The following is a 57,671-nucleotide window of genomic DNA, read 5'->3' on the forward strand; positions in this document are numbered from 1 at the left end:
TCCAGGAAGGTGGTCCGGCGCAGCAGCGGCTCCAACAGGGTCACCGAGACGTCCGGCCGGGCCAGGGCCACCGGGATGCCGGGCAGGCCCGCGCCGGAACCGACGTCGCACAGGGTGGAGCCGGAGGGCAGCAGCTCGGCCAGCACCGCGCAGTTGAGCACGTGGCGGTCCCACAGCCGGGGCACCTCACGGGGTCCGATCAGCCCGCGCCGGACACCGGCGGTCGCCAGCAGCTCGGTGTAGCGGACGGCGGCGTCGAAGCGGTCGCCGAAGACCTCCCGGGCGGCGGCCGGCGCCTCGGCCAGCACGTCCAGTTCCGGTGCCTCGGACGTCTCGGCCGCCTCGGCGGCCCGCCCCTCGGTGTCAGGGTTCACGTCCGCCCCCGGACGGCCGGTGGCCGCGCTCTCCGTGTCCATCTCGACCTCTCCGATCTCCGGATCCACCGACCCGCTCAACGCACTGTTTCACGTGAAACATCCCAGAAGGGACGACGACCCCGCCCGCACGAGGCGGACGGGGTCGCTTCCGGTAAGGCTCACCGGTCGCCGCGGCGACCGGTCATCGATCCGCCGGCCTCAGACCGGCAGCACGACCACGCACCGCTGGGGCTCTTCGCCCTCCGACTCGCTGCGCAGACCGGCGGCTGCGACCGCGTCGTGGACGACCTTGCGCTCGAACGGCGTCATCGGCCGCAGCTTGACCTGCTCGCCGGTGCTCTTGGCCTGCTCGGCGGCCTGGGCGCCCAGCGCGGCCAGCTCCTCGCGCTTGCGGGCCCGGAAGCCGGCAATGTCCAGCATGAGGCGGCTGCGCTCACCGGTCTCCCGGTGGACAGCCAACCGGGTCAGCTCTTGCAGGGCCTCCAGCACCTCGCCGTCCTGGCCGACCAGTCGCTGCAGCGCACGGTCGTTGCCGTCGCTGACGATGGAGACCAGGGCGCGGTCGCCCTCGACGTCCATGTCGATGTCACCGTCGAGGTCCGCGATGTCGAGCAGACCCTCCAGGTAGTCGGCCGCGATGTCACCCTCCTGCTCCAGGCGGGTGACGAGGTTCTCGTCGGCGCCGGCAGCGGCCTCGGTCTCGACGGCGGAGGTGGTGCCTTCCGTCACTGATGGACTCCTTCGGAGATGGGCCCGGCTGGCGGGCGGGGAACGAAGCTCTTCGCAGCTGCCACAACGAGGCCAGGGGCCGGTCAGGACTTCTTCTTCGGCCGCTGGCCGCCGCGCTTGGGCTGCTGCCGGGTGCCCTGCTTGGTGCCGCCGGGCTTGGCCGCGGTCGGCTTGGTGGCCGCCGGCTTGGCGCCGGAGTCGGCCGCGACGGCCTCCTCGGAGGGCTGCTCGACCGTGGTGTCCTCGCTCGGCTCAGCCGCCTGGGTGGCACCGCCGTGCTGGCGCTGGGCCTTGGTCTGGCGACGGGGCTGCTGGCGGCTCGCCCGGACCGACTCCTCGACCACGGCGGAGGCGGAGGCCGCCTCGGCGATGGCTGTCTTGGACGGGGGCAGCATGCCCCAGAGCGCGCCCTTGATCTCCGTGCCGTCCGCGCGCAGGCGCCCGGCCTTCTTCAGGCGCACCTGGCGCTCCTGGAAGGCCTTGCTGCCCGGGGTCGGGTTGTTGTGGATGACGACCAGCTGCTGGCCCATCGACCAGACGTTGGTGGTCAGCCAGTAGACCAGGACACCGACCGGGAAGTTGATGCCCATCACGGCGAACATGACGGGGAAGACGTACATCAGCATCTTCTGCTGCTGCATGAACGGCGTCTTCACCGTGAGGTCGACGTTCTTGGTCATCAGCTGGCGCTGGGTGACGAACTGCGACAGCGACATCATGATGATCATCACGGCGGTGACGATCTTGACGCTGGTCTCGGGGCTGCTGACGAAGGTTGCGGAGAGCGGGGCACCGAAGATGTGCGCCTTGCCGGCGCTCACCAGCAGCGAGCCGTGGATCACGCCGATGTCGTGGCCCTTGGCGACGTTGGACAGCACGCCGTAGAGGGCGGTGAAGAACGGCGCCTGAACGATGATGGGAAGGCAGCTGGAGAACGGGTTGGTACCCGCATCCTTGTACAGCTTCATCATCTCTTCGGACTGGCGCTGCCGATCGTTCTTGTAGCGCTCCTGGATGGCCTTCATCTTCGGCTGGATCGCCTGCATGGCCCGGGTCGCCTTGATCTGCTTCACGAAGAGCGGGATCAGGCAGATCCGGATGACGACCACCATCGAGGCGATGGCCAGACCCCAGGCCCAGCCGCCGTCCGGATTGAAGACGTGGCTGTACAGCGAGTGGAACTGGACGATGATCCAGGACACCGCCGTGTAGAGGGGACTCAGAAAACCGAAGGTCACCGGTCAGACTCCTTGGACATCGGGCTTCGCCACCGGCTCCGGCTCGGCGGTCCCGCTCTTGGGGCTCAGCAGATCGCGCAGCCGGCGGTGCCACACCGGGTGCTTGCGGGGCGGAACGTGGTCCACCCCACCGGGCGACCAGGGGTTGCAGCGCAGGATGCGCCAGACGGTCAGCCCGCCGCCCTTGACCGCCCCGTGCACCTTCACGGCCTCGTAGCCGTAGTGCGAACAGGAGGGGTAGTAACGGCAGACCGGACCGAGCAGTGGGCTGATGGTCCACTGGTAGACCCTGATCAGACCCATCAGCAGGTACTTCATCGCCCTGCTCCCGTCGGCGCCGTTGCGGCGGGCTCGGCCCTCAGCAACCGCTTGAGCGCCGCGTCCAGGTCACGTTCGAGGTCCTGGTACGAGGCGGTCGCGGCCTGGGGCAGCGCACGCACCACTATCAGGCTACCGGCGGGCAGCCCGGACAGACGATCACGGACGAGATGGCGCAACCGGCGCTTGACCAGATTGCGAACGACCGCCGGGCCAACGGCCTTGCTCACGACGAAACCCGCACGCGCCGAAGGAGTCCCCTCGGCGACGTGCGGGCGGGAGTCGCTGGTCCGGTCGGTCTGCCCCTGCGGGTCACCGTCTCTGCTGAGATGGACGACCAGAAGGGGCCGGCCGGCCCGGCGACCGCGTTTCACCGCGGTCGCGAAGTCCTGGCGCCGCCGCAGCCGATTCTCGGAGGGCAGCACAACAGACTCTGGCGTGGATCAGGCGGACAGGCTGGCGCGGCCCTTGCCACGGCGGGCAGCCAGAATGGCGCGGCCGGCGCGGGTACGCATACGCAGCCGGAAGCCGTGGGTCTTCGCGCGACGACGGTTGTTCGGCTGGAAGGTGCGCTTGCTCACTCGGGGGCTCCTGAGGTGAATCGTAGGATGACGGGGGGTCGCTTGGCCGTCACCGTGCGTCCGCGTGATCTCCCCTGATTCGGAAATCCGGCCCATCGCCCCAGTTCGGCTGGGGTCTGAGGCAATCCACGGCGCCCGTGCTGCGCGCCTTATGGAGCGGGTGGACCCGCGGACATGCGGCAGCGGCCATCGACAACTCGACCTGGTTACGGTACGCGGGACGGGGCTCGAGGGTCAAACCAGCCGCCCAGAGCCCGTTTACCCACAGCCTGTGGACAACGACTTGATCCGTCCCTGTTCGCTGACTACCGTTGCAGGACTTGTCTGGTTTGTTCTTGGAAAGCGTGCACCAGTGGCTGATGTCAACAGCGACCTCGTCCCGGTCTGGGCGAGAGTCGTCGAGCGGCTGGTCAGCGACCCCGACGTCGGGGAGATGGACAAACAGTGGGTGCAGCGCACCCAGCCGATGTGGATGATGCACGACACCGCCCTGCTGGCGACCCCGAACGAGCGGGCCAAGCAGGTGCTGGAGGGTCGGCTGCTGCCCCAGCTGACCGACGCGCTCAGCCGCGAGCTCAGCCGGCCTGTCCGGATCGCCGTGATGGTCGACGCCAACGCCGTGCCGACCGCGCCCGTAGCCCAGGCCCCCGCCGAGCCGTACCCGGGCCCGGCCGAGGAGGACCAGGGCTACGACGACCAGGGCTACCAGCAGCCCTACGAGCAGGACTACGAGCGCCCCCGCTACGACACCGGCGGCTACGAGCAGCGCCCCGCGCCCTACGGCGGCCGGCCGGCCCAGCCCTGGCCCGGCTACCAGGAGCCCCAGGCGCCGTACCACGAGCCCGAGGAGCCCGCGCCCCGCCCGGCGCCGCGGCCCCTGCCCAGCCCGCCCTCCACCACCCAGGGCGACCTCTTCGGCGGCGCGTACGGCCCCGGCCCCGGCGAGCAGCCGCGCACCGGCGCGGGGCGCCGCGGACACGGCGCCCGGCCCGCCGGCGGCCGCCCGGCCGAGAAGGCCGCCCCGGAGCGGTCCGCCGAGCGCCCCGCCGTCCCCGGGGTGCCCGCCCCGCCCGGCGCTCCCCCGGCCGGGGGCTCCCGCAAGGACGAGCCGGCCGCCCGGCTGAACCCCAAGTACCTGTTCGACACCTTCGTCATCGGTGCCAGCAACCGCTTCGCGCACGCGGCGGCGGTGGCGGTCGCCGAGGCGCCGGCCAAGGCGTACAACCCGCTCTTCATCTACGGCGAGTCCGGGCTGGGCAAGACCCACCTGCTGCACGCCATCGGGCACTACTCGCGCAGCCTCTTCCCGGGCACCCGGGTGCGCTACGTGTCCTCGGAGGAGTTCACCAACGAGTTCATCAACTCGATCCGGGACGGCAAGGCGGACACCTTCCGCCGCCGCTACCGGGACATGGACATCCTGCTCGTGGACGACGTCCAGTTCCTGGCGAGCAAGGAGTCCACCCAGGAGGAGTTCTTCCACACCTTCAACACCCTCCACAACGCGAACAAGCAGATCGTCCTCTCGTCCGACCGGCCGCCCAAGCTGCTGACCACGCTGGAGGACCGACTGCGCAACCGCTTCGAGTGGGGTCTGATCACCGACGTCACCCCGCCCGAGCTGGAGACCCGGATCGCGATCCTGCGCAAGAAGGCGATCCAGGAGCAACTGAACGCCCCAGCCGACGTGTTGGAGTTCATCGCGTCCCGGATCACCCGCAACATCCGGGAGTTGGAGGGCGCGCTGATCCGGGTCACCGCTTTCGCCAACCTCAACCGGGCGCCGGTGGACCTGGAGTTGGCCGGGATCGTCCTCAAGGACCTGATCCCGGGCGGGGACGAGGACGCCGGTCCGGAGATCACCGCGCAGGTCATCATGCAGCAGACCGCCGCGTACTTCGGTCTGGGCGTGGACGACCTCTGCGGCTCCTCCCGCAGCCGGGTGCTGGTGACGGCCCGCCAGATCGCCATGTACCTGTGCCGGGAGCTCACCGACCTGTCGCTGCCGAAGATCGGCGCGCAGTTCGGCGGCCGCGACCACACCACAGTGATGCACGCGGACCGCAAGATCCGCTCGCTGATGGCCGAGCGGCGCTCCATCTACAACCAGGTCACCGAACTCACCAACCGCATCAAGAGCTAGGCCGAGCCGCCGAGTTCGGCCCGTCGGGCCCACTGGCCGGGAAAGGGCGTCAGGAGCGATCCTGACGCCCTTTCCGCGTCTCCACAGGTGTGCGCCGCACTCCGGCGGGGCAGGGATCGTGGCGACGGACGGCCCACCAGTCCACAGCCCGCGCCGAACAACTGACCGGTGATTCGAAAACCGGGGGAGCGCACGGCAGTTGTCCACAGGACGGGCCCCTCCCGCACGGTCCACAGGCTGGGGAGTCCGAAGTTATCCAGAATTCGTCCACAGGCCCGTCGCCGCTACGCTCTTCCGCGCAGGTCAGGTGCCTGTGGACTTGTGCACAACGGTTATCCACAGGGTGTGGACAATTGACGCGCCGCCAGTGGGCCGTTCGGGTTATCCACCGGTTGTCCCCAGGGTCGGGGCAGTTGTCCCCAGGTTGTCCACAGCGGGGTCCACAGTTCGACAACCGTGAGCTGCCGTTCATGCCCTGGTGTGAAAGGCGTCACGAAAAGTTGACCTGCCCCCGTGGATAACCGGGCTCGGATCTGGGGACGGTCCTGGGGATAACCTGTGGATACCCGGCGTGCCCTGTGGGTAACGCTCGGCTGTCCACAGCGCGGCCTGTCCGTCCACAGCCGCCATCCACATCCACTGTGGACAAAATTCGGGCGCTGACCTGCGGAAACGGGGTTATCCACGGTTTCCACAGGCCCTACTACTACCGCTACACAGATAGACCGTGAACCTGCTTTCAAAGTGGGTGGGCCCGAAATCTGTGGACAACGCGACCGGCCGTGGGCCCCGACGCTCGTTCGGTTCGCTCCCGCCCGTCTGCCCCGTCTGTCGGCGGAGTACGTCAGACTGTCCTTTGCGACTGGAAGCGGAGTGGTAGAGCTCGGCGGACAGGCGGACCGACGATCAAGATCAGACGAACCAGAGTGCGAGCGGGAGCGCTCGATCCAGGAGGCGGTTACCGGTGAAGTTCCGGGTGGAGCGTGACGTCCTCGCGGAGGCGGTGGCCTGGGCTGCCCGCAGCCTCCCGGCACGGCCGCCGGTGCCGGTGCTGGCCGGCCTGCTGCTGACGGCGCAGGAGGGCAGCCTGGCGCTGTCCGGCTTCGACTACGAGGTCTCGGCCCGGGTCGAGCTGGAGGCGGACGTCGAGGAGGCCGGCACCGTCCTGGTCTCCGGTCGCCTGCTCAACGACATCTCGCGCAACCTGCCCAACAGGCCCGTGGAGATCTCCACCGACGGCCAGCGGGTCAGCGTGGTCTGCGGCAGCTCCCGCTTCACCCTGCCGACCCTGCCCGTGGACGAGTACCCGGCACTGCCCCAGATGCCGACCGCCACCGGCACCGTCTCCGGTGACGTCTTCGCCTCGGCCGTCAGCCAGGCCGCGGTCGCCGCCGGCCGGGACGACACCCTGCCGGTTCTCACCGGCGTGCGGGTCGAGATCGAGGGCGACCGGATCACCCTGGCCGCCACCGACCGCTACCGCTTCGCCGTCCGCGACCTGCTGTGGAAGCCCGAGCAGTCGGACATCTCCGCGGTCGCCCTGGTGCCCGCCAAGACCCTCCAGGACATCGCCAAGTCCCTGGGCAGCGGCGACACCGTCTCCATCGCGCTCTCCTCGGGCGGCGCGGGCGAGGGCCTGATCGGCTTCGAGGGCGCCGGCCGCCGCACCACCACCCGGCTGCTGGAGGGCGAGTTCCCCAAGTTCCGCAGCCTCTTCCCGACCGAGTTCAGCGCGGTCGCCGCGATCCAGACCCAGCCCTTCCTGGAGGCGCTCAAGCGCGTCTCGCTGGTCGCCGAGCGCAACACCCCGGTCCGGCTCAACTTCGAGCAGGGCGTGCTGACCCTGGAGGCCGGTTCGGGCGACGACGCCCAGGCCACCGAACGGATCGAGGCCGACCTGGAGGGCGACGACATCTCGATCGCCTTCAACCCGGGCTACCTGGAGGAGGGCCTCAAGGCCATCGACTCCCCGTTCGCCCAGCTGAGCTTCACCACCCCGACCAAGCCGGCCCTGCTCAGCGGCAAGGTCTCGGTGGACGCCGAGGAGGACAAGGCCTACCAGTACCTGATCATGCCGGTCCGCCTCTCCGGCTGATCCCTCCACGCGGGCCGGGCGCCGATCCGGTCGGCCACCCACAGGCTGTGCACACCCGCTGTGCACGGCCTGTGGACGTCTCCCCCGGTCGGCCCGACCGCGCGGAGCCCGTGGCGGTCGGAAGCGTAGGCTCGGGGAGTGCGGCAACGGCGCCGCCGCCAGGCACGTCCCCACAGTAAGGATTTGGTCATGGAGCTCGGCCTCATCGGTCTCGGCAAGATGGGCGGCAACATGCGCGAGCGGATCCGCCGCGCCGGCCACACCGTCATCGGATACGACCGCAACCCGGAGATCTCCGACGTCGAGAGCATGCAGGAGCTCGTCACCAAGCTCCAGGGCCCGCGCGTGGTCTGGGTGATGGTCCCGGCCGGTGCCGCGACCCAGGCGACCGTCGACGAGCTCGCCGAGCTGCTCTCCCCCGGTGACGTGGTGGTCGACGGCGGCAACTCCCGCTGGACCGACGACATCAAGCACGCCGAGGCGCTGGCGGCCAAGGGCATCGGCTTCGTCGACTGCGGCGTCTCGGGCGGCGTCTGGGGCCTGGAGAACGGCTACGCGCTGATGTACGGCGGCGACGCCGAGCACGTCGCCCGGGTCCAGCCGGTCTTCGACGCGCTCAAGCCCGAGGGCGACTTCGGCTCCGTACACGCGGGTGCGGTGGGCGCCGGCCACTTCGCCAAGATGGTCCACAACGGCATCGAGTACGCGATGATGCAGGCCTTCGCCGAGGGTTGGGAGCTGCTGGAGGCCGCCCCCGAGGTCACCGACGTGCGCGAGGTCTTCCGCAGCTGGCAGGAGGGCACCGTCATCCGCTCCTGGCTGCTGGACCTGGCCGTCCGCGCCCTGGACGAGGACGAGCACCTGGACAAGCTGCGCGGCTGGGCCGCCGACTCCGGCGAGGGCCGCTGGACCGTCGAGGCCGCGATCGACCACGCCGTGCCGCTGCCAGCGATCACCGCCTCGCTGTTCGCCCGCTTCGCCTCCCGCCAGGACGACTCGCCGCAGATGAAGATGATCGCCGCGCTGCGCAACCAGTTCGGCGGCCACGCGGTCGAGTCCAAGTAACCGAAGAGTTCTCCACAGAAGGCGAGCGCAGTCCACAGCCATGCACGTCGCGCACCTGTCGCTCGCCGACTTCCGGTCGTACGCCCGGGCCGAGGTCCCCCTCGACCCGGGCGTGACGGCCTTCGTCGGGCCCAACGGCCAGGGCAAGACCAACCTGGTCGAGGCGATCGGCTACGTCGCCACCCTGGGCAGCCACCGGGTCGCCACCGACGCCCCGCTGATCCGGCTGGGCGCCGAACGCGCGGTGATCCGCACCTCGGTGGTGGACCGCGGCCGCTCCACCCTGGTCGAGCTGGAGCTCACCCCGGGCAAGGCCAACCGGGCCCGGATCAACCGCTCCGACAACGTCCGCCCGCGCGACGTCCTGGGCCTGCTGCGCACCGTGCTGTTCGCTCCCGAGGACCTCAGCCTGGTCAAGGGCGACCCGGGCGAGCGCCGGCGCTTCCTGGACGAGCTGCTGACCGCCCGCGCCCCCCGGCTGGCCGGGGTCCGGCAGGACTACGAACGGGTGCTCAAGCAGCGCAACGCCCTGCTGAAGACCGCCGCGATGGCCCGTCGGGCCGGCGGCGGCAAGGGCGCCGACCTGTCCACCCTGGAGGTCTGGGACGGCCACCTGGCCCGCGCCGGAGCCGAGTTGACGGCCTTCCGGATCCAGCTGGTGGCCGCCCTGCAACCGCTGGCGACGGCCGCGTACGGCCAACTGGCGCCGGGCGGCGGCGAGACCGCGCTGGAGTACCGCAGCTCCTTCGAGGGCGAGCTGCCGACCAGCCGCGAGCAGGCCGAGGAACAGCTGTCCCAGGCGCTGCGGGCCGTCCGCAAGCAGGAGGTCGAGCGCGGGATCACCCTGGTCGGCCCGCACCGCGACGAACTGGTGCTCAAGCTCGGCCCGCTGCCCGCCAAGGGCTACGCCAGCCACGGGGAGTCCTGGTCGTTCGCGCTCGCGCTGCGGCTGGCCTCGTACGAGCTGTTGCGCGCGGACGGCGGCGAGCCGGTGCTGATCCTGGACGACGTGTTCGCCGAGCTGGACGCCGCCCGCCGGGATCGGCTGGCCGAGCTGGTGGCCGACGGCGAGCAGGTGCTGGTGACCGCCGCGGTGGCCGAGGACGTACCGAAGGCGCTGGCCGGCGCCCGCTTCGCGGTCTCCGACGGCGCCGTCCGCCGGGTCGACGCCTGATCCCCCCGCCCACCGACCCGCACCGTGCCCGTGCCCGCACCCGCAGCAGGGCACGGGCAGACGCGGCGTCCGCGCGCTCCCGTAGGCTGGACGGCTCATCGGGTTGTCCACAGGCTGGGGAAAGGAGATCGCCGTGAGCGAGTCGGCGGAGACCTCCCCCGCCCCCGGCACCGCCGGGCCCACCGGGGCGGACCTCGCCCGGTCCGCCCTGCGGGCGGCCCGCGCCCAGGCCCGTCAGCGCGGTGAGCAGGTCCAGCAGAAGCGCGAGGCGAGACGGCACGGACTGCGCAGCGGCGCCCGCTCGGACGGCCGCGACCCGGTGCCGCTGGGCGCGGCGCTGAACCGGCTGCTGACCGAGCGCGGTTGGGAGTCCTCCGCCGCGGTCGGCGGGGTGATGGGCCGCTGGCCGCAGATCGTCGGCCCGGACATCTCCGCGCACTGCCACCCCTCCTCCTACGACGACGCGGCCGCGGTGCTCACCGTGCAGTGCGACTCCACCGCCTGGGCCACCCAACTGCGCTGGCTGGCGCGGCAGTTGGTTGCCCGTCTGAACCACGAGCTGGGCCACGGCACGGTCCGGACCATCAAGGTGCTCGGCCCGGCCGCGCCGGTCCGCGGCTACGGCCGGCTGCGCGCGCCGGGGAGCAAGGGCCCGGGCGACACCTGGGGCTGACCCCCGCCGGCGCCGGTCGACCCCGGCCGGGATCGGACCGCGATCTTCCGGAACCCCTGACGGCCCTTCCAGGCGCCCCAGGCCCCCGGGTCGAGTATCGGGACACGTGCAGAGGGGATTCAGGGCGGCGTATCTGCCTTCAAGGGCTGCCAAACGCCCATCTATGTCAGTCGTACCGGTAGACTGAAAGCCAAACACTGTTGCTAGTGGCAACCGAGTCGAAACGCCGTGGTCGCACGCTCGCCCGCAGGGGTGGGATTGCGGCCCGCGCTGTGCCAGAGAGGGCGCTTCGTGGCCGATTCCGGCAACCCCAGCCAGACCCCAGACCAGACCACCGACCAGTCTTCCTACACCGGCAGCAACATCCAGGTGCTGGAAGGCCTCGACGCCGTCCGCAAGCGCCCCGGCATGTACATCGGCTCCACCGGTGAGCGCGGCCTGCACCACCTGGTGCAGGAGGTCGTGGACAACTCCGTCGACGAGGCGATGGCCGGGTACGCCGACACCATCGACGTCACGATCATGGCCGACGGCGCGATCCGCGTCGTCGACAACGGCCGCGGCATCCCGGTGGACATCGTCCCCGGCCAGGACAAGCCCGCCGTCGAGGTCGTGCTCACCGTCCTGCACGCGGGCGGCAAGTTCGGCGGTGGCGGCTACGCCGTCTCCGGCGGTCTGCATGGCGTCGGCGTCTCGGTCGTGAACGCGCTGTCCACCCGGCTCTCGGTGGAGATCCACAAGGACGGCCACATCTGGACCCAGGACTACAAGATGGGCGCGCCGACGGCCGCCCTGGTCAAGGGTGCGGAGACCGACCGCACCGGCACCACGGTGACCTTCTGGGCCGACGCCGACATCTTCGAGACCACCGTCTACTCCTTCGAGACGCTCTCGCGCCGCTTCCAGGAGATGGCGTTCCTCAACAAGGGCCTGTCGATCTCGCTGACCGACGAGCGCCCGGAGCACGTGGACGAGGAGGGCAAGCCGCTCTCCGTCACGTACAAGTACGACGGCGGCATCGCCGACTTCGTCGCCCACCTCAACTCCCGCAAGGGCGAGGTCATCCACCCCTCGGTGATCGACTTCGAGGCGGAGGACAAGGACAAGGCGATCTCGGTGGAGGTCGCGATGCAGTGGAACTCCTCCTACACCGAGGGTGTCTACAGCTTCGCCAACACCATCCACACCCACGGCGGCGGTACCCACGAGGAGGGCTTCCGCGCCGCGCTGACCGGCCTGGTCAACCGCTACGCGCGGGACAAGAAGCTGCTCCGGGAGAAGGACGACAACCTCTCCGGCGAGGACATCCGCGAGGGCCTGACCGCGATCATCTCGGTCAAGCTCGGCGAGCCGCAGTTCGAGGGCCAGACCAAGGACAAGCTCGGCAACACCGAGGCCAAGACCTTCGTTCAGAAGGTCGTCCACGAGCAGCTCAACGACTGGCTGGACCGCAACCCCAACGAGGCCGCGGACATCATCCGCAAGTCCATCCAGGCCGCCACCGCGCGCGTCGCCGCCCGCAAGGCCCGCGACCTCACCCGCCGCAAGGGCCTGCTGGAGTCCGCCTCGCTGCCCGGCAAGCTCTCGGACTGCCAGTCCAAGGACCCGTCCGAGTGCGAGATCTTCATCGTCGAGGGTGACTCCGCCGGCGGCTCGGCCAAGCAGGGCCGCGACCCGCGCACCCAGGCCATCCTGCCGATCCGCGGCAAGATCCTGAACGTCGAGAAGGCCCGGATCGACAAGGTGCTGCAGAACACCGAGGTCCAGGCGCTGATCTCGGCCTTCGGCTGCGGTATCCAGGAGGACTACGACGAGTCCAAGCTGCGCTACCACAAGATCGTCCTGATGGCCGACGCCGACGTCGACGGCCAGCACATCCGCACCCTGCTGCTCACCCTGCTGTTCCGCTTCATGCGGCCGCTGGTCGAGTCCGGGTACGTCTACCTCGCCATGCCGCCGCTGTACAAGATCAAGTGGGGCAAGGACGACTTCGAGTACGCCTACTCCGACCGCGAGCGCGACGCGCTGATCGCCGCCGGCGTGGAGGCCGGGCGCCGACTGCCCAAGGACGACGCGATCCAGCGCTTCAAGGGTCTCGGCGAGATGAACGCCGAGGAACTCCGGGTCACCACCATGGACGCCGAGCACCGGCTGCTGCTCCAGGTCACCCTGGAGGACGCCGCCCGCGCCGACGAGCTGTTCTCCGTGCTGATGGGCGAGGACGTCGAGGCCCGCCGCTCCTTCATCCAGCGCAACGCCAAGGACGTCCGCTTCCTGGACGTGTGACGCCTGCAGCCCAGGCCCCGCACGTACCAGTCCGCGTGAAAGGAAACTGACCACCAGTGGTCGACGACAACCGTCCCGAAGGCGACCAGCCCGAGACCCCCGAGGCCGCCGAGGCCACCGCCCAGGCGACGATGCGGATCGAGCCGGTCGAGCTCGAGACCGAGATGCAGCGCTCGTACCTCGACTACGCGATGAGCGTGATCGTCAGCCGGGCGCTCCCCGAGGTCCGCGACGGCCTCAAGCCGGTGCACCGCCGCGTGCTCTACGCGATGTACGACGGCGGGTACCGGCCCGAGAAGGGCTACTACAAGTGCGCCCGCGTCGTCGGCGACGTGATGGGCAACTACCACCCGCACGGCGACACCTCGATCTACGACACCGTGGTCCGCCTGGCCCAGCCGTGGTCGATGCGGATGCCGCTGGTGGACGGCAACGGCAACTTCGGCTCCCCGGGCAACGACCCGGCCGCGGCCATGCGCTACACCGAGTGCAAGATGATGCCGCTGGCCATGGAGATGATGCGCGACATCGACGAGGAGACCGTCGACTTCGCGCCCAACTACGACGGCCGCTCGCAGGAGCCGACCGTCCTGCCCGCGCGCTTCCCCAACCTGCTGGTCAACGGTGCCACCGGCATCGCGGTCGGCATGGCCACCAACATCCCGCCGCACAACCTGCGCGAGGTCGCCTCCGGCGCGCTCTGGTACCTGGAGAACCCGGAGGCCTCCGCGGAGGAGCTGCTGGAGGCCCTGATCGAGCGGATCAAGGGCCCCGACTTCCCCACCGGCGCACTGATCGTCGGCCGCCGCGGGATCGACGACTACTACCGCACCGGCCGCGGCTCGGTCACCATGCGGGCCGTGGTCGAGGTCGAGGAGATCCAGGGCCGCCAGTGCCTGGTGATCACCGAGCTGCCGTACCAGGTCAACCCGGACAACCTCGCGCTGAAGATCGCCGACCTGGTCAAGGACGGCAAGATCGCCGGCATCGCCGACGTCCGCGACGAGTCCTCGTCCCGCACCGGCACCCGCCTGGTGGTCGTGCTCAAGCGCGACGCGGTCGCCAAGGTCGTGCTCAACAACCTGTACAAGCACACCGAGCTGCAGACCAACTTCGGCGCCAACATGCTGGCCCTGGTCGACGGCGTGCCGCGCACCCTGTCGCTGGACGCCTTCATCCGGCACTGGGTCAACCACCAGGTCGAGGTCATCGTCCGGCGCACCACCTTCCGGCTGCGCAAGGCCGAGGAGCGCGCCCACATCCTGCGCGCGCTGCTCAAGGCCCTGGACGTGATCGACGAGGTCATCGCCCTGATCCGGGCCTCGGCCAGCGCCGACGCCGCCCGCACCGGCCTGATGGGCCTGCTGGAGATCGACGAGCTCCAGGCCAACGCGATCCTGGAGATGCAGCTGCGCCGCCTGGCCGCCCTGGAGCGCCAGCGGATCACCGACGAGCACGACGAGCTGCAGCGCAAGATCGACGAGTACAACGCGATCCTCGCCTCGCCGGTCCGCCAGCGGGGGATCATCTCCGAGGAGCTCGCCGCGATCGTCGAGAAGTACGGCGACGACCGGCGCTCGACCCTCATCCCCTCGGACGGCGACCTCTCCATCGAGGACCTCATCGCCGAGGAGGACATCGTCGTCACGATCACCCGTGGCGGCTACGTCAAGCGGACCCGCTCCGACCTCTACCGCTCGCAGAAGCGCGGCGGGAAGGGCGTGCGCGGCGCCCAGCTCAAGCAGGACGACATCGTCGACCACTTCTTCGTGACGACGACCCACAACTGGATCCTGTTCTTCACCAACAAGGGCCGGGTCTACCGCGCCAAGGGCTACGAGCTGCCGGACGCCGGCCGCGACGCCCGCGGCCAGCACGTGGCCAACCTGCTGGCCTTCCAGCCGGAGGAGCACATCGCCCAGGTGATGGCCGTGCGCACCTACGAGGACAAGCCCTACCTGGTCCTCGCCACCCGGGCCGGCCTGGTGAAGAAGTCCCCGCTGAAGGACTACGACTCGCCGCGCTCCGGCGGCCTGATCGCGATCAACCTGCGCCAGGACGAGGAGGGCCGGGACGACGAGCTGATCGGCGCCGAGCTGGTCTCCCCCGAGGACGACCTGCTGCTGGTCTCCAAGAAGGCCCAGTCGATCCGCTTCACCGCGACCGACGACGCGCTGCGCTCCACCGGCCGCGCCACCTCCGGCGTCAAGGGCATGGCCTTCCGCGAGGACGACGAGCTGCTCTCGATGAACGTCGTCCGTCCGGGCACCTTCGTCTTCACCGCGACGGACGGCGGGTACGCCAAGCGGACCGCCGTCGACGAGTACCGTGTCCAGGGGCGGGGTGGTTACGGCACCAAGGCGGCGAAGATCGTCGAGGGCCGGGGCTCGCTGGTCGGCGCGCTCGTGGTCGACGACACCGACGAGATCATGGCGATCACCCTGTCCGGCGGGGTGATCCGAACGAGGGTTTCCGAGGTTCGTGAAACCGGACGTGACACCATGGGCGTCCAACTGATCAACCTCGGTAAGCGCGACGCGGTCGTGGGCATGGCCCGCAACGCGGAGGCCGAGGACGAGGAGACGGCGGAGGACGAGGTCACCGAGTCCACCGAGACGGCCGAAGGTGCGGGGACGGCGGTCGGCGGCGACGCCGAGGTCTGAACCGAACCGCAGACCGGTGCCGCCGCGTCCACAGGAGTGGGCGCGGCGGCACCGGACGCCGACCAGTACCGGGCAATCCCGCCGGGCGCTGGATGACGAGTGACGGACCAGGGCGGCGCCGCCCTGGTGGGAAGTGCGGGAGGATCAGGTGAGTGGAGCCACGGGTGCTGCGGGAGGACCCTCCGGCGGCCGTCCGGGCGCGCAGGGCGGGGGTTCGTACGGCGTGCCGGGACAGCCGCCGACCGAGCACCCGGCCGCGTCCACCTCGCTGATGCCGCCGGTCGGCGGGGCCGGCCAGAGCGGTGCGACCTATGGGGGCCAGACCCCGGCCGGCAACCAGCCCGCCGGCCAGAGCGGCTTCTCGCAGCCGACCACGTACGCCAAGGGGCAGCCGACCCCGGCCCGGGGCACCCGGACGGGCGGCAACACCCCGCCCGGCGGCACCCCCGTCCCCGGGGCGGCGCGCCGCCCCTCCGGCGGGCCCGCGACCGTCGGGGGCGGCCTCGGCCGCACCCGCAAGGCCCGGCTGCGGGTGACCAAGGTCGACCCCTGGTCGGTGATGAAGGTCAGCTTCCTGCTGTCGCTGGCCGTCGGCATCATCATCATCGTGGCCTCGGCCGTGCTGTGGATGACCCTGGACTCGCTCGGCGTCTTCGACTCGCTGACCAAGACGCTCAAGGACGTCAGCGGTGGCGGCGCGGACAACGCCAGCAGCCAGATCAACCTGATGGACTACATCGGCTTCGGCAAGGTCATGATGTTCACCACGCTGATCGCCGTGGTCGACGTCGTGCTGCTGACCGCCCTGTCCACCCTCTCCGCGTTCATCTACAACGCGGCCGCCGGCTTCACCGGCGGCGTCGAGCTGACCCTGGCCGAAGAGGACTGATCCTTGGCCAGATCCTGACCCCGGGTCAGTTGACCGCCCGCGGACGGAATGTACGGGCCCCGAAGGCTGTTGCCGCCTTCGGGGCCCGTCGGCATTTCGGGTGACAGCCGGCTCCCGCGGCGTGCCGCCCGGAAACGGGTCACCCGCCGTGGGATTAGCTGGACGCCGCCCGTTCCCGCGTCCGGGAGTGCCCGCAGGCCGCCCCGGTCGGTCGACCGGGTCAGATGAGGTTCCGCAGGACGGCTGGACGGAGGCGCGCGGTGGCGAAGCTCGCAGGTCAACTGGTGGAGGCCCTGGACGGGCTGTTGGGCATCCCGGTCCCGTTGCGGGTGCAGGCGTGGGACGGCAGCGTCGCCGGGCCGCCCGGCGCGCCCACGGTGGTCCTGCGCAACCGCCGGGGGCTGCGACGCCTGCTCTGGCAGCCGGACGAACTGGGCCTGGCCCGGGCCTACGTCGCGGGGGACCTGGAACTCGCCCCCGGCAGCGACCTCTACGAGACGCTCTCCGCGGTCGCCCACTTCGCCGAGCTCCCGGAGATCCGCACCATGGCCCTCGGGCCGCGCGACGTCCTCGGCGCCAAGGGCCGCCGGGTGCTCGCCGCCGTCCTGCGGGCGGGCGCGATCGGCCCGGAGCCCACCCCGCCCCCGGAGGAGGTCCGCAAGGCGAAGGGGCGGCTGCACAGCCGCGGCCGGGACCGCGCGGCCATCAGCCACCACTACGACGTCGGCAACGACTTCTACGGCCTCGTGCTGGGCCCGTCGATGGTCTACTCGTGCGCCTACTGGACGCCCGAGGCGAAGAGCCTGGAGGCCGCCCAGGAGGCCAAGCTGGACCTCATCTGCCGCAAGCTCGGACTGCGGCCCGGGATGCGGCTGCTGGACGTCGGCTGCGGCTGGGGCTCGCTGCTGCTGCACGCGGCGCAGCACTACGGCGTCACCGCGGTCGGGGTCTCGATCTCCAAGGAGCAGGTCGCGCTGGCCCGGGCCCGGGTCGAGGAGGCCGGCCTGGCCGACCGGGTCGAGGTCCGGCTGCAGGACTACCGGGAGATCGTCGACGGCCCCTTCGACGCCATCTCCAGCGTCGGCATGGCCGAGCACGTCGGCTCGGAGCAGTACCGGGTCTACGCCGACGGCCTGTACCGGCTGCTGGCGCCCGGCGGCCGGCTGCTCAACCACCAGATCGCCCGCCGTCCCGACCACCCGGGTGAACCGCACCGCACCAGCCCCTTCATCGACCGCTACGTCTTCCCCGACGGCGAGCTCTCCCCGGTCGGTTCCACCGTGGCCCGACTGGAGGAGGCCGGCTTCGAGGTCCGGGACGTCGAGGCGCTGCGGGAGCACTACGGGCTGACCCTGCGCGAGTGGGTGGCGAACCTGGAGGCCCACTGGACGGAGGCGGTCCGGTTGGTCGGCCTCGGCCGCGCCCGGGTCTGGCGGCTGTACATGGCCGCCTCCGCGCTCGCCTTCGAGCAGAACCGGATCGGCGTCAACCAGATCCTCGCCGTGCGCAGCACCGAGGAGGGCGGGTCGGGCCTGCCGCCGACCCGCGAGGAGTGGCTGGTGCGCCCGGCCGCCGAGGTCACTGCCGCGACCCCGGCCGGAACGGATTTGGGAGATCGGCGGTCGGTCCGCTAATCTTTCAGTGCGGCAAGGGCCTATAGCTCAGACGGTTAGAGCGCTTCCCTGATAAGGAAGAGGCCACAGGTTCAAGTCCTGTTAGGCCCACCACCGCGAAGGGCCCGGAGTGGATCACTCCGGGCCCTTCGGCGTCGTTTTCGCAGATCGGGCGGCTTCCGGTACGCTCTGCTGTACAGCGAGGGCCTATAGCTCAGACGGTTAGAGCGCTTCCCTGATAAGGAAGAGGCCACAGGTTCAAGTCCTGTTAGGCCCACCGCCCCGAAGGGCCCGGAGTGGATCACTCCGGGCCCTTCGGCGTTCCCGGGCGGATTCGGGGGTCCGCCGCGTGCGGACGATCCCCACGGCAGGAGGTGTGCCGTCAATCCTCGGACCGGACCGCCGCGTTGACCACACCCGTGGCTGGTCACGATTGGGACACCGGTGTGTATCATCGGCCGCAAGGGCAGTCTGGCACCCGGCAGCCCGTTCGCGCTCGAAACACATCTGGACTCGTCGGCCCGGTCGTTCCGGCCGGAGCACCGGCTCTTGAGTCCACCAACGCAAGAAGGACGAGGTCCCGCGGTGAAGAAGCTCCTCCTGGTCGCCCTGGTCGCCCTCGGCGGCTTCTTTGTCTACCGTCAGGTCCAGGCGGACCGCGCCGAACAGGACCTGTGGACCGAGGCCACCGACCCGGTCCCGGCCGGTCGCTGAACCCCGGCGGTCTGACGACCGACGATCTTCGGGGGCGCTGGAGCGCCTCCAGGACCGGCCGGCCCGTTCACCCGAACGGGTCGGCCGGTTCCCCCAGGGGGGACGGCTCTCGGAATCACGCCGGAACCCGGTACGCTAGTGGCCGTCGGTACGCGCCGTGCCGTCGAGGGGCATTAGCTCAGTTGGTAGAGCGCTGCCTTTGCAAGGCAGATGTCAGGAGTTCGAGTCTCCTATGCTCCACAGCACCCGAAGGGCGGCTGACCTGGAAGACAGGTCGGCCGCCCTTCGGCTTTCCGGCTGAGGACACGCCCTAGGCCTGCGGGCGGTCGTCCTCGGTGGGATCCTCGGGAACGAGGCCGTTCACCGGGGCGGTGGCGGCCTGCGCGCCGGGCGGCTCGACCAGCCACTCCGGGCTGCCGTGCCGACGCCACCACTGCCAGGCGGCGATGCCGCCGACGATCGCCAGCACCCCGGCCAGCGCGAGGCCGGCCGTCCGGTTGCCGCACCGCTGCTGCCGCTTGGCGTTCCGGGCGGCGAGTTCGCTGATCTCGGCCGAGCTGACGTTGCCGTGCAGGGCGGTCAGTGCGGCGGCGCCGCGGCACTGGGCCTCGTGGGCGACCGGGGAGACCACCTCGACGGCGTGGGTGATCCTGGGGCCGACCGTGGCGCGGGCCTGGTCGGCGGCGCGTACGGCGGACAGGCGGGCCGCCAGGGCGGCCTCCTGCGTCCGGTGGAGGGCCCTCAGGACGTTCTCCTGGGCCTCGGGGGGCAGGCCCGCGAAGGCATGTCCGAACTGCGGGGCGAGATGCCGGTCGTACTGGACGCGGAGGTTGTGGGCGGCCTGGCCGGCCTTTGGGCCGAGGGCGTCGAGGGCGGGCCCGAGCCGCTGCCTGGCACCGTCCGCGAACTGTGCGGCGGTGTCCCGGGTCCGGGCGGCGGTCTCACGGGCCGAGTCCGAAAAGCTCACGAGTCTCTCCTCCTGGGTGGCGTCCTATATGTACATATCCACCTGAATGCTGATCATGCATCCTGATTCGTCCCCCGGCACTCCGGGCTGGGCCGGAGGAGGGGCGTGCACGGGTCGTTCCCTGGGTGCCGGGGCGGGGCGCCGCAGTAGGCTGGCGGCTTCGGCGGTGGGGTACGGGAAGGGGAAACCGTTGATGCTCCCGGACGAGCCACGACAGTCGGAGGACCGGTCCTCCGAAGGCGGGCAGCCCGGTTGCTACCGGCACCCGCGGACGGCCACCGGGATCTCCTGCACCCGTTGCGAACGGCCGATCTGCCCGCAGTGCATGGTGGCCGCCGCGGTGGGCTTCCAGTGCCCCGAGTGCGTCGGCGGAGGGCACGCCGGGGCGCGGCGGGCGACCACCCGGTTCGGCGGGGCGCTGACCCTGGACGGCGGGCTGGTGACCCGGGTGCTGGTCGGGGCCAACGCCGTGGTCTGGGTGCTGGCCGCCTACGTCCTCAACCCGCGGCTGGGCGAGGTCTGGTCGCTGGCCAGCGCCGGACGGTCGCACCTCGGCGGTCCGTACGGCGTCGCCGACGGCCCTGCCCAGTGGTACCGGCTGCTGACCGCCACCTTCCTGCACCTCCAGTGGTGGCACATCGGGATGAACATGCTGGTGCTGTTCTGGCTCGGCCCGCCGCTGGAGGAGGCGCTCGGCCGGCTGCGCTTCCTGGCCCTCTACCTACTGGCCGGCCTGGGCGGCAGCACCTTCGCCTTCCTGGTGGCCGGCGACTGGATGAACTCGGTGGGGGCCTCCGGGGCGATCTTCGGCCTGATCGGCGCCACGGTCGTGATGCAGCTGCGGGACCGGGGGCCGCTGGCCCCGGCCCTGGCCTTCCTGGTCTTCAACCTGGTGGTGACGTTCTCCCGCCCGGGCATCGACTGGCGGGCGCACATCGGCGGACTGGTGATCGGCGGGCTGACCGCCCTCGGTCTGATGTACGCCCCGCGCGAGCGCCGCGGCCTGGTCCAGGGGTTGACGGTGGCCGGGGCGGTGGCGGTGGAGGCGGCGATGCTGCTGTCCGGGATGGCCCTCTACGGCGCGTGATCCGCCGGACGTTTGTCCACAGCGGGTGCGGGGTTGTGCACAGGCTGTGTGACGCCCCCGCTGTGGACTGCTGTTCTACGCGCGTCCTCCTGTGCGAACTCCGCATGGCCGAGGAGTTGTGCACAGCTGTGGACGGCAGTGGCCGGAAAAGTTATCCACAGCCTGTGCGGACTTTTCCCCAGTGTGGATAACCATGTGGATAAGCCGGACCATGTGATCGTCGGACTGTCATGACGGCGGCCGGGCGACCGGGTTCCCACCGGTTCCGGGCACGACGAACCGCCGCTCCGGGGCCAGTGGTCCGAAGCGGCGGAAGGCCCGGATCCGGGCCTCAGGACGCGCGGGGCGTCACTTCCACTGGGTGGAGACGCCGAACCCGGCCGCGATGAAGCCGAAGCCGACCAGGATGTTCCAGTTCCGCCAGCTCTCGACCGGGAAGCTGCCGCTGGTCACGTAGTAGGTGACGATCCACACCAGGCCGATCAGGAACAGTGCCAGCATCAGCGGCGCGACCCAACCGCGGCCCGAACTGATCTTCACCGCGGCCGTGGTCGGCGGGGTGTAGTCGGACTTCTTGCGGAGTCGAGACTTCGGCACGAGGAGCTCTCCTGTCGATGCGCTGTGAGACCGCGCAGAGGTGCAGCGGGTGAGACGCCGACGGTTGGTCGCGGAGCGCTCTGGGACCGCTCCCCCACCTGCCACCGGCGTCCGTTAGCGTAGTGGCTCGGCGGGTCTCAAGGAGATAAGGGTACGGTGACTAATTTGTCGATTCCCCCCGGGAAGGCCGCCACCCGCCGTTCCGGCATCCGAATTGTCGGCCGTGCCCTGACCTGTGCCGTGTTCGCGCTCGCCGGCCTGCTCTTCTACGTCAGCGCGCAGACCGCCCGCGGCACCGACCTGCGGACCGACAACTCGCTGCTGAGCCTCGGCGACGTGATCCGCCAGCGCAGCTCCCAGAACCAGCAGGCCCAGGCGCAGCTGGCCGACCTCCAGGCCCGGGCGCAGGAGCTCACCGAGCAGCAGGGCCACAATCCCGCCGACGCGGCGCAGCTGGGCGGCCTGAGGCTCGGCGCGGCCCTGGAGCCGGTGCAGGGCGGCGGACTGACCGTCACCCTCAACGACGCCCCGCCGAACGCCACCGCCCGCATCCCCGGCGTCCCCGAGCCGGGCGTCAACGACCTGGTCATCCACCAACAGGACATCCAGGCGGTGGTCAACGCGTTGTGGCGTGGCGGCGCCGCGGGCGTGCAGGTGATGGACCAGCGGCTGATCTCCACCAGCGCCGTCCGCTGCGTGGGCAACACCCTGCTGCTCCAGGGCCGGGTCTACTCCCCGCCGTACGTGGTCAAGGCGGTGGGCAAGACGGACGCCCTGCGCTCGGCCGTCGAGTCGGACCCGGCGATCCGCAACTACCTGCAGTACGTCCAGGCGTACGGCCTGGGTTGGAAGGTCCAGGAGAGCGGCGACCTGACGCTGCCCGGCTACTCCGGCACCACCGAACTCCGGTCGGCGGGCTGACCGCGGCGGCGCCGGTGGCGGACCGGCCTCGCGGCCGTTGATCCCGGGTCTACTCTTGACCCCAGTCAGCTACCTCGAGGGAGCACCATGTACGGCTGGATCTGGCGTCATCTGCCGGGGAACACCCTGGTCCGGGCCGTCATCTCGCTGCTCCTGATCCTGGGGATCGTCTACCTCCTCTTCACCTACGTCTTCCCGTGGGCGGAACCGCTGCTCCCCTTCGGCGACGTCACAGTGGACGGCGGCGACGGCGCCTCGGCCGGCTGACCCGGCGGGCCCGGAACTTCCCCCCAGAACCGCATCCCACGGAGACCACGCGCGCATGACCACCCAGTCGACCCCGCCCCGCATCCTGGTCGTGGACAACTACGACAGCTTCGTGTTCAACCTGGTGCAGTACCTGTACCAGCTCGGTGCCACCTGCGAGGTGGTGCGCAACGACGAGGTGACCGTCGAGCACGCCGTCCGCCGGGCGGGGGACGAGGGCTTCGACGGGGTGCTGCTCTCCCCCGGGCCCGGGTCGCCCGAGGAGGCCGGGGTCTGCGTCGCGATGGTGCACCACTGCGCGGAGACCGGGCTGCCGGTGTTCGGCGTCTGCCTGGGGCTGCAGTCGATCGCGGTCGCCTACGGCGCGGTGGTCGGCCGGGCGCCGGAGCTGCTGCACGGCAAGACCTCGCCGGTCGAGCACGAGGACGGCGGGGTGTTCGAGGGCCTGCCCTCGCCGCTGACCGCGACCCGCTACCACTCGCTGGCCGTCGACCCGGCCACCGTGCCGGACGAGCTGGTGGTCACCGCCCGGACCGGGAGCGGCGTGATCATGGGCCTGCGCCACCGCGAACTGCCCGTCGAGGGCGTGCAGTTCCACCCCGAGTCGGTGCTGACCGAGGGCGGGCACCGGATGCTCGCCAACTGGCTGGCGGAGTGCGGCTTCCCGCAGGCCGTGGACCGGTCGGCCGGGCTCGCCCCGGTGATCGGCCGGGGCTGAGCGGCGTGACCGCGGTGCGTCCGGAGGGGCGTTACCAGTCGGAGGCCGGCCCGTACGGGGGCGCGCGGCACTACGACGGCGCGCAGCAGCACGAGGGCGCGCAGCACGGCGCGCGGCCGTACGACCCCCCGCAGTACAGCGTCGGCGGGCAGGGCGGCCCGTATCCGCAGGAGCACCCGGTCCAGGGCGCGCCCGAGGACGGCTGGGGCGTGTACGAGCAGGCCGAGCAGCCCGTCGAGGGCGGGCCCGAGTACCCGTGGCTGCCAGACCAGACCCTCCAGCTGCGCCTGCCCGCCGACGGCACCGAGCCGGTCGCCGAGCCCGCCCCGCCGACCGGTGGCCGGGCCGAGCGCCGCCGGGCCGCCCAGGGCCGGACCTCGGTTCGCGCGGGCGGCGGACGGCGCCGGGCGAAGGGCCGGGGAGGCGCCGGACCGCGCCCCAAGGAGTCCGCGGTCGTGGTGGCCGCCCGTTTCGTCGGCGAGATGTGCATCACCCTCGGCGTGGTGATGCTGCTGTTCGTCGCCTACCAGCTCTGGTGGACCAACGTGCAGGCCGACGAGGCCGCCAGCGGGGCCCGTGACCAGCTGGAGCAGCAGTGGGACGCCCAGCCGCCCGGGGCGGGGCAGCCGGCCCCGGACCCGAACAAGCCCGAGCTGTTCGAGCCCGGCAAGGGCTTCGCCATCATCTACCTGCCCAAGCTGGGACTGAAGTTCCCGATCGCCGAGGGCACCTCCAAGTCGGCGGTGCTCGACAAGGGCCTGGTCGGCCACTACACCGGCACCGCGATGCCGGGCGACCAGTCGGGCAACTTCGCGCTGGCCGCCCACCGCAACACCCACGGCGAGCCGTTCCGGTACATCAACGAGCTGGGCAAGGGCGACAAGGTCGTGGTGGAGACCGCCGCCGGGTACTACACCTACGAGATCACCGGCGGCATCCCGCAGACCTCGCCCAACAACGTGAGCGTGATCAAGCCGGTGCCGAACGGCTCCGGGTACACCGGCCCGGGCCGCTACATCACGCTGACGACCTGTACCCCGGAGTTCACTTCCAAGTTTCGTCTCATCCTGTTTGGCAAACTGATCGAGGATCGACCGCGCAGCCAGGGCAAGCCGGCCGCCATCACGGGCGGGTAGCCGCCCGGAGGCCCGGTTTTCGGAGGGGGAGCACGACAGATGCAGGACGACGGGACCACATGCTCGGCCGGACCGGCCCAGGAGGCCTTCCCCCCGCCGGAACAGCGGGCCGCCGGGGAGGGCCGCGGGGGGCGGAGCCGGGCGCTGGCCGCACTCGGCGTCTTCGGCGAGCTGCTGATCACCCTGGGCCTGGTGCTCGGCCTGTTCGTGGCCTACTCGCTGTGGTGGACCAACGTGCAGGCGGACCGTTCCGCGGCCGCCGCCTCGGACAAGCTGCGCAGCTCCTGGGCGACCGTTCCGCCCGGCCCGACCCCCGGCGCCCCGGCCGGGTCCGCCGCCCCCGGGCCGGGCGGAGCGGCCGCCGCTCCGCCCGCGATCGGGGACGACGTGGGCTTCCTGCACGTCCCGGCGATGGGCCGGGACTACCAGGTGCTGATCCGGATGGGCACCTCCACCGCCGTCCTGGACGAGGGCGTGGCGGGCGTGTACGAGCAGCCCTACAAGGCCGCGATGCCCTGGGAGCAGACGGGTAACTTCGCGCTGGCCGCCCACCGGGACGGCCACGGCGCCAAGTTCCACGACCTGGACGCCGTCCACAGGGGCGACGCGGTCGTGGTGGAGACCAAGGACAAGTGGTACGTCTACAAGGTCGACAACACCCTCGCGGAGACGTCCAAGTACGACACCGGCATCGTCGCTCCCGTCCCGGCGAGCTCCGGGTACACCGCCCCCGGCCGGTACATCACCCTGACCACCTGCACGCCGGTGTACACCTCGCGGTACCGGATGGCCGTCTGGGGGAGCCTGGTGCGGGTGGACGCCATGGACGCCAAGCGCACCCCGCCGCCGGAGCTGCGGCACTCCTGAGGCCCGCTCAGGCCCCTTTCGGGGGAACGACGAGGGCCCGCCGCGGTGAACGCGGCGGGCCCTCGGGCGTTCGCCGTGCCGGACCCCCGGGTCTCAGAACCAGGGGAAGGGCTTAGGGGTTCCCTTTGCCGGGGGGTGTGGTGTTGGGGTCGCCCCCTTTGGCCGGATCGGCCGCCCTGGTGAACAGCTGCACCTGGGTGTTCGGGTCCAGCGAGGTGCCGGCCGGCGGGTTGGCCATCTGGACCACCGCGTTCGGGTCCTGCGGGCCGACGATGGTGTAGCCCAGGCCGGCCTTCGAGAGCGCGGCGATGGCGTCCGACACCTTCTGGTTCTGCAGCGGCGGGACGATGGCCTTGTCCGGTGCCTTGTACACCGTCAGCACGATCTTCGTGCCGGTCGCGGCCTTGGTGTTGGCCGGGACCGACTGGGTGGCGACGGTGTTGACCTTGGTGGGGTCGTTGGTCTGGGTGGTCTTCGAGGCGTCGACCTGGAAGCCCAGGCCCTGCAGCTGGGTCTGCGCGTCCTCCTTCTGCGAGCCCACCACGTTCGGGACGTTCACCTTGGACTTGCCCTGCGAGACCGTCAGCTTGACCGGGGCGCTCGGGTCGACGGTCGCGCCGGCCGCCGGGTCCTGGGCGACGACGGTGTCCTGCGGGGCGGTGTCGTCGTCCTTGTAGTCGGGGGCGGCGACGTTGGTGAAACCGGCCGAGGCCAGCGCCTGCATGGCCTGGTCCTTGGTCTTGCCGGTCAGGGGCGGCATCTGCTGCTTGGCCGGACCGGAGGACAGCTGCACGGTGATGCGGGCGTCCTCGGCGACCTGGGCGCCGGCCGCCGGGTTCTGGGTGCAGACCTGGTCCTTCTTGACGTTGGCGTCCGGGCAGGCGATCTTCTCGCCCTCGGTGACCGTGAGCTTGGGGCCGGCCGCGGTCGCCGCCGCCTTGGCGTCCGCCAGGCTCTTGCCGACCAGGCCGGGCGCCGACAGCTTCGGGGTGTCCTTGGTGCCCTTGTCGCTGAACATCGCCTGGGCCACGAAGAAGGTGCCGACCAGGACCAGCACGGCGGCCACCGCCAGGACGATCCAGGAGGTGTTGCTCTTCTTCCGGTCGTCGCCGCGCCGTCCGCCGCCCTGGCCGTAGCCGTCGTCGTAGCCGTCGTGACCGCCCGCGCCACCGACGGAGGTCTGGCCGTAGCCGTCGTCCTGGTAGCCGGCGGCCTGCGGCAGCATCGTGGTCTGGCCGCCGCCGGGCTGCTGCGGCAGCACGTTGGTCTGGCCGTACGGGTCGTGCTGCTGCGGGTAGCCGTTCTGGTCGTAGCCGTACCCGGCCGCGCCCATGCCGTAGGCGGCGGCCTGCTGGGCGGCGGCGACCGGGAGGCCGTCGAGGAAGCGCTCGATGTCGTCGCGCATCTCGTCGGCACTCTGGTAGCGGTAGTCCCGCTCCTTGGCGAGCGCCTTCAGCACGATCGCGTCGATCTCGGGGCGCACCTCGGGGTCGAAGACCGACGGCGGCTGCGGCTCCTCCCGGACGTGCTGGTAGGCCACTGCGACCGGGGAGTCGCCGACGAAGGGCGGGCGGACGGTCAGCAGTTCGTAGAGCAGGCAGCCGGTGGAGTACAGGTCGGAGCGGGCGTCGACCTGCTCGCCCTTGGCCTGCTCGGGGGAGAGGTACTGGGCGGTGCCGATCACGGCCGAGGTCTGGGTCATGGTCATCCCGGCGTCACCCATCGCACGGGCGATGCCGAAGTCCATCACCTTGACGTTGCCCTGCCGGGTCAGCATCACGTTGGCCGGCTTGATGTCGCGGTGCACGATGCCGGCCCGGTGCGAGTACTCCAGGGCCTGGAGGATGCCGATGGTCATCTCCAGCGCCCGCTCGGGCAGCAGCCGCCGGCCGGAGTGCAGCAGCTCGCGCAGCGTGGAACCCTCGACGTACTCCATCACGATGTACGGGATGGAGATGCCGTCGATGTAGTCCTCGCCCGTGTCGTACACGGCGACGATCGCGGGGTGGTTCAGGGACGCCGCGGACTGCGCCTCGCGGCGGAAGCGGGCCTGGAAGGACGGATCCCGGGCCATGTCGGCCCGGAGGGTCTTCACTGCGACGGAACGGCCGAGCCGGGTGTCATGGCCGAGGTACACCTCGGCCATGCCGCCGCGTCCGAGGACGCCGCCGAGCTCGTACCTGCCGCCGAGGCGACGAGGCTCTTCCATAGTTCCGACCCTCTCCCTCACCCGCCGGTGAGGTTGTGACGTAGGTGTCCCCGCACGCTCTGGGTGACGCCGCGCGCGCCGCGACCGGTTCTCCGGCCGGGCCGTGCGCCGCCTCGCGGGCGGCAACGGGCACACCCGCTGCTGGCGGATACGCTACCGGTCGCACCGCACCGGACCGGAGTCAGCCGTCGGCCGATATCAGACCGGTATCCGGAGGGGGGTGCCGATCGTGACATTCACCTCACCGGCCCTACTTGCCGAGCGCGGCCTGCATCACCGCCTTGGCGATCGGAGCGGCGAGCCGGCCGCCGCTGATGCCGTCGCGGTTGTTGGAGCCGTCCTCGACCACCACCGCGACCGCGACCGACTGGCCGTCCGGGGTCTTCGCCCAGGAGGTGAACCAGGCGAACGGCAGCCCGGCGTTGTCCTCGCCGTGCTGCGCGGTGCCGGTCTTGCCGCCGACCTGGAGGCCGGGGATCTGGGCGTTGGTGCCGGTGCCGTTCTGGACCACCGAGACCATCAGGTCCTGCATCTTCTGCGCGGTGGTCGGGCTCATCGCCTGGGAGAACTGCTTCTCGGTGTGCTTGGAGATGGTGGTCAGCGAGGCCGAGCGCTCCTGGTCGACCAGGTACGGCTGCATCAGGCTGCCGTTGTTGGCGATCGCGGCGGAGACCATGGCCATCTGCAGCGGGGTGGCTCGGGTGTCGTGCTGGCCTATCGAGTCCTGGGCGGTGCCGTCCAGGCTGGGGCTGTCCGGGAAGACGCTCTTCTCGGAGCGGACCGGCGTGTCGACCGTGCTGTTGAAGCCGAACTTCTCGGCCTGCGCCCGCATCTTGTCCTTGCCGAGGTCGGCGCCCATCTTGGCGAAGACCGTGTTGCAGGACTGGTCCAGCCCGGACTTGATGGTGGCGTTCTCGCAGCGCTCGTTGGGGCTCTCGTTCTTCAGCGTCGTCTGGGTGCCGGGCAGGACGTACGGGTCCGGCGTCTGCGTGGTGTCGTCGACGTTCTGGTACAGGCCGTTCTCGAACGCGGCGGTCGCGGTGACCAGCTTGAAGGTCGAGCCGGGCGGGTACGTCTCGCGCAGCGCGCGGTTGAGCATCGGCTTGTTCGGGTCCGCGAGGAGGTTCTGCCAGGCCTTGGTGTCCCCGCTGTCGCCGCCGGCGAAGGTGCCCGGGTCGTAGGAGGGGGTGGACACCAGCGCCAGGATCGCGCCGGTCTTCGGGTCGAGCGCGACCACCGCGCCCTTCTTGTCGCCGAGGCCGTCGAAGGCGGCCTTCTGGACCTTGGCGTTGATGGTGGTGACGACGTCGCCGCCGCGCTGCTGCTCGCCGGTCAGCATGTCCAGGGTGTTGCGGAAGAACAGCCGGTCGTCGGTGCCGGAGAGGATGCCGTCCTCCAGGTTCTCCAGCCCGTTGGAGCCGTACGCCTGCGAGGAGTAGCCGGTGACCGGGGCGTACATCGGACCGTTGATCCAGGAGCGCTTGTACTTGTAGCGCAGTCCGTTCACGAAGTCGGAGTTCGTCACGGGCTGGCCGCTGACGATGATGTTGCCGCGCGGGTGGGCGTAGCGGTCGTACAGCTGGCGCTTGTTGTTCTTGTTGGAGGCCCAGGCGTCGGCCTGGACGCCCTGCACCCAGTTGGTGCGCACCATCAGGGCCAGGATCAGCACGAGGCAGAAGATCGAGACCCGTCGGATCGGCTTGTTCATCGGGCGGGTCCTCCCTGGCCCTCGGTGGCCGGGGCCGGTTCGACCCCGGGACGGCGGGCGCTGTCGCTGATCTTCAGCAGGATCGCGACCAGCGCCCAGTTGGCGACCACGGACGAACCGCCCTGGGCGAGGAACGGCATGGTCATACCGGTGAGCGGGATCAGTCCGGTGACCCCGCCGGCCACGACGAAGACCTGCAGCGCCATCGCCGAGGCGAGCCCGACGGCGAACAGCTTGCCGAAGGGGTCGCGGGCGGCCAGGGCGGTGCGCAGGCCGCGCTGCACCAGCAGGGCGTACAGCAGGAAGATCGCCATCAGGCCGGTGAGCCCGAGCTCCTCGCCGAAGGAGCCGAGGATGAAGTCGCTCTTGGCGGCGAAGTTGATCAGCCAGGAGCGGCCCTGGCCGAGGCCGGAGCCGGTGACCCCGCCGGAGCCGAGCGCCATCAGCGACTGGCCGATCTGCTCGGTGGAGCCCTTGGGCGGGTTCGCGGAGAAGGCGGCCATCGGGTCGAGCCAGGCGTCGATGCGGACCTTGACGTGGCTGGTGGTGGTGGCGACCGCGACCGCGCCGCCGACCGACATCAGCAGGCCGAACAGGATCCAGCTGGTCCGCTCGGTGGCGACGTAGAGCATCACCACGAACAGGCCGAAGAACAGGAAGGACGTCCCGAGGTCGTTCTCGAAGATCAGGATCAGCAGGCTGAGCAGCCAGATCACGATGATCGGGCCGAGGTCGCGGCCGCGCGGCAGGTACAGGCCCATGAAGCGGCGGCTGGCCAGCGCCAGGGCGTCCCGCTTGACCATCAGGTAACCGGAGAAGAACACGGTCAGGACGATCTTGGCGAACTCGCCTGGCTGGATGGAGAAGCTGCCCATCCGGATCCAGATCTTCGCGCCGAAGTCCTCCGCCCGGGCAGGGAAGAAGGCCGGCGCGGCGAGCAGCACCAGCGCCACCACCATCGAGATGTAGGTGTAGCGCTGGAGCACCCGGTGGTCCTTCAGGAAGACCATGACGCCGATGAACAGCGTGATCCCGAGGGCCGACCACATCAGCTGGTTGCGGGCCGCCGGGAAGTTGCCGCTGAGCAGGTGGCCGGCCTTGTCCAGCCGCCAGATCATCACCACGCCCAGCCCGTTCAGCAGGGTGGCGATCGGCAGCATCAGCGGGTCCGCGTATGGCGCGAAGCGTCGCACCAGCAGGTGCGCGACCAGCGCCAGCGAGCCCATGCCGAGGCCGTAGCCGAGCATGCCGGCCGGCAGGCGGGAGTCCATCGCCAGGCCCACGTTGGCGTACGCCAGGATCGGCAGCAGGACCGCGAAGACCAGCAGGGCCAGCTCGGTGTTGCGCCGGTTCGGGGTGCCCTGGGGCGAGATGGTGGTGTTGCCCCGGCGCCGAGGCACGACGCGCCCGGCCGCCGCCCGGCGTCGGCCGCCGGCGCGGCCGGTGTCGCCGCTCAGGTCGTAGCTGCTCACGTGGTGACCGCTCCCTTCCGGCCGGCGGGCCCGCTGCGGGCGGACCTGTGTCGGATCACGGACGTCACGGCTTCGGACAGGCTTCCGCCCGGGTGCGTTCGTCGTCGCTCAACGGGGGCTGCTGGGGCTGCTGGGGTTGCTGGGCCTGCTCGCTCGGGGCGCCGGCCACCGGAGGGGTGGCGTTCTGCGTCGGAGCGGGCGTGGCCGGGGCGCTCGGGCTCTGGGAGGTGGTGGGCGCGGCCGCGGGCGGGTTGCGCTTCTCCCGCTCGCCCGGGGCGACCGGCGTGGCGGCCACGAAGTCGGTCTTGGTGGCCTGGGTCGGCTGGGTGCCCTGCGGGGCCGCCGCCGTGGCGGCCCGCTGGCACAGCTTGGCCCAGCCCACCAGGTCGTTCACCGTGTTCTGGGCTTCCTTCAGGCTGCCGACCGAGATGGTCCGGTTCACCTGGGTGCGCTGGTCCTGGGGCAGCCACTTCAGCGGGGCATCCCCGTGCGACTCGTGCACCGAGGACAGGCTCAGCCCGGCCAGGTTCTGGTTGATGCCCTGGTAGATGGCGACGTGGTCGCCTTCCTCGCCGATGTAGTACTGGTCCTGGGTCCACTGGTAGCCGAAGTACCCGGCGCCGCCGAGCAGGCCGAGCGTCACCAGGACGACCAGCGGGACGGTCAGGCCCCGGCGCTTGCGCTTGGGGGGCTGCTCCTCGTCGAGCTCCTCGGAGCCGTACACGGAGGGCTCGGCGGGGTAGCCGTGGCCGCCCTCGCCCTCGTAGCCCTCGGCGGGGCCGAAGCCGCCCTGGGCGGCGCCGTAGCCGCCGTCGTAGCCCTCGGCCGGACCGAAGGCGCCCTGCGGGCCGCGGCCCAGGCCGGCGGCGCGGCCGGCCGGGGTGTCCGCGATCGAGCGGTCGGCGGCGGTCGAGGACGGCGGGGTGTCGGCGACCGCGCCGACGACCACCGGGACGTCGTTGAACTGGCCGCTCATGGTGTCCGTGGCGCCGACGTCGATGACGTCCGCCACGATGCAGGTGATGTTGTCCGGACCGCCGCCGCGCAGGGCGAGCTGGATCAGCTCCTGCACGGTCTGCTCGGGCGAGTAGTAGCTGCCGAGGGTGTCCTGGAGGGTCTGGTGGCTGACCGGGCCGGAGAGGCCGTCCGAGCAGATCAGGTAGCGGTCGCCGGCCCGGACCTCGCGGATCGACAGGTCCGGCTCGACCTGGCCGCGGCCGTCCAGGGCCCGCATCAGCAGCGAGCGCTGGGGGTGGGTCTCGGCCTCCTCGGGCGTGATCCGGCCCTCGTCGACCAGGCGCTGCACCCAGGTGTGGTCCTGGGTGATCTGCACCAGCGAACCGTCGCGCAGCAGGTAGGCGCGGGAGTCGCCGACGTGCACCAGGCCCATCCGCTGGCCGGTCCACAGCATGGCGGTCAGGGTGCAGCCCATGCCCTCCAGCTGGGGGTCCTCCTCGACCATCTGCCGGAGCCGGTCGTTGGCGCCCTGGACGGCATCGCCCAGCAGGGTCAGCAGGTCGGCGCCCGGCACGTCCTCGTCCAGGCGGACGATCGAGCCGAGCACCTCGGAGGACGCGACCTCGCCGGCCGCGGCGCCGCCCATGCCGTCGGCCACGGCCAGCAGCCGCGGCCCGGCGTAGCCGGAGTCCTCGTTCCCCTCCCGGATCAGTCCCTTGTGGGAGCCGGCGGCGAAGCGCAGCACCAGGGTCATGCGACCTGTGCCCCCCTCTGGGTCATGGACGGGATGCTGTCCCTCATGCGCTACTACTTCCGCAGTTCGATGACGGTCCTGCCGATACGGATCGGCATGCCCGGCTGGAGCGGGGTGGGCGCGGTCAGGCGCTGCCGGTCCAGATAGGTGCCGTTGGTGGAGCCTAGATCCTCGACCGTCCACTGCCCAGTCTGATCCGGATAGATCCTGGCATGCCGGGAGGACGCGTAGTCGTCGTCCAGCACGATGGTGGAGTCGTGCGCGCGGCCCAGGGTGATGGTCTGGCCCTGCAGCGCGACCGTGGTCCCGGCCAGCGAGCCCTGCACCACGACGAGCTGGGTCGGGGCGCCGCGGCGGCGGCCGCCGCCCTGGGTCTGGCCCGCGCCGGTGCCGGCGGGGGCGGGCGCCGCGGGACGTCCGGGGGCCGTGGTGGCCGCCGCGCCGCCGCCGGACGCGGTGGCGGCACCGCGGCGGGAGGAACGGGGGTTCACCTTGGTCCCGAACAGGTCGCTGCGGATCACCTGGATCGCGACGATGACGAACAGCCACAACACGGCCAGGAAGCCCAGCCGCATGACCGTGAGGGTCAGTTCTGACATGACCGTCCCGCCAGTCGGTGAGCGAGGCGCGCGAACAACTCGGACACTACCCTTCGACCTGCCGGTAGACGATGGTGGTGGAGCCCACGACGATTCGGGAGCCGTCGCGGAGCGTAGCGCGCTGGGTGTGCTGTCCGTCCACCACGATGCCGTTGGTCGAGCCCAGGTCGAGGACCATCGAAGGGGTGCCGGGGCGGATCTCGGCGTGCTTGCGGGAGACCCCGGGGTCGTCGATCCGCACGTCCGCCTCGGTCGAGCGCCCGAGCACGCAGGCCGCGCCGGTGATCTGGTGGCGGGCGCCGTTCACCTCGATCCAGCGGCGGACCGAGGCGCCGTGACCGGCTCCGGGGAAGTTGCGGACGTTGCCGCCGGCCGGCGGGCCGGGGGGCATCGCGGGGGGTGCGGCCGGCGGCGGAGGCGCGGTGTACTGCCCGGCGCCGCCCTGCTGCCACGGTGCGCCGGGGGCCGGCGCGGCCGGCTGGCGGTCGTAGCCGGGCTGCTGCGGCTGCTGCGGCGGGGCGTACTGCTGGGGCTCCTCGGAGGCCAGGGTGCGGCTGCGCACCCGGTACAGGCCGGTGTCCAGGTCGTCGGCCTTCTCCAGGTTCACCTGGAGCGGGCCCATGAAGCTGTACCGCTGGGCCTCGGCGTACTCGCGGACCATGCCGGCGAGCTCGGCGCCGAGCTGTCCCGAGTAGGGGCTGAGCCGCTCGTGGTCGTGCGGGCTGAGCTCGACGATGAAGTCGTTCGGCACGACGGTGCGGTCGCGGTTCCAGATGCTCGCGTTGTTGTCGCACTCGCGCTGCAGAGCGCCGGCGATCTCCACGGGTTGGACCTCGGACTTGAACACCTTGGCGAAGGTGCCGTTGACGAGACCCTCCAGCCGCTGCTCGAACTTCTTCAGCATCCCCATGGGGCACCCCCTTCCAGGGTTCGTTCGCCTGCCTGCCGTCCGGATCTCCTCGGGGAGTGATCCTCCGGGGAGTCGGTCGTGCCTACTTGCGGTACTTCCGTACTGATCGTATCCACGCCGGGCCCTTCCGTACGGTTCCCGGACCGTGTGGTGCCCGGGGGTGGGCTCGGACACACAGGGTGACGCATTTCGGGTGCCGCACGCCAGGTGCGTCCGTCGGAGCCGCCCACGCCGTTCGCTCATCCGTTCGTCGTGCACCCGTTCGGATGCGGTTGGTCTCCCCGGGGAACGGATTCGGAGCCGCCCCCCAGGTCGTGCTACTGTTTTCCACGTCGGAAGGGCCGCCCGGAAGGGAAGCCGGACCGAGGAAGCGCGAAGGGCCACATGGTACCGGCGGTTCCGAGGGTCGGACGGCAAGGAAGACAACACCCATGCGCGGGTGGCGGAATAGGCAGACGCGCTGGATTCAGGTTCCAGTGCCCGAAAGGGCGTGGGGGTTCAACTCCCCCCTCGCGCACAGCGAAGCCCCGCAGATCTTCGGATCTGCGGGGCTTTCTCGTTCCCCCGTGGGGCCCCCGGGGGTGGCCCCACGGTCAGGAGCGGGTGGCGGGCAGCTCGGCGCGGACCTCGAAGCCGCCGTCCTGGGTGGGACCGGCGGTGAGCGTGCCGCCCAGCAGCTGGGCCCGCTCGCGCAGGCCGACCAGGCCGTGGCCGCCGCCCGGCAGGGTCTCGGCCGGGTGCACCGGCGGCGCCTCGTTGCGGACCTCGACCCGCAGCCGGCGGCCCTTCGCCCGGACCCTCACGTGCACCACGGCCTCCGGCGCGTACTTGGTGATGTTGGTGAGCGCCTCCTGGACGGTGCGGTAGGCGGCCCGCTCGACCGCCTCCGGCCACGGGCGGTCGCCGGGGTTCAGCTCGGTGTCGGCGGCCAGGCCGCTCTGCTCGATCAGCCGGGGCAGGTCGGCCAGCCGCGGCTGCGGGGCGAGCGGGGCGTCCGGGAACGGGCCGTTGTTGGTGCCGCGCAGCACCCCGACCATCTGGCGCAGCTCGTCCAGGGTCCGTACGGACAGCTCGCGGATGGTGCGGGCGACGCCCGCGGCGGCCGGGTCGGCGGTGCTCACCTGGAGCGCGCCGGCCTGGATGCTGATCAGGCTGACCTGGTGCGAGACGACGTCGTGCATCTCCCGGGCCAGCCGGCCGCGCTCGCTGATCAGCACCCGTTCGGCGAGCAGTCGGCTCTCCCGCTCCTGGCCGCGGGTCAGCTCGTCCAGGCGGGCGGCCAGTTCCCGCCGGGTGCGGGCGAGCAGGCCGGTGGCGGCCGGGCCGGCGGCCAGCATCACGGCCTGGATGGCGTCCAGGGCGGTGTTCCGGCTGAGGTCGATGACCGGGGTGGGCAGCGGCCAGTGGAAGAAGGAGACCAGGGTGAACAGGGCTGCACAGGGGAACAGCACCCGGGCGCCGGGGCGCTCGGTGGCCACCGTGTAGACGGCGGTGATCGGGGCCAGCCAGATCGCCTCCACCCAGGTGCCGGGCATGGTGAGCAGCAGCACCGCCGTGGGGAAGCGGCGGCGCCAGAACAGGGCGACGGCGGCCAGCGTGGAGAGCGTCATCTGCCACCAGGTGGCGTCCCGGGCCACCAGCGCGGCGTCCAGCAGGGAGTACAGGACGGGCAGCAGCAGCATCAGCCAGGGAGCGGTGCACCAGGCCGGCAGGCGTCTGGACGGCAGCTGGCCGGCGGTCGTCATGCCCCGTCGCCGGGCTTGGGCCGCACCAGGCCGGCCCGGTGGGCGACCACGGCGGCCTGCACCCGGTTGGCGGCGCCGAGCTTGCCGAGGATCGCGCTGATGTGGTCCTTGACCGTGCCGGTGCCGAGGAAGAGCCGGTCGGCGATCTCGGCGTTGGACAGGCCCTCGCCGAGCAGGGCGAGCACGTCGAGCTCCCGGCCGGTCAGGGTGCGGGCCAGCGCGGTGGCCTCGGCGTCCGGACCGCCGCCGTCCACGTAGCCGCCGATCACGGTGCGGGTGACGGTGGGGGAGAGGATGCTGCCGCCCGCGGCGAGCACCCGGACGGCGTGCACCAGCTGCTCGGGGGCGGTGTCCTTGAGCAGGAAGCCGGCCGCGCCGGCCCGCAGCGCGGTGCCGATGTACTCGTCGGTGTCGAAGGTGGTGAGCATCGCCACGGCGGGCGGGTCGGGCAGGGCGCGCAGGCTGCGCAGCACCGAGATGCCGTCGAGGTCGGGCATCCGGATGTCGAGCAGCACCACGTGCGGGCGCAGGCGCCGGACGTACTCCTCGGCCTGCCCGCCGGAGCAGTCGCCGACCACCTCCAGGTCGGGGGCGGAGCCGACGATCAGGCCGAGGCCCGAGCGGACCAGGATCTCGTCGTCGACGATCAGCACGCGGGTGGTGGTGATGGTGCCTCCTCGGTTCGGGCGGCCGGGTTCGGTCGGTCCGCGGGGATCGCTTTTGAGGGTAGGGGTAGGCGGGGCGGGTCGCCGAACGCATGGGGGGGACTGACCCCCGCCGTTCGGCGGGGGTGGGAATCCGCTACCCGGTTCACGTAATTCTCAGGAATGGTGCGGAACCATGGAGTTGGCTGCTCTTTCCGACCTGCCGCTCGATGCGGGCGGTCGGTGGGCGGGGGCGGTCGGTCAGTCCACCGGGCCCGTGCGGGCGCCCGGCGCCGGGCCGTGTGCGGATGCGCCCCACCATCTGATCGTTTGGAATTGAGCTGTGTCGTCCACTGTGAAGTCGGAGCCGTCCGCAACCTCCGCCGGGCCCGGGCCCGCCGGAGCGCTCGACCGCTGGCGCCCGAGGGCCGCCGCCGCCTCCGTCTGGTACCTCCGGCTGCTGGCGCTGCTGAACGTGGCGACGGTCCTGCTGGTGCCGTGGGGGAACCAGGTCAGCGAGCACAACGAGGGTGAGTACTTCACCCCGTACCTGATGACCTCCGGCCTGGCGGCCGCGGTGCTGTCGGTGTTCCTCGCCGTCGCGATGCGGCGGCGCAAGCGAGCCGCGTGGATCTTCAACGCGGCGCTCAGCGGGGTGTTCGCGCTGCTCTACCTGGCGGCCATGCTGCTGCCCGGCGAGCGTTTCAGCAAGCACCCGCTCAACTACGTCTCCACCGCCCTGACCTGCCTTTTCGTGCTGGCGCTGCTGATCGGGCGCAAGGAGTTCACCTCCAAGGGCGACCGCTCCAACCCCAAGACCGCGGCGGCGACCTTCGTCGGCGGGCTGCTGTTCGGCGGCGCGGTCGGCGCGGTGCTGGTCTGGCTGACCAACGAGCTGAACGGCGCCGGCTGGTGGGACCTCTTCCGCTACTCGGTCGGCCGGATGGTCACCGTCACCCCGACCGAGCACCTGCGTTCGGTGATCGCCGCCCCGACCTGGGTGAACGCCGCGATCAACGCGATGGGCGCGGTGCTGTTCCTGCTGGTGCTGTACGTGGCCTTCCGCAGCCCGCGCGGCAAGGAGCTGCTCAACCCCGAGGACGAGGCGAAGCTGCGCGGCCTGCTGGACAAGCAGGGGGAGCGCGACTCGCTGGGCTACTTCGCGCTGCGCCGGGACAAGGCGGTGATCTTCTCCCCCAGCGGCAAGGCGGCGGTGACCTACCGGGTGATCGGCGGCGTCTCGCTGGCTTCCGGCGACCCGATCGGCGACCCGGAGGCCTGGCCGGGGGCGATCGACGCCTGGCTGTCCGAGGCCCGCGAGCACGCCTGGGCACCGGCCGTGATGGGGGCCTCCGAGGAGGCCGGGGTGATCTACGCCCGGCACGGGCTGGACGCGCTGGAACTGGGCGACGAGGCGATCGTCGAGCTGGACGAGTTCTCGCTGGACGGCCGCGCGATGCGGGTGGTCCGGCAGGCGTACAACCGGGTCAAGCGGGCCGGGTACACGGTGCGGATCCGCCGGCACGAGGCCATCTCCGAGGCGGAGATGGCCGAGTTGGTGGCCAAGGCCGACGAGTGGCGCGACGGGGCGACCGAGCGCGGCTTCTCGATGGCGCTGGGCCGGCTCGGCGACCCGGGCGACGGCCGCTGCGTGATGCTGGAGTGCAGCGACGGCGAGGGCGAGCTCAAGGCGCTGCTGAGCTTCGTCCCGTGGGGCCCGGACGGGCTCTCGCTGGACCTGATGCGCCGGGCGCGGGACACCGAGAACGGCCTGATGGAGTTCATGGTGATCGAGCTGCTGCAGCGCGCCGACGAGGTGGGGCTGAAGCGGGTCTCGCTGAACTTCGCGATGTTCCGCTCGGTCTTCGAGCGCGGTTCGCGGCTCGGTGCCGGTCCGGTGCTGCGGCTGTGGCGCTCCGTCCTCGGGTTCTTCTCGCGCTGGTGGCAGATCGAGTCGCTGTACCGCGCGAACGCCAAGTACCGGCCGATCTGGGAACCGCGCTACCTGCTGTTCGAGAAGAGCAGCGAGATTCCGCGGATCGGCATCGCCAGCGCCCGCGCGGAGGGCTTCATCGTGGCGCCGAGCCTGCCCGCCCTGTTCCGTCGCCGGCACGCGGGAGCTGCCGTGGTGGCGCCCCGGGTACCGGTGGCGGTGCGGGACGGGAAGGGGTAGCCCTCCGTCGGGGGGCGGAGGGGGTCGACGGCCGGGGGGTGTACCTAGGACCACTGTTCGTAAGGGACATAGGGCCATCGGTCGTAAGGGGGGTCCGGAGGGGGGATTCGTCTCCCTCCTGAGGATGACGTCGATCCCCATCCATGCCGATGTGGATTTGTTAACTGGCTTCTAATGTTGGGGTAGCTGACAAGTTCCGGGGATTCGGGAGAAACGGTTGTGATTCACAGGACCCACGCGGGGGGCGTGCGAAAGGGGCCGCTGGCGCTAGCCGGAAAGGCCGCTGTCGCCGAGTGGGGAACGTTGTACCTGACGGTCCGGGGTGCGGTGGCGCGGAAGAAGCTCGCCGCATTTCCGCTGGCCACGGCGGCGACGTTTCTGATCCTGCTGTTCAGTGTCGTCCAGCACCTGCCGGGCGGCGAGCGCTTCGTCAACCACATCGGGGTGGTGCGGGCCTCGCTGCCGCTCGACCTCTCGCTGCTGCGGACCCCGCTGTCGCTGTACGTGCCGGCCCTGGACCTGCCGGTCTGGGGGGCGCTGGCCCAGGTGTTCGTGGTCTTCGCGATCGCCGAGGTCGTGCTCGGCCGGCGGATGACCCTGGTGGTCGCCTACGCCTGCACCCTGGCGGGCACGCTGTTCGCCCGGGTCGGGGTGGCGATCGGACCGGGCCACGTGTTCGGCTTCCCGAAGTGGGTCGCCTTCGTGCGCGACACCGGGCCCTCGGCCGCGGTGGTGGCCCTGGCGATCTGCATCGCGTTCCGCACCCGGGCCTGGTTCACCGCCACCCTGGTGGTGGTGCTGATGGTCGGCGAGGCCGTCGTGCTGCCGAACCTGGCGGGCCTGGAGCACGTGGTCGCGGTGATCACCGCACTGCTGATCGCCGTCTCGGTCGAGGTCTTCGGGGACTTCTGGCCGCGGGTGCTGGCCGGGGTCGGTGCCGCCACCTCGGTGGCCACGGTCGCCTCCCGGGAGGTCGCGGCGGAGGCCCGGCGCCGTCCGGCGGGGGCCGTGATCCCCTGAGGGACGCTCCATCTGGCCTGTCGGCCGCGCACGGGGCGCTGCCCGTACGCGGCCGTCACGCGTGCGGCAGGGGCAGCTCGAACCAGACGACCTTGCCCACCGCCTTGCGGGCGGTGCCCCAGTGTTCGGCGAGCTTGGTGACCAGGGTGAGGCCGCGGCCGGTCTCGCCGAGCTGCTCGGCCGGCTCCAGCGAGGGCAGGTTGTGGTTGTCGTCGCTGACCTCGACCAGCAGCTTGTCCACCCGGATCAGCTGGAGCTGCACCCGGTCCCGGGCGACCCGGACGGCGTTCGTGACCAGCTCGCTGACCAGCAGCTCGGTGGTGTCGCTGAGCGCCTCCAGGTGCCAGGCCGCCAGCTGCTCGCGGACCAGCGAACGGGCCCGGCGGACCTCGCGCTGGTCGACCGTGAGGTCCCAGGTGGCCACCTCGGACGGGGCGACCCCGTCGAAGCGGGCCACCAGCAGGGCGACGTCGTCCTTGCGGTCGTCCGAGTGCAGCCGGCGCAGCACCTCGTCGCAGGCCTGTTCGGGGCTCTGCTGGGGGTCGATCAGGTTGCCGCACAGCGCCGCCAGGCCGGCTCCTATGTCACCGCCCCGGACCTCGACCAGTCCGTCGGTGCACAGCACCAGCATCGAGCCGTCCGAGACGTCGATGGTCTTGGCGACGAACGGCACCCCGCCGACGCCGATCGGCGCGCCGGCCGGGATCTCCAGCAGCTCGCCGCTGCCGTCCGGGTGCACCAGGACGGGCGGGACGTGGCCGGCGCTGGCCAGCTCGCAGGTCCGGTTGATCGGGTCGTAGACCGCGTACAGGCAGGTGGCCAGGTGGTCGTCGCCGAGCTTCTGGGCCAGGTTGTCCAGGTGCCGCAGCAGCTGGCCGGGCGGCAGGTCGAGGGCGGCGAGGGTCTGCATCGCGGTGCGGAAGCGGCCCATCGCGGCGGCGGAGTGGATGCCGTGGCCCATCACGTCGCCGACCACCAGGGCGACCCGGCTGCCGGGCAGCTGGATCGCGTCGAACCAGTCGCCGCCGACCTCGGCCTTCGGATCGCCCGGCAGGTAGCGGTGGGCGATCTGCACGCCGGGGATCTGCGGCGGGCGGGTCGGGATCATCGAGCGCTGCAGGGTGGTGGCGACCCGTGCCTCGGCGCGGTGCAGCCGGGCGTTGTCCAGCGACAGCGCGGCCCGTACCGCCAGCTCCTTGAGGGTGGCGGCGTCGCTCTCGTCGAAGGGGGCGCGGTCCGGCAGCCGGAGCAGCTTGAGGATGCCCAGCACGGTGCCCCGGGCGGACAGCGGGACCACCAGCATCGAGCGGCCTGAGACCACCGGGGCCAGCCGGGCGCCGCCGAGGGCGATCGCGTAGTCGACCGCGACGTCCGCGCTGACCACCGGGACCAGCACCGGCTGGTTGAGCTGGAGGGCCATCCCGGGCGGCGTCCGGCGGGGCATGCTCACCAGTGAGCCCTCGGCGAGCACGTGGTCCCAGGCGCCGTCGGTCCGGTTGAAGACCAGGGCGACCCGGCGCAGCATCGTGTCGTCGTCGGGACGGGCGACCGGCAGCTCGGAGTCCGAGATCAGACCGTCCACGAGGTCCACGCAGGCGAAGTCGGCGACCCGGGGGACCAGTACCTGGCACAGCTCGTGGGCGGTGAAGCCGAGGTCCAGGGTGGTGCCGACCTTGCCGCCGACCTCGTTCAGCAGGGCCAGCTGCTCGCCGGCCTGCCCGTTGGTGAGGAACGGGCTCAGCCGGCCGCTCGGCGGACCCCCGGCACCGGCGGGGGCGGGGACGGCGCCGGGCGGGGCCTGCTCCGCGCGGTGCGGCGGGAGGCCGTGGGCGGACGGCTCGACGGCGGCGGCCTGCTGCTCGATGGTGGCTCCTCCTGCGTCGGGGAACGGGACGGGCGGGGCGCCGGCCGGTCCGCCGACGACGGCGGGGCGGACGGCGGGGGTGCTCCGGGCGGCCTCGTGCTCGCGCGGGGCGGGTTCGCGCAGGACCGGTTCGCGTGGGACCGGTTCGCGTGGGGAGGGCAGCGGGCCGGGCGGACGGCGGCCGGGCGCGGACTGCTCGGGCTGCGGGGGCGGACCGAGCCGGGTGGCGCGCTGCTGGGGCGTCGGATAGCGGCGGCCCAGGCCGGCGGCCGCGTGCGCGGTGCCGGTCTGCGGGTCGGAGGGCAGCACCGGCAGCACGGTGACCGCGTCCAGCCGCAGCGCGGGCAGCCCGCCCAGGGCCGCCGCCTCCCGCAGCGGGGCCCGGTGGGCGGCGGGAAGCAGCCGGGCCAGCGGCTCGGGCAGCTCGGCGGCGGGCGGCGTGAGTGCGGCGGTCAGCCCGTGGAAGCCGCCCCGGGCGGAGGGGGCGGCGGCGAACGGCAGCTGCCGCTCGCCGAGCGCGAGCCGGGGGCCGACGGTGCGCAGCGGGCGGGCGTCGGCGGCGAGGGCGAGTAGTCCCCCGGACGGGCCGGGCAGCGGGTAGGCCCACCAGAGCACGTCCCGCTGGTGCTCCTCGCGGTCGGTCACGGTCAGCCGGCCGGCCCAGGGGCGGCCCGCGGCGGTCAGCCCGGCCAGGGTGTCGAAGGCGTCGCAGCGGCGGCGCACGGCGCAGCGGCCGAGCACCCTCGACTCCAGGGCGGGCAGCAGGCCGGAGGCGGGGCGGTCGGTGGCGGCCTCGGAGCGGTGCCCGAACAGCTCCTCGGCAGCCCGGCTCCACTGGGCGATCCGCCCCGTCCGGTCGACCAGGACGAGGGCGAGCCGGACCAGGGCGGCCACTCCGGTCGGATGGTCGCCCGGCGCGGTCCCGGCGCCCGCCGGAAGCGGTGTGGAGTTGGAGTCGGCCACCATGGATTCGGTCTGCTCCCGCCTGGCCGCCGCGCCTGGAGGCGGCCGTCTCTCCGGAGGAAGGCACGCTGTGCGGATACCAGCGAAGCACGGACCGGGCCGAGCTCGACACCGAAACGGGGAGATTCGTCAGGATCGGTTGCGTGTCTCGTGCCGCGCGCCGGTTCGTACCCCCGCTTCACCCGGACGGGGCCTTGGAAGGCGGCGGTAGGGTGGCAGGCCGGACCGCCCGCGCGGCGGCTCCGCAGGACCCAGAAGGCCGGACGACACAGAGGCGAGACCGTGAGCGCGCAGAGCCCCGTCCGCTGGACGGACCCGGAGCAGCAGGAGCTGGAGGAGCGGGTCGCCGCGGCCGAGCTCGCCTGGCTCACCATGGACGTGGACGTGCAGACGCTGCGGGTCGAGATCGACAACTTCGCGCTGATCCACCACCAGCTGCTCGGCCCGCTCTACGCCCGGCTGGACGAGCTGGACGCGCTGGTCGCCGAGGCCGTCGCGGCCCGGACCGGCGCCCCCGAGGACCTGCGCAGGGCCGCCGAGGCGCGGCAGCGGGTCGAGGAGCTGCCCGACCTGGACGCGCTGTTCGACTCGGTACGGGAGAAGTCCGGCGAGGGCGCGGACGAGGCCCCGCCGCCGCCCGCCGCACCGGCCCGGGTGCGCCCCGGGAGGGAGGCCCAGCGGATCTACCGTGAGCTGGTCCGCCGCGCCCACCCGGACCTGACCACCGACGGGGCCGAGCAGCGGCGCCGGGCCGACTTCCTGGTGCGGGTCAACGAGGCCTACGCGTACGGGGACACCGCCGCGCTGGAGAGCCTGGCCGCGGAGTGGTCCACCGCGCCGGAGGCCGCGCCCGCCGTCGACTCCCCCGACCGGCTGGGCTGGCTGCGCCGCCGGCTGGACTGGCTGACCGCCAAGATCGCCGAGACCGCCACCGAACAGGTCCGGCTGGAGCAGACCCCGATGGGGCAGCTGCTCGCCCTCGCCCCGCAGGACCCGGACCGGCTGCTGGAACAGCTCGCCGAGGAACTGCTCGCCAAGGCCGCCTCGCAGCAGGCCGAGCTGGAGCGGCTGCTCGGGGCTCAGAGCCCTGCGCCGGTGGGCCACAATGGCACCGAACCGATCCGACCCCAGGAGAGCCCCACGATGTTCGCGCAGATCCCGACCACCGATGCCGCCTCCGTGCCGGCCGACGCCGCCCTGCTGGACGTGCGGGAGCAGGACGAGTGGGACGCCGGCCACGTGGACGGCGCGCTGCACATCCCGATCGGCGAGGTGATCGCCCGGATCGGCGAGCTGCCGGACGAGAAGCTGTACGTGCTCTGCCGGGTCGGCGGCCGTTCCGCGCAGGTCGTCCAGTACCTGGTGCAGCAGGGCCGGGACGCGGTGAACGTGGACGGCGGGATGTACGCCTGGGAGGGCGCGGGCCGTCCGATGGTCAGCAGCAGCGGTCAGGCCGCCTTCGTCCTGTAGCCACTCGCCGCGCCCGCCCGGAGACGGGTAGGGCAGGATGGGCGCGCGACGCGCCGGTGCGGGCCGGCGGCGCGCCGATCGGGCGGGGGGAGGCCATGACGGAGACCACGGGCCGGGCTGCCCCCGGACGGGAGTGGTCCGGGCCCGCGCAGCTCGTCCTCGGCCTGGCCGCCGCGGTGCTGGTGAGCGGCACCGGGCTGTTCCTCGCCGCGGTGTTCCTGCACGTCGCGCCCGACAACGTGCTGTCCCGCCAGTACCGGGACGAGGTCGACGGCGTGGTGTACCCGGAGTTCGAGCAGAACTGGAAGCTGTTCGCGCCCGATCCGCTGCAGCAGAACGTCAGCCTGGACGCGCGGGTGCGCACCGTCGCGGACGGCGGCGCCACCCGGACCGGGGACTGGATCGGGCTGACCGCCCGGGACATCGCCGCGATCCGGGGCAACCCGGCGCCCAGTCACGTCGACCAGAACCTGCTGCGCCGGGCCTGGGACTTCTACGACGGCTCGCACGACCCGCAGGACGACAAGCCGACCAATCAGCGCGGCAAGCTCGCCGAGCAGTACCTCAAGCGGATCGCGCTGCAGCGGATCGGCCGGGAGGTGGACGGCCGTCGCGTCCTGGAGATCGAGTTCCGGGTGACCACGGCCACCGTGCCGCCGCCGTCCTGGAGCGGTGTGACCGGGTCGCCCGCCCCCAAGGTGCGGGAGCTGCCGTGGTGGCCGGTCGGGGACGAGGACTACCGGGGGCTGGGGTGAACGAGGCGTCGGCGGTGGAGCCGGTGGACGCCGTCCCGCGGCAGTCGTCCGGGCCGGTTCCGCCCCCTGAGCGGGTGCTGCCTGTTCCGGCGCCGCCGCGCGGGCCGGCGGCGGCCTTCGGGCGGGCGATGGAGGCGTTCGGCGGACGGGTGCTCGGACGGCACCAGGCCGCGGTGGTGCGGATCGGCTTCGGGCTGGTCTGGCTCGCCTACCTGCTGCGGGAGTGGCCCAACCGGCGGGTGCTGTACGGCGACCGCTCGCCGTGGTCCATGGAACTCGCCCAGCGGCTGCTGGCCGACGACGGGGCGTTCACCGTGCTGCCCTGGTTCGGCGGACGGCTCTGGTTCGAGCTGGTCTACCACCTGGCCGTGCTGGCCGCCCTGGCCGTGCTGCTGGGCTGGCGGACCAGGGCGAGCACGGTGCTGTTCCTGGTCACCGTGCTGTCGCTGCAGAACCGCGACGTCTTCCTCGGCGACGGCGGGGACAACGTCGTCCACCTGATGGCGGTCTACCTGGTCTTCACCCGCTGCGCCGAGGTGTGGTCGCTGGACGCCCGTGGGTCCGGTCCGGGGCGCAGCGGGGTGGTGCTCTGGGCGCTGCTCGGCACGGCGCTGGCGGTCTGTCAGGCCGGTGGCTTCTCCGGCGACAGCCTGACCTGGACCGCCCCCACCTTCCCGTACCTCGGCTGGGCCCCGCTGTTCTGGGGACTCTGGGCGGTGGCCGGGCTCTGGTGGCTGCTGGGGCGGCTGCGGCCGGCGGGCGAACCGCGGGCGGTGCTCGACGCGCTGGCGAACATGGTCCACAACTGCGCGATGCTGGTGATCGCCGTCGAGGTGGTGCTGATCTACGCCACGGCGGGCTGGTACAAGGTGCAGGGCTCGCGCTGGCAGGACGGCACGGCGCTGTACTACCCGCTGCACCTGGACTACTTCACCCCCTGGCCGGCGCTGTCCGGGCTGGTCGGCTCGGCGTTGCTGCCGGTCTTCCTGATCTCGTACGCCACGGTGATCCTCCAGGTCGCCTTCCCGTTCACGCTGATCAACCGGCGGGTCAAGAACGTGCTGCTGGTGGTGATGATGGCCGAGCACCTGGGGATCGCGGTGGTGCTCGGGCTGCCGGTGTTCTCGCTCGCGATGGTCGCGGCGGACGCGGTGTTCCTGCCGACCGGCGCACTGCTCTGGGCGGCGGCACGGCTCGGGCGGCTCCGGCGGCGGGTGGTGGGAGCGCCCTAGGATGTCGGTATGTCCTGGTTCGCCGCCCTTCGCGACACCGCGCGGACCGGACTCACCCTGGACCGGGCGCTCACCGACCCCAAACGGGCACTGCGCGGCGCGGTCGCCGTGGCGCTGGTGCTGTTCCCGATCCTCGCGGTCAGCGGGGTCAGGCTGGCCACCTCCGCCGCGATGGGGGCGTTCATCGCGGGTGCGGCCACCTTCCAGCGCAGCTTCCGGCCCCGCGCCAGCCTCGCCGTCGCGGCCGGGATCGGGCTCGGCGTCAGCTCCTTCCTCGGCTACCTGGCGGTCGGGGTGTACGGGCTGTTCCCGGTGCTGCTCGCGGTCTGGGCCTTCGGCGCCGGACTCGCCTGGGCGATCGGACCGACCGCCGGGGTCGTCGCCACCAACACCGTCTCGGTGATGCTGATCGTCGTGCAGCTGCCGGTCAGCGTGGCCACCGCGCTCGGCCACGGGCTGGTCGCCGCGTTCGGCGGAGTCGTCCAGGCGGCCGTCATCACCCTGTGGCCGATCGGCAGTTGGACCGCCCAGCGGGGTGCCCTCGCCGACACGTACGCCGAACTCGCCGACTACGCCCGCCGGTTGCGGCAGGACCCGACCGCGCACGTGGACCCGGAGCCGTTCATGACCGCCCGGAACGCCTCCGCCGTCACCCCCTGGCAGGACCGCCACCGACCACCCGAACTGCGGGGCCTGCGCGGCATCGCCGAACGCGTCCGACCCACCCTCGCCGCGCTCGCCGACCCCAAGGTGGGCGCCCCCGAGGAGGGGCCCGAACGCGACCGGGCCCGTGAGGTGCTGGCCGCCGCCGCCGAGGTCATGGACGCCCTCGCCCGGGCGATCCGCGCCGGCGACCCGGTCCGGCTACCCCGCTCCGCTCCCCTGCTCACCGTCGCCGGTACGGACGAGGGGACGCGGCTGCAGGGAGCCGCCCGGCGCTCCGCCCGGAGGCTCGGCGGGCTGCTGCGCAAGGCGGCGGACGCACTGGAGCGGGGCGACGCGGACACCATCACCACGCCCGTGGTCGGGGCCGGCGGGGCGCTGCACAGGCCGTCGATCGCCCGGATGCTGCCGGTCGCGCTGCGCACCGTGCGGCGGCAGCTGCGGCCCCGCTCGGCGATCTTCCAGCACGCCGTCCGGCTCGCCGGGGTGGTCACGGTCGCCTACCTGCTGGCCCGGCCGTTCGGGTTCCACCACGGGTACTGGGCGCCGATGACCGCCGCGATGGTGATGCGGCCGGACTTCGCCCAGACCTACAGCCGGGGCGTCGCCCGGCTCGTCGGGACGGTCGTCGGGGTCACCGTCTCGACGCTGGTGGTGCAGCTGGCCCACCCCGGTGAGTGGGTGCTGGCCGTGCTGGCGGTGCTGTGCATCGGCGGGGCGTACCTCGCGTTCCGGACCGGGTACGCGCTGACGACCGTCGGGATCTCGACGTACGTGGTGTTCCTGCTCGGGCTACAGGCGGGGAACCCGCTGGAGACGGCCTTCGAACGGGTGGGGATGACCCTGCTCGGAGGGTCGCTGGCGCTGCTGACGTACGCGCTGTTCCCCACCTGGCAGACCGCCCGGCTCGGGGAACGGCTCGCCGAGTGGCTGGCGGCGGCCGGGCGGTACGCGGCGGCGGTCGTCGCCTGCTACGAGCAGCCGGCGACGCAGCGGGGGCGGGTCGTGCGGTCGGCGCTGCTGGACTCGCGGGAGGCGCGGTCCGAGCTCATCCAGGCCATGGAACGGGCCGACGCCGAGCCGGGGAGGCACGAGTCCGGGCTGGCCGGGGTCACCCGGCGCCAGGTCGACCGGGCCCGGGCGGCGGTCGGGCACCTCGGACGGGCGGCCCTGCTGTTGGAGGCCCACTTGCCGACCGCGGACGCGGAGCCGGTGCCGGGGGCGGCGGAGTACGCGGAGGAACTCCGGCTGGCCACGGCGCTCGCGGCGGGGGCGTTGCTGACGGGGCAGCCGGTGGAGTTCGGAGCGGTGCGGGCTGCTCAGGAGCGGTTGGAGGCGGGGCTGGTGGCGGGGGTGCAGGGGGATGTGGTGCGGGCGGGGACTCGGTTGGTGGGGGTGGCCCTTCGAGATCTGGAGCGGGCCCTTCGGGGGAGTTCTGAGCGGTAGGGGGTGCTGTGGTGGGGGGTTGGTGTTTGGGGGGTGGGCTTTCGGGAGAGTGGGTGGCCGGGGGGGGGGGGGGGGGGGGGGGGGGGGGGGGGGGGGGGGGGGGGGGGGGGGGGGGGGGTCGGGGGGTGGCCGCTCCGGGGGCTGGGTGATTTTCGGACTGCCGACTCTCATTGAGGGGGGTGCTCGCCGTTGGCAGTCTGAAAGTCACCCGTTACGCCCCTCTCCGCGGCCACCCCCTCCACCGCCCCTCCCGCAGCGCGTCCCTCTCGCCTGGTTGGGTGAGGGGGTGGGCGTGGGGTGAGGGGCGAGGTGGGGTGAGGGGGTGGGCGTGGGGTGAGGGGCGAGGTGGGGTGAGGGGGTGGGCGTGGGGGAGGAGGAGGGGTGTGCGGCCGCTGGGAAGAGGGGGGTGGCTGTGGGTGGGAGAGTGGGGGGATGGATGACGAGGTGGTGCGGGCGTGGCGGGTCGTTGAGCAGGAACCGGGGGTGGTGCTGCTGGACGGGTTTCATCCGCTGAAGCATGCGCTGCGGTTCGGGGGTGGGGTTCGGCGGGTTCTGACGGGGGACCGGGCGGCGCTGTTGGCGTTGGCGGGGGAGCTGGCGCCGGATGTGGTTCCGGCGTTGGAGGGGCTGGCGGTGGAGGTGTCGGAGGAGCGGTTGCGGGGGTTGGCGCCCCGGTTGCATCCGACGGGGGTGATCGCCCTGGCGGTGCGGCCGTCGGTGGAGGCGAACCGGGCGGTGTTGGGGCGGCGGCCCCGGCGGGCTCCGGTGGTGGTGTTGGAGAACCCGCGGAACCTGGGGAACGTCGGGGCGGTGATCCGGTTGGCGGCCGGGTTCGGGGCCACCGGAGTGGTGACCACGGGGGATCTGGATCCGTGGCATCCGACGGTGCTGCGGGGGAGCGCGGGTCTGCACTTCGCCACGGCCGTGGAGCGGGTGGCGCTGCCGGAGCTGCCGGCCGGGCCGCTGTACGTGCTGGATCCGGAGGGGACGGACATCCGGGACCTGCCGTTTCCGGATGATGCGCTGCTCGCCTTCGGGACGGAGCGCCACGGTGTGTCGGCGGAGCTCAAGGCGCGGGCCGATCGGCTGGTCGCGGTGCCGATGCAGCCGGGGGTGTCCAGTTTCAATCTGGCGACGAGCGTGGCGATGGGGCTCTTCCACTGGATGTCGGGGAAGCGCTGAGGCGCAGTCAGCGCGGGTTGGCGGGCGAGTACTCGGGACCGGTCCAGCCCAGCGGGGTGGCGTCGGCGAGCTCGCGGACTCCGGTGACGGTCAGTTCGACCATCCGCTCGGCGCCCGGCGCGGCCTGACGGGCCTCCTCGGACCAGTCGGTGCGGGCCTCGCCGGTGATCAGCAGGGCCCCGCCGGTCTCCCAGTCGGGCAGCAGCAGGCCGGCTCGCGGGTTCAGCTCCAGGTTTCCGAGCGTCATGAACATCGCGTTGCCGCGGTACTCGGGCCAGCGCACCCGGTCCGGCGCGACGGCCTCCAGGAAGCCGGGGAAGCCGCCTCGGTGCGAGGCGTCCACCCGGCCGTCCGGGCCGGCGGTCGCGATGAAGAAGGTGTCCGAGGTGTTCACGGCGAGCCGCTGGGCCGTGGACAGGACCGGGCCCTCGGCGATCGTGCGGGGCGGGCCGGCACCCGGGCGGTCCAGCGGGGTGCGGCGCTGGATGTACTTCGGGCAGTTGGACACCACCTCCTCGGCGTGGACCGTGAGCCCGCCCCGGCCGTCCGGGGCCGAGCGGCCGTTGAGCCGCATCCGGCGGCGGCCGGCCGGGTCCAGGGCGATGGTGCCGACCTGTGCCGGGCGGGCCAGGGCCTCGGCCAGCGGGTCGGCCTCGGCCGGGTGGGCGGCGACCGTCACGGTGCGCTCGTCCGCGGCCCGGAGGAAGCCGGCCGGACCGGAGAGCTGGGTGGCCCAGATCCGGCCGTCCCGGTCGGCGGCGCCGACCACCAGCATCCGCCGCTCGGTCAGGAAGCGGGCGGCCACCGCCGGGACGGTGCTGCGGATCGACCGACCGGCGTGGTCGGCCCGGTCGAGGACCCCGGCGCGGGCCTGGGCGGTCCGCTCACCGGAGTGGTAGGGCGTGCCGATGGTCGTCACGGTGTGCTCCGTCTAGAAGAAGCCGCAGGTCGGGGCGCCGGTGGTGGGGGCTTCGGCGGTGGTCTCGTCCACGCCGGTGCGGGTGTAGACCTCCAGCCGGATGCCGTCCGGGTCGTTGAAGAAGATGCCGCCGGAGGCGGAGCCCTCGCCGTGCGGGACGACGCCGTCGTAGGCGAACTCGGCGCCCAGGTCGCGCAGCAGGTCCTCGGTGGCGCGGACCTCGTCGAGGCTCTCGACCTCGAAGGAGAGGTGGTGCAGGCCGGGGGTCACGGTGGAGAAGGCCCCGGTGCTCTGCTGCCAGAGCGTGACCACCAGGCGGCCGTCACGGCCGAGCATGGCGTAGCGGCGCTCGGGGTCGGTGCCCTCGTGGGCGAGCTGGAGGCCGAGGACGGCGCGGTAGAAGTCGATCGAGCGGTTCAGGTCGGTGACGTTCAGGCCCACGTGGCCGGTCTGCAGGGTGGTGCTGGACATGCCTGGTCACTCCCGTGGCTGGGGTTTCCGGCGAGGCCGACGCCTAACCGGTGTAGATCAGGCTAGGGGTTAGGTGATGGAGGGTCAACCTGTTCTGCGGCGTGAAGTGGTTAGGTTGGGGCACGCGAAAGCCCCGCCGGACCGTCAGGTCCGGCGGGGCTCGGAGGGGGAACGGGTCAGGCCCACTCCCAGCGGATGCCGATGTGGCCCGGCTGCTGGTCCGGGGCCAGGACGTGGGCGCTCGCCGAGGCACCGATCCACAGCTGTTCGCGGCGGTGGTCGACGTCGGCGCCCGGCTCGCGGTCGTAGCGCTCGCAGTGCGCCGGGACGGCCGCCGGGTCGAAGTGCACCTGGAGCACGTACTCGCGCACCGGGGTGGCGAAGCGGCGGCTGTACTCCATGGTCGGACCGCCCGGGGGGATCTCCACCTCGTACTCGAAGACCGTGCTGTCGCCCAGTCCGAGCGGGCGGTCCAGCATCAGCTCGGCGACGGTCAGCCCGGTCTCCGGGCGGCGGCGGACCCTGCCCAGCCGGCCGTGCCGGACCGAGGTGATCTCCGGGCAGCCGGTGGCCTCCTCGTCGGCCTTGTGTACGACCATGCAGCGGCCGACGCCGCCGACCGTGGCGCGCACCACCTGGCGCATCCGCAGCAGGTTGCCGCGCCGTTCGGCGTCCACGTAGTACGAGTCGTGGATGCTGAGCCGCTCCAGCTCGCCGGCCGGCGGGGCGTCCAGTTCGGCGAAGATGGCGGCGATCTCCTGCTCGCCCGGCCAGACGTCCTCCAGCCCGAGGTGGAGGGTGTTGGCGGCGGCGGCCCAGCGGCCGCGCGGGCGCGGCGGGCCGAGCAGCGAGGAGAGCGCGCTGTGCGGCAGGCCGAGCAGCTCCTCCAGCAGGTGGACGGCGCGCAGCGAGCTGGCCCGTTCGGGCTGGCTGCGGCCGCGCCTCCAGTAACTCAGCGTCGTGACACTGACCCTGACGCCCCGTTGGGCGAGGGCGGCGCGAATCCGGTCCAGGCTGAGGCCGCTGGCCTCGATGGCCAGGTGAAGGGCGTCCGCGAAGCCGCCGGCCGGGGCGGGACGACCGGCGGACGGCGCGGGGGTCGGGTTCGGCGGCGGCGCCGGCACGGGCGGGTCGGGTCGCTCCGTACGCGATCCGACCAGCCGCAGCCGCGCGGCGTCCTGAGGTTGCTGTGCGGCCATGCGGTGACCCTCCCCACCAGGTGAGTTCGGTGGCACCGGGCCGATGCCGGGGTGCGCCGCCAGCGGCTTCACCGAGCTTTGGGGAACCCTATGCACGGTCGAGAGGCTACGTCATCAGTCGTGCGTATGACAGTGGTCACGGCAGGTGGACCGCAAGGTTAGCGATCTTGAAACAGTCCGGAAACACGACCGGAACGCCGGGCCGGGGAGACGGTGAACCGGGCGGAAACGGACACCGCCGGGGCGGGCCCTGTCGGCGCCGCCCCGGCGGGGGTCTGGCTGGTGCTACCGGCCGGTGATCACTTGACGTTCAGGGCGACGTCGTCGATCACGAAGCTGGTCTGGTTGGAACCGTCCTCGGTGCCGGTGAACGTGAGGGTCACGGTCCGGCCGGCGAAGGAGGTCAGGTCCAGGGTCTGCTGCACGTAGCCGGCGGCCGAGTCCACGTTGGACCAGCTCTTCAGCGTGGTGTTGCCGGCCTTGAGGGTCAGCTTGTCGTACGCGGTGCCGCCGGTCTCCGCGGTGTCGATGTGCAGCGCGAAGGTGAGGGTGGCGGAGGTGCAGCCGGCCGGGACCGAGACGGTCTGCGACAGGGTGTCGGTGTGGGTGGTGCCGTAGCCGTCCAGCCAGGCCTTCCAGCTGCCCGAGTGGGCCGGTTCCGAGGAGCCGTTGTCGACGACGGCCGAGGAGGTGGTCCACGGGGCGGCGGTGCCGGTCTCGAAGCCGCCGTTGCCGATCAGCTGGGCGGCGGTGCAGCCGCCGACGGGCGGCGGGGTGGTGCCGCCGGTGGTGCCGCCGAGCAGGGCGGTGGTCAGGGCGTCGGCGACCGGGCTGCCCCAGCCGGTGACCTGGTCGTAGCCCTGGCCGGCCGAGTAGTCCTGGTTGGCGCCGGTGGTCACGTCGTGGAAGGCGCTGCCGTAGCTGCTGCTGTTCGCGACCGAGTACAGCTTCGGGCTCGCTTCGCCGAGGGCGGGCTGTCCGGCGGCCTTGGCCTTCTGGTTGAACTGGGCGGCGTAGCCGGACCACAGCGGGGCGGCCGCGCTGGTGCCGCCGATGACCTGCCACGCACCGCCGGTGTAGACCGCGAAGCCGCTCTGCGGGTCGGCGTTGGAGGAGACGTCCGGGACGGTGCGCATGGTGCCGTTGATGCCGGTGCCGGTCTGCCAGCTCGGCTTGCCGAACACGGTGGAGACGCCACCGCCGGCGGTGCTCCAGGCGCTCTCCGAGGAGTAGCCGTTGGCACCGCTGACCTGGAGGTTGGTGCCGCCGACGCCGGTGTTGTGCGGGCTGGAGGCCGGGAAGTCGACCGACTTCACGGTCGCGCCGCTGGTGGAGCGGGTGCAGTCGCGGGAGCCGTCGTCGCCGGAGGCGGAGAAGATCGAGATGCCCTGGGCGGCGGCCTGCTTGAAGGCGTTGTCGACGGCCGTCATGGAGGCGGCGGTGGTGTCCGGCTCGCAGGAGCCCCAGGAGATCGAGATGACCGTGGCCTTGTTGTCGGCCACGATCCTGTTGGCCATGTCGATCTCGCCCTGGTCGTTGTTCGGGGCCTCGTAGACCAGCTGGGTGGCCTTGGGGGCCGCTCCGCGGACGATCTCGCTGTCCAGCTCGACCTCGCCCTCGCCCTGGCCGGGCGCCGAGTCGTAGGAGGCGCCGTCCACGGAGACGGTGCTGACGGCCGGGCCGGTCAGGCCGTACTGGGCGTCGTAGCTCGTCAGGTCGGAGGACTTGTAGCCGTCGAACTCCCAGAGGGCGACGGTCGTGCCGGTGCCGTCGGCGCCGGTCTTGTCCAGGTTGTAGGCGCCCTGGTACTGGGCCGGGGTCATGCCGCTCGGGGACGAGGTGGCGGCGTTCGGGGTGACCGCGTTCGGCCTGGACAGGTGGTTCTTGCGCACCGCGTGGTTGTCCAGGCCGCTCACGCCCTGGATCACGGCGGCCAGGTCGGAGGGGATCGAGGCGGCGTCGTCGTTGGCGAAGAAGGTGCGCTGCTGCTGCGGGTCCACGTAGGAGCTCTCGTGGGTGCCGAAGGCCCGGGACACCTGCGCGGTCGTGCCGTGGGCGTTGACCACCTGGCGGTTGGCGCTCACGCCGCTCACCGTGAGGCCCTGGGCGGCCAGGTACGCCTTGACCTGCTGGACGTTCTGCTCGGTCGGACCGTACCGGGCGGTGAACTGCTCGGGCGTCAGGTAGCGGCCGTACTCGGGTGCGCCGGGGGTGGTGACCGCGGCGAGGAAGCGGTCCAGCTCGGCGGAGTCGCGCAGCTTCAGGTCGACGGTCACCGAGATCTGCTGCTCGGCCGGGACGTCGCCCTTCTTCTCCGAGTGGGCGACCGCGGGGTTCACGGTGTTCGGCAGGGCGACGCGCGGGGCGGCGTGGGGGGTGGCGGCCTGCGCGGTGGAGACGCCGAGCGAGACGGCGGTCAGCGGCAGGACGGCTATCGCGGCGGCGACGGCGAGGGAACGGTGGCGCAACGGATCCTCCTCTGGCCGGCCGTGGGGAGCCGGCAAGGGGCAAGGCGTTCCGAGGGGTTCGGGAACGCTGGCTAGAACATGTCAGAGCGGACCGCCGCTGTGGATCATGGTCCGGCAATTCGTTGCTAAAAAACAGTCAACTGTGGAGGGCTGGAAAGCCGGGGATTCCATACAGTGAATGTCCGGAATTCCGGCGTCGGTCCATACCAATTCAGGTCGGTGGGCGCGGTCGTAGAATCGGACCGAGCCGAGGGAGAGCGATGACTGACGTGATGCCGGACCCGAGGGACCACCGACCGCTGATCGGCGAGCCGCTGGCGCTCGACCTGCTCAACACGCGCTGGGCCGGGACGCCCGTCAACGACGCGCTCACCGGCGTCGAGCAGTACGGCATCTGGCTCTCCACCAACGGGCTGAGCGAGCGCTGCGCGGCCGACGAGGCGGGGCTGGCGGCGATCCGGCAGGCCCGCGAGGCGATCGAGCTGGCCACCCAGGACGCCCGGGAACAGGGCGAGTTGAGCGCACGGGCCCGCGACGGGCTGGACGCGGTGCTGGCGCACGGGCGGATCCGGCGCGCGGCCGGTCCGGGCGGTGCCGAGGACCGGGTCGAGGCCGACCGGCCGGAGTGGCTGGCGCCCTGGCTGGCGGCTGACGACTTCCTCGCGCTGCTCGGGCGGGGTGCTCACCGGGTGAAGCAGTGCGCACACGAGGCGTGCATTCTGCATTTCTTCGACGCCTCGCAGAACGGGCGCCGGCGGTGGTGCCGGATGGCGGTCTGCGGGAATCGGGCGAAGGCGGCGCGGCACTACGTGAAGGCGCGGGGTTAACGGACGACCGAACGAAGGGTCGGCGGGGCAGGGCGCGGCCGGGGGTCGATCCGCCGGCCCCGGCCGCGCCCGGGGCCGGTCAGGCCTCGGCGGGGCTGCCCAGCCAGCTGGTGAGGGCCCCGCGCAGCTCGCCCTGGCCCGGGTCGACGGCGGCCCAGGCGACGTAGCCGTCCGGGCGGATCAGCAGGACGGTGTCGGCCAGCTTGCCGTGCGGGTCGGCGGGGGCGGCGGTGACCAGACGGTCCGCCCAGGGGTCGACGGCGGTCAGCTCGTCATTGCTGACCAGCACGAACCTCCCGGCGCGCAGCGCCTCGTAGAGCCGCTCGGGGCCGGCCGGGGCGCCCTCGGCGGGCTTGCTGAGGGCGGTCAGCCGCAGGTCCGGGACGCGCTTGCCGACCTGCGGGTGGGCGCCCTTGGGGGCGGGGTAGGAGATCTCGATGCCGGAGACCATCCGGGCGCCGCGCTCGGTGAGCAGGTCGAGGTGGCCGCCGATCGCGGTGAGCGCCCCGCGCAGGGCGCGGGTGGGGGCGGACTCGGCGAGGGCGATCCGGATCAGCGCGCCGGAGGTGCGCAGCACCGTCCTGGCGACCGGGTGCCGCTCGGCCTGGTAGGTGTCGAGCAGCGCGTCGGTGGCCCGGCCGCGGAGGGCGGCGGCGAGCTTCCAGGAGAGGTTGGCGGCGTCCTGGAGGCCGGTGTTCATGCCCTGGCCGCCGGCCGGGGAGTGGCAGTGGGCGGCGTCGCCGGCCAGGAACACCCGGCCCGAACGGTAGTTGGGGGCCTGGCGTTCGTCGCTGTGGAAGGTGGAGCTCCACCGCACGTCGTGCAGGCCGTAGTCCTCGCCCTGGGTGGCCTGGACGATCGCGGTGAGCTGCTCGGGGGTGGGGGTGGCACCGTCCGCGTGCTGCTCGTTGCGGTCCCACGCGATGACCCGGTACCAGCCGTCGCCGAACGGGGCGACGAAGGAGAAGCCGGCCTTGTTGGCGCCGACCGCGATCGCGTCGGCGGGCTCGCGCTCCAGCCGGACGTCGGCGAGCATCACGGAGTCGACCACGGACTCGCCGGGGAAGGGGATGCCCAGCAGCTCGCGGACGGCGGAGTGGACGCCGTCGGTGCCGACCGCGTAGCGGGCGCGGTGGCTCCGCCCGTCGTGGGTCTCCAGGGTGACGCCCTCGGCGTCCTGGCGCAGCCCGGTGACCTCGGCGCCGCGCAGGATCACGGCGCCGGCCCGCTCGGCGCGCTCCAGGAGCAGCCGTTCGACGTGGTACTGCGGGGTGATCAGGACGAACGGGAAGCGGCTGGGCAGCGAGCTGAGGTCGATCCCGAGCCGGTTCATCATCCTCAGCCCGACGAGTGGGCGGCCGGTGGCGATGAGCTCGTCGGCGAGGCCGCGGGCGTCCAGCAGTTCCAGGCTGCGGGCGTGCACGGCGAAGGCGCGGGTGAGGTTGGACTCGGTGGTGCGCTTCTCCAGCACGGTGACGCCGACCCCGGCGGCGGCGAGGTCGCCGGCCAGCAGCAGTCCGGTCGGTCCGGCGCCGACGACGATCACGTCGGTTTCGGTGGTCGGCTTCACGGTCATCTATCAGCTCCCGTTGTTCGGAGGGCGGTTGGACGCCGTTTCCGGCGCTCTCCCAGCCTCCATCATCGCTGGCGCCCGCGGAGCTGTGAACCGCCGGTCCCCCGGTGGTCGATGACCACCGGGGGACCGGAGCGCACGGGCTCAGCCGTGCCGGCGGATCTCCACCGTGCGGAACCGGTTGGCGACGAAGGCGCCGTCGCAGTAGGCCGAGTTGGCGGCCGGGTTGGCGCCGGTGCCGTGCAGGTCGGAGAAGGCGGCGGTCTGGTTGGGGTAGACGCCGCCGGTGAGGTTGAGCGAGAGCGAGACGCCGGAGTCCAGCGCTGCCTCGACCAGCAGGGCCTCCACCTCGGGCGAGGTGGTGTAGCCGGAGGCCGTCATGGCGCCCTTCTCGCGGACCGTGGTGCGCAGCAACTCCACGGCGGCGGGGGTGGATTCGACGGCGACGGCGAAGGAGACCGGGCCGAAGCACTCGGTGCGGAAGACCGTGCGGTCGTCCGGCTTGTCGGCGTTGAGCTTGACCAGCGCCGGGGTGCGGACGGTGGCGCCGGGGAAGTCGGGCGAGACCACCGCGCGCGGGGCGAGGGCGAGTTCGCCGTACTCGCCGCCGGCCGCGGCGGCCGAGCGCTGCAGCACGCCCGGGTTGACCACGGCACCGAGGATGGCGGCGGCGCGGGCGTCGTCGGCGAGCAGGCCCTCGATGGCGGCGGCGAGGTCGGCGACGACCTGGTCGAAGGACTTGTCCCCCTGGTCGGTGCGGATGCCGCCGCGCGGGATGAGCACGTTCTGCGGGGTGGTGCACATCTGGCCGCTGTAGAGCGAGAGGGCGAAGGCGAGGTTGCCCAGCATGCCCTTGTAGTCGTCGGTGGAGTCGATGACGACGGCGTTGACGCCGGCCTTCTCGGTGTAGACCTGGGCCTGCTTGGCGTGCTCCTCCAACCAGTCGCCGAAGGTGGTGGAGCCGGTGTAGTCGATCATCTTGATCTCGGGGCGCACGGCGAGGGTCGCGGCGACGGTGCCGCCCTCGTGCTCGGCGGCCAGGCAGACCAGGTTGGCGTCGAAGCCGGCCTCGCTGAGCACCTCGCGGGCGATGGAGACCGTCAGTGCGAGCGGCAGGACGGCCCGCGGGTGCGGCTTGACCAGCACCGGGTTGCCGGTGGACAGCGAGGCGAACAGGCCGGGGTAGCCGTTCCAGGTGGGGAAGGTGTTGCAGCCGATCAGCAGCGCGAGGCCGCGCGGGACGACGGTGAACTCCTTGGTCATCACCAGCGGTTCGCGCTTGCCCTGGGGCTTGGTCCAGCCGGCCTGCCGGGGCAGCCGGGTCTGCTCG

General features: G+C 72.1%; 47 protein-coding genes and 4 tRNA genes (2 of these 51 running past the window's edge). 28 read left to right on the forward strand and 23 right to left on the reverse strand.

What is annotated here, in order from left to right; all coding sequences use genetic code 11:
• The 6 genes from rsmG to rpmH all read right to left on the reverse strand — a co-directional run.
• A protein-coding gene (gene rsmG / locus ACH4J0_RS09475; RefSeq protein WP_396237940.1) for a 16S rRNA (guanine(527)-N(7))-methyltransferase RsmG crosses the window boundary here: on the reverse strand, window positions 1-416 show its 5' portion. 430 nt of this gene lie to the left of the window's left edge; 416 of the gene's 846 nt are visible here — the first part of the coding sequence; it begins with the start codon at window positions 414-416; the stop codon falls past the left edge of the window.
• Window positions 417-575: 159 nt separating this feature from the next.
• On the reverse strand, window positions 576-1,106 hold the full coding sequence (locus ACH4J0_RS09480; RefSeq protein ID WP_396237942.1) for a protein jag: 531 nt from the start codon (window positions 1,104-1,106) through the stop codon (window positions 576-578).
• A gap of 83 nt (window positions 1,107-1,189) precedes the next feature.
• Window positions 1,190-2,344, reverse strand: coding sequence for a membrane protein insertase YidC (yidC, locus tag ACH4J0_RS09485; RefSeq protein ID WP_396237944.1), 1,155 nt, complete (start codon window positions 2,342-2,344; stop codon window positions 1,190-1,192).
• Window positions 2,345-2,347: 3 nt separating this feature from the next.
• Window positions 2,348-2,662 (reverse strand): membrane protein insertion efficiency factor YidD, encoded by a 315-nt coding sequence (gene yidD, locus ACH4J0_RS09490; protein ID WP_188307180.1) that lies wholly within the window; start codon window positions 2,660-2,662, stop codon window positions 2,348-2,350.
• Window positions 2,659-3,087, reverse strand: a complete 429-nt coding sequence (gene rnpA / locus ACH4J0_RS09495; RefSeq protein WP_270145684.1) for a ribonuclease P protein component — start codon at window positions 3,085-3,087, stop codon at window positions 2,659-2,661. The genes yidD and rnpA overlap by 4 nt, the downstream gene beginning before the upstream one ends.
• 18 nt (window positions 3,088-3,105) lie before the next feature.
• Window positions 3,106-3,243 (reverse strand): 50S ribosomal protein L34, encoded by a 138-nt coding sequence (rpmH, locus tag ACH4J0_RS09500; RefSeq protein ID WP_030059672.1) that lies wholly within the window; start codon window positions 3,241-3,243, stop codon window positions 3,106-3,108.
• A gap of 352 nt (window positions 3,244-3,595) precedes the next feature.
• Here rpmH and dnaA point away from each other — a divergent pair, with 352 nt between their 5' ends.
• The 13 genes from dnaA (at window position 3,596) to ACH4J0_RS09565 (ending at window position 18,798) form a co-directional block, all read left to right on the forward strand.
• The gene (dnaA, locus tag ACH4J0_RS09505; protein ID WP_396237947.1) at window positions 3,596-5,386 is read left to right on the forward strand and encodes a chromosomal replication initiator protein DnaA; all 1,791 of its coding nucleotides are present in this window, start codon (window positions 3,596-3,598) and stop codon (window positions 5,384-5,386) included.
• A 964-nt stretch (window positions 5,387-6,350) separates the two neighbouring features.
• Complete coding sequence (gene dnaN, locus ACH4J0_RS09510) at window positions 6,351-7,481, forward strand: DNA polymerase III subunit beta (protein WP_360242831.1); 1,131 nt, start codon at window positions 6,351-6,353, stop codon at window positions 7,479-7,481.
• 189 nt (window positions 7,482-7,670) lie between these two features.
• Window positions 7,671-8,546, forward strand: a complete 876-nt coding sequence (gnd, locus tag ACH4J0_RS09515) for a phosphogluconate dehydrogenase (NAD(+)-dependent, decarboxylating) (RefSeq protein ID WP_396237949.1) — start codon at window positions 7,671-7,673, stop codon at window positions 8,544-8,546.
• A 40-nt stretch (window positions 8,547-8,586) separates the two neighbouring features.
• A complete protein-coding gene (gene recF / locus ACH4J0_RS09520) occupies window positions 8,587-9,720 on the forward strand; it encodes a DNA replication/repair protein RecF (RefSeq protein ID WP_396237951.1) in 1,134 nt (377 codons plus the stop codon).
• 133 nt (window positions 9,721-9,853) lie between these two features.
• Complete coding sequence (locus tag ACH4J0_RS09525; protein WP_396237953.1) at window positions 9,854-10,393, forward strand: DUF721 domain-containing protein; 540 nt, start codon at window positions 9,854-9,856, stop codon at window positions 10,391-10,393.
• A 291-nt stretch (window positions 10,394-10,684) separates the two neighbouring features.
• The gene (gene gyrB / locus ACH4J0_RS09530; RefSeq protein WP_396237955.1) at window positions 10,685-12,679 is read left to right on the forward strand and encodes a DNA topoisomerase (ATP-hydrolyzing) subunit B; all 1,995 of its coding nucleotides are present in this window, start codon (window positions 10,685-10,687) and stop codon (window positions 12,677-12,679) included.
• A 131-nt stretch (window positions 12,680-12,810) separates the two neighbouring features.
• Window positions 12,811-15,342, forward strand: coding sequence for a DNA gyrase subunit A (gene gyrA / locus ACH4J0_RS09535; protein ID WP_396238275.1), 2,532 nt, complete (start codon window positions 12,811-12,813; stop codon window positions 15,340-15,342).
• A 148-nt stretch (window positions 15,343-15,490) separates the two neighbouring features.
• Complete coding sequence (locus ACH4J0_RS09540; RefSeq protein WP_396237957.1) at window positions 15,491-16,231, forward strand: DUF3566 domain-containing protein; 741 nt, start codon at window positions 15,491-15,493, stop codon at window positions 16,229-16,231.
• Between the two features lie 260 nt (window positions 16,232-16,491).
• Window positions 16,492-17,865, forward strand: a complete 1,374-nt coding sequence (locus tag ACH4J0_RS09545) for a class I SAM-dependent methyltransferase (protein WP_396237959.1) — start codon at window positions 16,492-16,494, stop codon at window positions 17,863-17,865.
• Window positions 17,866-17,881: 16 nt separating this feature from the next.
• A tRNA-Ile gene (locus ACH4J0_RS09550) sits at window positions 17,882-17,958 on the forward strand.
• Between the two features lie 89 nt (window positions 17,959-18,047).
• Window positions 18,048-18,121: transfer RNA gene (locus ACH4J0_RS09555), tRNA-Ile, on the forward strand.
• 308 nt (window positions 18,122-18,429) lie between these two features.
• A complete protein-coding gene (locus ACH4J0_RS09560) occupies window positions 18,430-18,558 on the forward strand; it encodes a DLW-39 family protein (RefSeq protein WP_014137031.1) in 129 nt (42 codons plus the stop codon).
• A 167-nt stretch (window positions 18,559-18,725) separates the two neighbouring features.
• A tRNA-Ala gene (locus tag ACH4J0_RS09565) sits at window positions 18,726-18,798 on the forward strand.
• 70 nt (window positions 18,799-18,868) lie between these two features.
• Here ACH4J0_RS09565 and ACH4J0_RS09570 read toward each other — a convergent pair.
• Window positions 18,869-19,525 carry a DUF5324 family protein gene (locus ACH4J0_RS09570; RefSeq protein ID WP_396237961.1) on the reverse strand — a complete coding sequence of 219 codons (657 nt, stop codon included), beginning with the start codon at window positions 19,523-19,525 and terminating at the stop codon, window positions 18,869-18,871.
• A gap of 193 nt (window positions 19,526-19,718) precedes the next feature.
• Here ACH4J0_RS09570 and ACH4J0_RS09575 point away from each other — a divergent pair, with 193 nt between their 5' ends.
• Window positions 19,719-20,612, forward strand: a complete 894-nt coding sequence (locus tag ACH4J0_RS09575; RefSeq protein ID WP_396237963.1) for a rhomboid family intramembrane serine protease — start codon at window positions 19,719-19,721, stop codon at window positions 20,610-20,612.
• A 348-nt stretch (window positions 20,613-20,960) separates the two neighbouring features.
• Here the strand turns inward: ACH4J0_RS09575 and crgA are convergent, their stop codons facing one another.
• A complete protein-coding gene (gene crgA, locus ACH4J0_RS09580; protein WP_030278238.1) occupies window positions 20,961-21,209 on the reverse strand; it encodes a cell division protein CrgA in 249 nt (82 codons plus the stop codon).
• A 165-nt stretch (window positions 21,210-21,374) separates the two neighbouring features.
• On the opposite strand from crgA, the gene ACH4J0_RS09585 reads away from it, so the two are divergent.
• From ACH4J0_RS09585 to ACH4J0_RS09605, 5 genes are all read left to right on the forward strand, one after another.
• Window positions 21,375-22,130, forward strand: a complete 756-nt coding sequence (locus ACH4J0_RS09585; protein ID WP_396237965.1) for a DUF881 domain-containing protein — start codon at window positions 21,375-21,377, stop codon at window positions 22,128-22,130.
• An 87-nt stretch (window positions 22,131-22,217) separates the two neighbouring features.
• Entirely contained in the window at window positions 22,218-22,397 is a 180-nt protein-coding gene (locus ACH4J0_RS09590; RefSeq protein WP_030278236.1) for a hypothetical protein, read from the forward strand.
• A 55-nt stretch (window positions 22,398-22,452) separates the two neighbouring features.
• Window positions 22,453-23,115, forward strand: coding sequence for an aminodeoxychorismate/anthranilate synthase component II (locus ACH4J0_RS09595; RefSeq protein ID WP_396237967.1), 663 nt, complete (start codon window positions 22,453-22,455; stop codon window positions 23,113-23,115).
• A 5-nt stretch (window positions 23,116-23,120) separates the two neighbouring features.
• Window positions 23,121-24,251, forward strand: coding sequence for a class E sortase (locus ACH4J0_RS09600; RefSeq protein WP_396237969.1), 1,131 nt, complete (start codon window positions 23,121-23,123; stop codon window positions 24,249-24,251).
• 39 nt (window positions 24,252-24,290) lie between these two features.
• Window positions 24,291-25,118, forward strand: a complete 828-nt coding sequence (locus ACH4J0_RS09605) for a class E sortase (RefSeq protein WP_396237971.1) — start codon at window positions 24,291-24,293, stop codon at window positions 25,116-25,118.
• A 112-nt stretch (window positions 25,119-25,230) separates the two neighbouring features.
• On the opposite strand, the gene pknB is transcribed toward ACH4J0_RS09605, so the two are convergent.
• The 6 genes from pknB to ACH4J0_RS09635 form a co-directional block, all read right to left on the reverse strand.
• Complete coding sequence (gene pknB / locus ACH4J0_RS09610) at window positions 25,231-27,327, reverse strand: Stk1 family PASTA domain-containing Ser/Thr kinase (protein ID WP_396237973.1); 2,097 nt, start codon at window positions 27,325-27,327, stop codon at window positions 25,231-25,233.
• A gap of 250 nt (window positions 27,328-27,577) precedes the next feature.
• Window positions 27,578-29,035: a peptidoglycan D,D-transpeptidase FtsI family protein gene (locus ACH4J0_RS09615; protein ID WP_396237975.1), complete on the reverse strand. Its 1,458-nt coding sequence runs from the start codon at window positions 29,033-29,035 to the stop codon at window positions 27,578-27,580.
• Window positions 29,032-30,435, reverse strand: coding sequence for an FtsW/RodA/SpoVE family cell cycle protein (locus tag ACH4J0_RS09620; protein WP_396238277.1), 1,404 nt, complete (start codon window positions 30,433-30,435; stop codon window positions 29,032-29,034). The genes ACH4J0_RS09615 and ACH4J0_RS09620 overlap by 4 nt, the downstream gene beginning before the upstream one ends.
• 136 nt (window positions 30,436-30,571) lie before the next feature.
• Window positions 30,572-32,218, reverse strand: coding sequence for a protein phosphatase 2C domain-containing protein (locus ACH4J0_RS09625; protein ID WP_396237977.1), 1,647 nt, complete (start codon window positions 32,216-32,218; stop codon window positions 30,572-30,574).
• 53 nt (window positions 32,219-32,271) lie between these two features.
• Entirely contained in the window at window positions 32,272-32,817 is a 546-nt protein-coding gene (locus ACH4J0_RS09630; protein ID WP_396237979.1) for an FHA domain-containing protein, read from the reverse strand.
• Between the two features lie 46 nt (window positions 32,818-32,863).
• Window positions 32,864-33,727 carry an FhaA domain-containing protein gene (locus ACH4J0_RS09635; protein WP_396237981.1) on the reverse strand — a complete coding sequence of 288 codons (864 nt, stop codon included), beginning with the start codon at window positions 33,725-33,727 and terminating at the stop codon, window positions 32,864-32,866.
• Window positions 33,728-34,160: 433 nt separating this feature from the next.
• Between ACH4J0_RS09635 and ACH4J0_RS09640 the strand changes: the two genes are divergently transcribed.
• Window positions 34,161-34,244: transfer RNA gene (locus ACH4J0_RS09640), tRNA-Leu, on the forward strand.
• Window positions 34,245-34,320: 76 nt separating this feature from the next.
• Here the strand turns inward: ACH4J0_RS09640 and ACH4J0_RS09645 are convergent.
• Both ACH4J0_RS09645 and ACH4J0_RS09650 read right to left on the reverse strand, forming a co-directional pair.
• Window positions 34,321-35,472, reverse strand: a complete 1,152-nt coding sequence (locus ACH4J0_RS09645) for a sensor histidine kinase (protein WP_396237983.1) — start codon at window positions 35,470-35,472, stop codon at window positions 34,321-34,323.
• Window positions 35,469-36,119, reverse strand: a complete 651-nt coding sequence (locus ACH4J0_RS09650) for a response regulator (protein ID WP_396238279.1) — start codon at window positions 36,117-36,119, stop codon at window positions 35,469-35,471. Before ACH4J0_RS09650 ends, ACH4J0_RS09645 begins: the two co-directional genes overlap by 4 nt.
• Window positions 36,120-36,459: 340 nt before the next feature.
• Between ACH4J0_RS09650 and ACH4J0_RS09655 the strand changes: the two genes are divergently transcribed.
• Together ACH4J0_RS09655 and ACH4J0_RS09660 are read left to right on the forward strand one after the other, a co-directional pair.
• On the forward strand, window positions 36,460-38,289 hold the full coding sequence (locus tag ACH4J0_RS09655) for a phosphatidylglycerol lysyltransferase domain-containing protein (RefSeq protein WP_396237985.1): 1,830 nt from the start codon (window positions 36,460-36,462) through the stop codon (window positions 38,287-38,289).
• A 327-nt stretch (window positions 38,290-38,616) separates the two neighbouring features.
• On the forward strand, window positions 38,617-39,309 hold the full coding sequence (locus ACH4J0_RS09660; RefSeq protein WP_396237987.1) for a hypothetical protein: 693 nt from the start codon (window positions 38,617-38,619) through the stop codon (window positions 39,307-39,309).
• A gap of 55 nt (window positions 39,310-39,364) precedes the next feature.
• Here the strand turns inward: ACH4J0_RS09660 and ACH4J0_RS09665 are convergent, their stop codons facing one another.
• Window positions 39,365-42,139 (reverse strand): SpoIIE family protein phosphatase, encoded by a 2,775-nt coding sequence (locus ACH4J0_RS09665; RefSeq protein ID WP_396237989.1) that lies wholly within the window; start codon window positions 42,137-42,139, stop codon window positions 39,365-39,367.
• 279 nt (window positions 42,140-42,418) lie between these two features.
• Between ACH4J0_RS09665 and ACH4J0_RS09670 the strand changes: the two genes are divergently transcribed.
• The 5 genes from ACH4J0_RS09670 to ACH4J0_RS09690 all read left to right on the forward strand — a co-directional run bounded on the left by ACH4J0_RS09670 (window position 42,419) and on the right by ACH4J0_RS09690 (window position 48,884).
• Window positions 42,419-43,606 (forward strand): rhodanese-like domain-containing protein, encoded by a 1,188-nt coding sequence (locus ACH4J0_RS09670; RefSeq protein ID WP_396237991.1) that lies wholly within the window; start codon window positions 42,419-42,421, stop codon window positions 43,604-43,606.
• A 95-nt stretch (window positions 43,607-43,701) separates the two neighbouring features.
• Entirely contained in the window at window positions 43,702-44,361 is a 660-nt protein-coding gene (locus ACH4J0_RS09675) for a DUF5819 family protein (protein ID WP_396237993.1), read from the forward strand.
• Window positions 44,358-45,593, forward strand: coding sequence for an HTTM domain-containing protein (locus ACH4J0_RS09680; RefSeq protein ID WP_396237995.1), 1,236 nt, complete (start codon window positions 44,358-44,360; stop codon window positions 45,591-45,593). The genes ACH4J0_RS09675 and ACH4J0_RS09680 overlap by 4 nt, the downstream gene beginning before the upstream one ends.
• Before the next feature lie 9 nt (window positions 45,594-45,602).
• Window positions 45,603-47,702 (forward strand): FUSC family protein, encoded by a 2,100-nt coding sequence (locus tag ACH4J0_RS09685; protein ID WP_396237997.1) that lies wholly within the window; start codon window positions 45,603-45,605, stop codon window positions 47,700-47,702.
• A gap of 432 nt (window positions 47,703-48,134) precedes the next feature.
• Entirely contained in the window at window positions 48,135-48,884 is a 750-nt protein-coding gene (locus ACH4J0_RS09690; protein ID WP_396237999.1) for a TrmH family RNA methyltransferase, read from the forward strand.
• Between the two features lie 7 nt (window positions 48,885-48,891).
• On the opposite strand, the gene ACH4J0_RS09695 is transcribed toward ACH4J0_RS09690, so the two are convergent.
• The 4 genes from ACH4J0_RS09695 to ACH4J0_RS09710 form a co-directional block, all read right to left on the reverse strand.
• Window positions 48,892-49,803: a pyridoxamine 5'-phosphate oxidase family protein gene (locus ACH4J0_RS09695; RefSeq protein ID WP_396238001.1), complete on the reverse strand. Its 912-nt coding sequence runs from the start codon at window positions 49,801-49,803 to the stop codon at window positions 48,892-48,894.
• A 12-nt stretch (window positions 49,804-49,815) separates the two neighbouring features.
• Complete coding sequence (locus ACH4J0_RS09700; protein ID WP_396238003.1) at window positions 49,816-50,274, reverse strand: VOC family protein; 459 nt, start codon at window positions 50,272-50,274, stop codon at window positions 49,816-49,818.
• Between the two features lie 176 nt (window positions 50,275-50,450).
• A complete protein-coding gene (locus ACH4J0_RS09705) occupies window positions 50,451-51,473 on the reverse strand; it encodes an XRE family transcriptional regulator (protein WP_396238005.1) in 1,023 nt (340 codons plus the stop codon).
• Between the two features lie 299 nt (window positions 51,474-51,772).
• Window positions 51,773-53,941: a protease pro-enzyme activation domain-containing protein gene (locus tag ACH4J0_RS09710; protein WP_396238007.1), complete on the reverse strand. Its 2,169-nt coding sequence runs from the start codon at window positions 53,939-53,941 to the stop codon at window positions 51,773-51,775.
• A gap of 260 nt (window positions 53,942-54,201) precedes the next feature.
• On the opposite strand from ACH4J0_RS09710, the gene ACH4J0_RS09715 reads away from it, so the two are divergent.
• The gene (locus ACH4J0_RS09715) at window positions 54,202-54,768 is read left to right on the forward strand and encodes a CGNR zinc finger domain-containing protein (RefSeq protein WP_396238009.1); all 567 of its coding nucleotides are present in this window, start codon (window positions 54,202-54,204) and stop codon (window positions 54,766-54,768) included.
• 79 nt (window positions 54,769-54,847) lie between these two features.
• On the opposite strand, the gene ACH4J0_RS09720 is transcribed toward ACH4J0_RS09715, so the two are convergent.
• Entirely contained in the window at window positions 54,848-56,344 is a 1,497-nt protein-coding gene (locus ACH4J0_RS09720; protein ID WP_396238011.1) for an FAD-dependent monooxygenase, read from the reverse strand.
• A gap of 141 nt (window positions 56,345-56,485) precedes the next feature.
• Window positions 56,486-57,671: the 3' portion of a phenylacetic acid degradation protein PaaN gene (gene paaN / locus ACH4J0_RS09725; protein ID WP_396238013.1), read on the reverse strand. Its footprint extends 515 nt past the window's final position; 1,186 of the gene's 1,701 nt are visible here — the last part of the coding sequence; its start codon lies off the right edge, out of view; it ends in the stop codon at window positions 56,486-56,488.

It is taken from the genome of Kitasatospora sp. NPDC017646, from assembly GCF_044329365.1.
Lineage (GTDB): Bacteria > Actinomycetota > Actinomycetes > Streptomycetales > Streptomycetaceae > Kitasatospora.

What these genes read in the sequence shown, in the direction of transcription:
- yidD (WP_188307180.1), bottom strand. Translation starts at nt 2,662, where the DNA reads ATGAAGTACCTGCTGATGGGTCTGATCAGGGTCTACCAGTGGACCATC.
- gnd (WP_396237949.1), top strand. Translation starts at nt 7,671, where the DNA reads ATGGAGCTCGGCCTCATCGGTCTCGGCAAGATGGGCGGCAACATGCGC.
- recF (WP_396237951.1), top strand. Translation starts at nt 8,587, where the DNA reads ATGCACGTCGCGCACCTGTCGCTCGCCGACTTCCGGTCGTACGCCCGG.
- gyrA (WP_396238275.1), top strand. Translation starts at nt 12,811, where the DNA reads ATGCGGATCGAGCCGGTCGAGCTCGAGACCGAGATGCAGCGCTCGTAC.
- ACH4J0_RS09575 (WP_396237963.1), top strand. Translation starts at nt 19,719, where the DNA reads ATGCTCCCGGACGAGCCACGACAGTCGGAGGACCGGTCCTCCGAAGGC.
- ACH4J0_RS09590 (WP_030278236.1), top strand. Translation starts at nt 22,218, where the DNA reads ATGTACGGCTGGATCTGGCGTCATCTGCCGGGGAACACCCTGGTCCGG.
- ACH4J0_RS09595 (WP_396237967.1), top strand. Translation starts at nt 22,453, where the DNA reads ATGACCACCCAGTCGACCCCGCCCCGCATCCTGGTCGTGGACAACTAC.
- ACH4J0_RS09605 (WP_396237971.1), top strand. Translation starts at nt 24,291, where the DNA reads ATGCAGGACGACGGGACCACATGCTCGGCCGGACCGGCCCAGGAGGCC.
- pknB (WP_396237973.1), bottom strand. Translation starts at nt 27,327, where the DNA reads ATGGAAGAGCCTCGTCGCCTCGGCGGCAGGTACGAGCTCGGCGGCGTC.
- ACH4J0_RS09615 (WP_396237975.1), bottom strand. Translation starts at nt 29,035, where the DNA reads ATGAACAAGCCGATCCGACGGGTCTCGATCTTCTGCCTCGTGCTGATC.
- ACH4J0_RS09625 (WP_396237977.1), bottom strand. Translation starts at nt 32,218, where the DNA reads ATGACCCTGGTGCTGCGCTTCGCCGCCGGCTCCCACAAGGGACTGATC.
- ACH4J0_RS09630 (WP_396237979.1), bottom strand. Translation starts at nt 32,817, where the DNA reads ATGTCAGAACTGACCCTCACGGTCATGCGGCTGGGCTTCCTGGCCGTG.
- ACH4J0_RS09635 (WP_396237981.1), bottom strand. Translation starts at nt 33,727, where the DNA reads ATGGGGATGCTGAAGAAGTTCGAGCAGCGGCTGGAGGGTCTCGTCAAC.
- ACH4J0_RS09645 (WP_396237983.1), bottom strand. Translation starts at nt 35,472, where the DNA reads ATGACGACCGCCGGCCAGCTGCCGTCCAGACGCCTGCCGGCCTGGTGC.
- ACH4J0_RS09665 (WP_396237989.1), bottom strand. Translation starts at nt 42,139, where the DNA reads ATGGTGGCCGACTCCAACTCCACACCGCTTCCGGCGGGCGCCGGGACC.
- ACH4J0_RS09675 (WP_396237993.1), top strand. Translation starts at nt 43,702, where the DNA reads ATGACGGAGACCACGGGCCGGGCTGCCCCCGGACGGGAGTGGTCCGGG.
- ACH4J0_RS09685 (WP_396237997.1), top strand. Translation starts at nt 45,603, where the DNA reads ATGTCCTGGTTCGCCGCCCTTCGCGACACCGCGCGGACCGGACTCACC.
- ACH4J0_RS09690 (WP_396237999.1), top strand. Translation starts at nt 48,135, where the DNA reads ATGGATGACGAGGTGGTGCGGGCGTGGCGGGTCGTTGAGCAGGAACCG.
- ACH4J0_RS09700 (WP_396238003.1), bottom strand. Translation starts at nt 50,274, where the DNA reads ATGTCCAGCACCACCCTGCAGACCGGCCACGTGGGCCTGAACGTCACC.
- ACH4J0_RS09705 (WP_396238005.1), bottom strand. Translation starts at nt 51,473, where the DNA reads ATGGCCGCACAGCAACCTCAGGACGCCGCGCGGCTGCGGCTGGTCGGA.
- ACH4J0_RS09715 (WP_396238009.1), top strand. Translation starts at nt 54,202, where the DNA reads ATGACTGACGTGATGCCGGACCCGAGGGACCACCGACCGCTGATCGGC.
- ACH4J0_RS09720 (WP_396238011.1), bottom strand. Translation starts at nt 56,344, where the DNA reads ATGACCGTGAAGCCGACCACCGAAACCGACGTGATCGTCGTCGGCGCC.